The sequence below is a fragment of the Prosthecobacter gellanilyticus genome, from assembly GCF_007992435.1.
Taxonomy (GTDB): Bacteria; Verrucomicrobiota; Verrucomicrobiia; order Verrucomicrobiales; family Verrucomicrobiaceae; genus Prosthecobacter; species Prosthecobacter gellanilyticus.
The window spans coordinates 1-57187 of the sequence record NZ_BKAG01000040.1 but is presented as its reverse complement, the minus strand read 5'-3'; the positions used below and the strand labels follow the sequence as shown (position 1 = coordinate 57187).

General features: G+C 59.7%; 47 protein-coding genes (1 of these 47 cut by a window edge). 29 read left to right on the top strand and 18 right to left on the bottom strand.

Translation table 11 applies throughout. The annotated features are described in order from the left end of the window. Window positions 1-754: the 5' portion of a sulfatase family protein gene (locus BGE01nite_RS21495; RefSeq protein WP_146853540.1), read on the bottom strand. The gene continues 692 nt to the left of window position 1, outside the view; 754 of the gene's 1446 nt are visible here — the first part of the coding sequence; its start codon is at window positions 752-754; its stop codon lies off the left edge, out of view. A 210-nt stretch (window positions 755-964) separates the two neighbouring features. Here BGE01nite_RS21495 and tig point away from each other — a divergent pair, with 210 nt between their 5' ends. From tig to BGE01nite_RS21475, 4 genes are all read left to right on the top strand, one after another. Continuing rightward, on the top strand, window positions 965-2326 hold the full coding sequence (tig, locus tag BGE01nite_RS21490) for a trigger factor (protein WP_146853538.1): 1362 nt from the start codon (window positions 965-967) through the stop codon (window positions 2324-2326). Between the two features lie 114 nt (window positions 2327-2440). Continuing rightward, window positions 2441-4345, top strand: coding sequence for an ABC transporter ATP-binding protein (locus tag BGE01nite_RS21485; protein ID WP_146853536.1), 1905 nt, complete (start codon window positions 2441-2443; stop codon window positions 4343-4345). A gap of 236 nt (window positions 4346-4581) precedes the next feature. Next, window positions 4582-6813: a serine/threonine-protein kinase gene (locus BGE01nite_RS21480; protein WP_170266962.1), complete on the top strand. Its 2232-nt coding sequence runs from the start codon at window positions 4582-4584 to the stop codon at window positions 6811-6813. Window positions 6814-6850: 37 nt separating this feature from the next. Next, the gene (locus tag BGE01nite_RS21475; RefSeq protein ID WP_146853532.1) at window positions 6851-9064 is read left to right on the top strand and encodes an efflux RND transporter periplasmic adaptor subunit; all 2214 of its coding nucleotides are present in this window, start codon (window positions 6851-6853) and stop codon (window positions 9062-9064) included. Window positions 9065-9194: 130 nt separating this feature from the next. On the opposite strand, the gene BGE01nite_RS21470 is transcribed toward BGE01nite_RS21475, so the two are convergent. Then, window positions 9195-10625, bottom strand: a complete 1431-nt coding sequence (locus BGE01nite_RS21470; RefSeq protein ID WP_246145775.1) for a DUF1501 domain-containing protein — start codon at window positions 10623-10625, stop codon at window positions 9195-9197. Between the two features lie 138 nt (window positions 10626-10763). Between BGE01nite_RS21470 and BGE01nite_RS21465 the strand changes: the two genes are divergently transcribed. Then, complete coding sequence (locus tag BGE01nite_RS21465) at window positions 10764-11111, top strand: outer membrane protein assembly factor BamB family protein (protein WP_170266961.1); 348 nt, start codon at window positions 10764-10766, stop codon at window positions 11109-11111. A gap of 33 nt (window positions 11112-11144) precedes the next feature. Here BGE01nite_RS21465 and BGE01nite_RS21460 read toward each other — a convergent pair whose 3' ends face one another. The 3 genes from BGE01nite_RS21460 to BGE01nite_RS21450 form a co-directional block, all read right to left on the bottom strand. After that, window positions 11145-11402, bottom strand: a complete 258-nt coding sequence (locus tag BGE01nite_RS21460) for a hypothetical protein (protein WP_146853526.1) — start codon at window positions 11400-11402, stop codon at window positions 11145-11147. A gap of 46 nt (window positions 11403-11448) precedes the next feature. Further along, a complete protein-coding gene (locus BGE01nite_RS21455) occupies window positions 11449-12249 on the bottom strand; it encodes an HNH endonuclease (RefSeq protein ID WP_218033059.1) in 801 nt (266 codons plus the stop codon). A gap of 81 nt (window positions 12250-12330) precedes the next feature. Further along, window positions 12331-12786: a hypothetical protein gene (locus BGE01nite_RS21450; RefSeq protein WP_146853524.1), complete on the bottom strand. Its 456-nt coding sequence runs from the start codon at window positions 12784-12786 to the stop codon at window positions 12331-12333. Window positions 12787-12853: 67 nt separating this feature from the next. On the opposite strand from BGE01nite_RS21450, the gene BGE01nite_RS21445 reads away from it, so the two are divergent. Continuing rightward, the gene (locus tag BGE01nite_RS21445) at window positions 12854-13324 is read left to right on the top strand and encodes a very short patch repair endonuclease (RefSeq protein WP_146853522.1); all 471 of its coding nucleotides are present in this window, start codon (window positions 12854-12856) and stop codon (window positions 13322-13324) included. Between the two features lie 51 nt (window positions 13325-13375). Next, the gene (locus BGE01nite_RS21440; RefSeq protein WP_146853520.1) at window positions 13376-13930 is read left to right on the top strand and encodes a YaeQ family protein; all 555 of its coding nucleotides are present in this window, start codon (window positions 13376-13378) and stop codon (window positions 13928-13930) included. Between the two features lie 76 nt (window positions 13931-14006). Here BGE01nite_RS21440 and BGE01nite_RS21435 read toward each other — a convergent pair whose 3' ends face one another. Beyond that, a complete protein-coding gene (locus tag BGE01nite_RS21435) occupies window positions 14007-16625 on the bottom strand; it encodes a PSD1 and planctomycete cytochrome C domain-containing protein (protein ID WP_146853518.1) in 2619 nt (872 codons plus the stop codon). Between the two features lie 75 nt (window positions 16626-16700). Here BGE01nite_RS21435 and BGE01nite_RS21430 point away from each other — a divergent pair, with 75 nt between their 5' ends. The 4 genes from BGE01nite_RS21430 to BGE01nite_RS21415 all read left to right on the top strand — a co-directional run bounded on the left by BGE01nite_RS21430 (window position 16701) and on the right by BGE01nite_RS21415 (window position 21798). Then, window positions 16701-19601 carry a DUF1553 domain-containing protein gene (locus BGE01nite_RS21430; protein WP_146853516.1) on the top strand — a complete coding sequence of 967 codons (2901 nt, stop codon included), beginning with the start codon at window positions 16701-16703 and terminating at the stop codon, window positions 19599-19601. Between the two features lie 183 nt (window positions 19602-19784). Continuing rightward, a complete protein-coding gene (locus BGE01nite_RS21425; RefSeq protein WP_146853514.1) occupies window positions 19785-21095 on the top strand; it encodes a glutamate--tRNA ligase in 1311 nt (436 codons plus the stop codon). Window positions 21096-21166: 71 nt separating this feature from the next. Next, the gene (locus BGE01nite_RS21420; RefSeq protein ID WP_146853513.1) at window positions 21167-21364 is read left to right on the top strand and encodes a hypothetical protein; all 198 of its coding nucleotides are present in this window, start codon (window positions 21167-21169) and stop codon (window positions 21362-21364) included. Then, window positions 21361-21798, top strand: a complete 438-nt coding sequence (locus tag BGE01nite_RS21415) for a PIN domain-containing protein (protein ID WP_146853511.1) — start codon at window positions 21361-21363, stop codon at window positions 21796-21798. Before BGE01nite_RS21420 ends, BGE01nite_RS21415 begins: the two co-directional genes overlap by 4 nt. Before the next feature lie 42 nt (window positions 21799-21840). Here BGE01nite_RS21415 and BGE01nite_RS21410 read toward each other — a convergent pair whose 3' ends face one another. The 4 genes from BGE01nite_RS21410 to BGE01nite_RS21395 all read right to left on the bottom strand — a co-directional run bounded on the left by BGE01nite_RS21410 (window position 21841) and on the right by BGE01nite_RS21395 (window position 26013). Then, on the bottom strand, window positions 21841-23238 hold the full coding sequence (locus BGE01nite_RS21410; protein WP_246145774.1) for a N,N-dimethylformamidase beta subunit family domain-containing protein: 1398 nt from the start codon (window positions 23236-23238) through the stop codon (window positions 21841-21843). An 87-nt stretch (window positions 23239-23325) separates the two neighbouring features. Beyond that, window positions 23326-24771, bottom strand: coding sequence for a PP2C family protein-serine/threonine phosphatase (locus tag BGE01nite_RS21405; protein ID WP_146853509.1), 1446 nt, complete (start codon window positions 24769-24771; stop codon window positions 23326-23328). A 78-nt stretch (window positions 24772-24849) separates the two neighbouring features. After that, window positions 24850-25401, bottom strand: a complete 552-nt coding sequence (locus BGE01nite_RS21400; protein WP_170266959.1) for an STAS domain-containing protein — start codon at window positions 25399-25401, stop codon at window positions 24850-24852. Window positions 25402-25518: 117 nt separating this feature from the next. Next, window positions 25519-26013: a hypothetical protein gene (locus BGE01nite_RS21395; RefSeq protein ID WP_146853505.1), complete on the bottom strand. Its 495-nt coding sequence runs from the start codon at window positions 26011-26013 to the stop codon at window positions 25519-25521. Window positions 26014-26135: 122 nt separating this feature from the next. Here BGE01nite_RS21395 and BGE01nite_RS21390 point away from each other — a divergent pair, with 122 nt between their 5' ends. Beyond that, window positions 26136-27317 (top strand): right-handed parallel beta-helix repeat-containing protein, encoded by a 1182-nt coding sequence (locus BGE01nite_RS21390; protein ID WP_170266958.1) that lies wholly within the window; start codon window positions 26136-26138, stop codon window positions 27315-27317. A 39-nt stretch (window positions 27318-27356) separates the two neighbouring features. Beyond that, window positions 27357-28034: a GDSL-type esterase/lipase family protein gene (locus BGE01nite_RS21385; protein ID WP_146853501.1), complete on the top strand. Its 678-nt coding sequence runs from the start codon at window positions 27357-27359 to the stop codon at window positions 28032-28034. A 106-nt stretch (window positions 28035-28140) separates the two neighbouring features. Here the strand turns inward: BGE01nite_RS21385 and ppnP are convergent, their stop codons facing one another. After that, complete coding sequence (ppnP, locus tag BGE01nite_RS21380; protein WP_146853500.1) at window positions 28141-28470, bottom strand: pyrimidine/purine nucleoside phosphorylase; 330 nt, start codon at window positions 28468-28470, stop codon at window positions 28141-28143. A 117-nt stretch (window positions 28471-28587) separates the two neighbouring features. Here ppnP and bamJ point away from each other — a divergent pair, with 117 nt between their 5' ends. The 5 genes from bamJ (at window position 28588) to BGE01nite_RS21355 (ending at window position 33284) form a co-directional block, all read left to right on the top strand. Continuing rightward, entirely contained in the window at window positions 28588-29322 is a 735-nt protein-coding gene (gene bamJ / locus BGE01nite_RS21375) for a BamJ family beta-barrel-assembly machinery protein (protein ID WP_146853498.1), read from the top strand. A gap of 127 nt (window positions 29323-29449) precedes the next feature. Beyond that, entirely contained in the window at window positions 29450-29677 is a 228-nt protein-coding gene (locus tag BGE01nite_RS21370; protein ID WP_146853496.1) for an addiction module protein, read from the top strand. After that, the gene (locus tag BGE01nite_RS29930; protein ID WP_146853494.1) at window positions 29677-29976 is read left to right on the top strand and encodes a type II toxin-antitoxin system RelE/ParE family toxin; all 300 of its coding nucleotides are present in this window, start codon (window positions 29677-29679) and stop codon (window positions 29974-29976) included. Before BGE01nite_RS21370 ends, BGE01nite_RS29930 begins: the two co-directional genes overlap by 1 nt. A gap of 77 nt (window positions 29977-30053) precedes the next feature. Beyond that, entirely contained in the window at window positions 30054-31649 is a 1596-nt protein-coding gene (locus tag BGE01nite_RS21360) for a sulfatase family protein (RefSeq protein WP_146853492.1), read from the top strand. 18 nt (window positions 31650-31667) lie between these two features. Next, on the top strand, window positions 31668-33284 hold the full coding sequence (locus BGE01nite_RS21355; RefSeq protein WP_146853490.1) for a sulfatase family protein: 1617 nt from the start codon (window positions 31668-31670) through the stop codon (window positions 33282-33284). A gap of 5 nt (window positions 33285-33289) precedes the next feature. On the opposite strand, the gene ispF is transcribed toward BGE01nite_RS21355, so the two are convergent. The 4 genes from ispF to BGE01nite_RS21335 form a co-directional block, all read right to left on the bottom strand. Further along, window positions 33290-33763, bottom strand: coding sequence for a 2-C-methyl-D-erythritol 2,4-cyclodiphosphate synthase (ispF, locus tag BGE01nite_RS21350; protein WP_146853488.1), 474 nt, complete (start codon window positions 33761-33763; stop codon window positions 33290-33292). Window positions 33764-33829: 66 nt separating this feature from the next. After that, complete coding sequence (locus BGE01nite_RS21345) at window positions 33830-36463, bottom strand: coiled-coil domain-containing protein (RefSeq protein ID WP_146853486.1); 2634 nt, start codon at window positions 36461-36463, stop codon at window positions 33830-33832. Between the two features lie 269 nt (window positions 36464-36732). Further along, window positions 36733-39993 carry a PVC-type heme-binding CxxCH protein gene (locus tag BGE01nite_RS21340; protein ID WP_170266957.1) on the bottom strand — a complete coding sequence of 1087 codons (3261 nt, stop codon included), beginning with the start codon at window positions 39991-39993 and terminating at the stop codon, window positions 36733-36735. Between the two features lie 367 nt (window positions 39994-40360). After that, window positions 40361-42841 carry a transglycosylase domain-containing protein gene (locus BGE01nite_RS21335; RefSeq protein ID WP_218033058.1) on the bottom strand — a complete coding sequence of 827 codons (2481 nt, stop codon included), beginning with the start codon at window positions 42839-42841 and terminating at the stop codon, window positions 40361-40363. Between the two features lie 219 nt (window positions 42842-43060). Between BGE01nite_RS21335 and BGE01nite_RS21330 the strand changes: the two genes are divergently transcribed. Next, the gene (locus BGE01nite_RS21330; RefSeq protein ID WP_170266956.1) at window positions 43061-44062 is read left to right on the top strand and encodes a class I SAM-dependent methyltransferase; all 1002 of its coding nucleotides are present in this window, start codon (window positions 43061-43063) and stop codon (window positions 44060-44062) included. Between the two features lie 446 nt (window positions 44063-44508). On the opposite strand, the gene BGE01nite_RS21325 is transcribed toward BGE01nite_RS21330, so the two are convergent. Further along, window positions 44509-45882 carry an MBL fold metallo-hydrolase gene (locus BGE01nite_RS21325; protein WP_146853478.1) on the bottom strand — a complete coding sequence of 458 codons (1374 nt, stop codon included), beginning with the start codon at window positions 45880-45882 and terminating at the stop codon, window positions 44509-44511. A 158-nt stretch (window positions 45883-46040) separates the two neighbouring features. On the opposite strand from BGE01nite_RS21325, the gene BGE01nite_RS21320 reads away from it, so the two are divergent. The 6 genes from BGE01nite_RS21320 (at window position 46041) to BGE01nite_RS21295 (ending at window position 51790) form a co-directional block, all read left to right on the top strand. Next, on the top strand, window positions 46041-48071 hold the full coding sequence (locus BGE01nite_RS21320; protein ID WP_170266955.1) for a hypothetical protein: 2031 nt from the start codon (window positions 46041-46043) through the stop codon (window positions 48069-48071). Between the two features lie 456 nt (window positions 48072-48527). Then, window positions 48528-49133 carry an RNA polymerase sigma factor gene (locus tag BGE01nite_RS21315; protein WP_146853474.1) on the top strand — a complete coding sequence of 202 codons (606 nt, stop codon included), beginning with the start codon at window positions 48528-48530 and terminating at the stop codon, window positions 49131-49133. Beyond that, window positions 49130-49876 (top strand): DUF3379 domain-containing protein, encoded by a 747-nt coding sequence (locus BGE01nite_RS21310; RefSeq protein WP_146853472.1) that lies wholly within the window; start codon window positions 49130-49132, stop codon window positions 49874-49876. Before BGE01nite_RS21315 ends, BGE01nite_RS21310 begins: the two co-directional genes overlap by 4 nt. Before the next feature lie 386 nt (window positions 49877-50262). Next, window positions 50263-50952, top strand: a complete 690-nt coding sequence (locus tag BGE01nite_RS21305; RefSeq protein ID WP_146853470.1) for a hypothetical protein — start codon at window positions 50263-50265, stop codon at window positions 50950-50952. 58 nt (window positions 50953-51010) lie between these two features. Further along, window positions 51011-51517, top strand: a complete 507-nt coding sequence (gene purE, locus BGE01nite_RS21300; protein ID WP_146853468.1) for a 5-(carboxyamino)imidazole ribonucleotide mutase — start codon at window positions 51011-51013, stop codon at window positions 51515-51517. A gap of 96 nt (window positions 51518-51613) precedes the next feature. After that, window positions 51614-51790, top strand: coding sequence for a hypothetical protein (locus BGE01nite_RS21295; protein ID WP_170266954.1), 177 nt, complete (start codon window positions 51614-51616; stop codon window positions 51788-51790). 80 nt (window positions 51791-51870) lie between these two features. Here the strand turns inward: BGE01nite_RS21295 and BGE01nite_RS21290 are convergent, their stop codons facing one another. Further along, the gene (locus BGE01nite_RS21290) at window positions 51871-52500 is read right to left on the bottom strand and encodes a hypothetical protein (protein ID WP_146853465.1); all 630 of its coding nucleotides are present in this window, start codon (window positions 52498-52500) and stop codon (window positions 51871-51873) included. 485 nt (window positions 52501-52985) lie between these two features. Between BGE01nite_RS21290 and BGE01nite_RS21285 the strand changes: the two genes are divergently transcribed. The 3 genes from BGE01nite_RS21285 to BGE01nite_RS21275 all read left to right on the top strand — a co-directional run bounded on the left by BGE01nite_RS21285 (window position 52986) and on the right by BGE01nite_RS21275 (window position 56085). After that, entirely contained in the window at window positions 52986-54503 is a 1518-nt protein-coding gene (locus BGE01nite_RS21285) for a T6SS phospholipase effector Tle1-like catalytic domain-containing protein (RefSeq protein WP_146853463.1), read from the top strand. A gap of 79 nt (window positions 54504-54582) precedes the next feature. Continuing rightward, window positions 54583-55320 carry an ATP-grasp domain-containing protein gene (locus BGE01nite_RS21280; RefSeq protein ID WP_146853461.1) on the top strand — a complete coding sequence of 246 codons (738 nt, stop codon included), beginning with the start codon at window positions 54583-54585 and terminating at the stop codon, window positions 55318-55320. Window positions 55321-55359: 39 nt separating this feature from the next. Continuing rightward, window positions 55360-56085 carry a hypothetical protein gene (locus tag BGE01nite_RS21275; RefSeq protein WP_146853459.1) on the top strand — a complete coding sequence of 242 codons (726 nt, stop codon included), beginning with the start codon at window positions 55360-55362 and terminating at the stop codon, window positions 56083-56085. 119 nt (window positions 56086-56204) lie between these two features. On the opposite strand, the gene BGE01nite_RS21270 is transcribed toward BGE01nite_RS21275, so the two are convergent. Further along, entirely contained in the window at window positions 56205-56639 is a 435-nt protein-coding gene (locus BGE01nite_RS21270; protein WP_146853457.1) for a GIY-YIG nuclease family protein, read from the bottom strand. A 217-nt stretch (window positions 56640-56856) separates the two neighbouring features. On the opposite strand from BGE01nite_RS21270, the gene BGE01nite_RS29450 reads away from it, so the two are divergent. Further along, the coding region (locus tag BGE01nite_RS29450; protein WP_218033057.1) for a hypothetical protein at window positions 56857-57187 on the top strand (331 nt) is incomplete at its 3' end.

Genomic DNA, 57187 nt, shown 5'->3' with positions numbered 1-57187 from the left:
ACCAGTCCACCTCCAGCATCACATCCGCGAAGAGACCCTTGCCTGATTTGCCCTTGTATTTCTCACTCACAAAGAGCGGCACATGCACCATGCTGTGAGCCAGGTAGAGGAGGAAGGGCTTGTCCTTGTTCTTCTCGATGAACTTCACTCCGCGCTCGGTGTAGTCGGTGGTGAGCTTCGTCTGATCTTCGGGTGTGATTTCCTCATCCACAGCCTTATCGCCTTCGATCATCGGCAGTTTGGGATACGAACCCTTCTTCGCCTGCGGGTGGTAAGGCCACATGTCATTCGAGTAGGGGATGCCGTAGTACTCATCAAAGCCGTGCTTCGTGGGCAGGAACTGCGGCATCGAGCCAAGGTGCCATTTGCCGACGGCGGCGGTCGCGTAGCCCTTTTGCTTCACCAGTTCACCCAGCGTCATTTCATCCGCATGAATGCCATGCTTCGCCTGCGGCCCGAGGGCTCCGTGGATGCCCACTCGATTCGGATAGCAGCCGGTGAGCAGGGCGGTGCGGGAGGCAGAGCACACGGGCTGGGCCACGTGGAAGTTCGTGAACTTCCGGCCCTCGGCGGCCAGTTTGTCGATGTTCGGCGTCTGGTAGCCCTGGGCACCAAAGCAGCTCACGTCCGCATACCCCATGTCATCCATGAAAATGACCACGATGTTCGGCGGGGCGGAAAAAGCGGAGGTTTGCAGGGCCAGGACGGAAAAGAGCAGGGCGGAAAGCCGGGAGAGAGGTCGGAGACGGCGCATATCCCTCAAAACGACCGCTTTCCGGCCACTTTGTCAGGGACCTGAGGGCTGTTGAAAAAGGCATTTCGCCCACGGCCTGCCTGGGTAGGCTTCACCCCGCCCTTGCCAAACGGGCAAAGTCGCCTAGCCTGCGCGCCCTTTTTCCCCGGACGTGTGTCTGCTGTCCACTGAAGAAGCCCCCGAACGTAACCCCCACAACCGCCTTTGAGCATGAACATCAACGTCGAACACCAGCCGAACTGCCGCGCCGTCGCCCACATCCGTGTGCCGGGCGAAGAAGTGTCCAAGCAGCGCCGCAGCATCGTGGCCCAATACGCCCAGAGTGTCCGCCTGCCCGGCTTCCGCCCTGGCAAGGTGCCCCCCGCCGCCGTGGAGAAGCGCTACGGCTCCGACATCCAGTCCGAACTGGAGCGCCAGCTCATCAATGACGGCCTTCGTGAGGCCGTGAAGCGTGAAGGCCTGGAAGTGCTGAACATCCTCGGCGTGAACGACCGCATGACGCACGACACGGACAAGAGCTTCTCCTTCAGCGCCGAGCTCAGCCTCGCGCCGAAGTTTGAGCTGCCTGAGTACAAAGGCGTCCCCGTGAAGCTGGCCCGCATCGAGATCACTGACGCGGACATCGACCACGACCTCCTGCACCTGCGCGAGCGCTACACCACGTTTGAAGATGTGGAGCGCGCTGCCCAGAATGACGACGTCGTCGTCCTCGGTTACAAGGGCAGCCTCGATGGCCAGCCTCTCGCCGAAGCCATGCCTGAGGCGCCTAACCATCTCCAGGGCATCGATGAAAACTGGTTCCTGATCGACACCAACGAAGAAAACTTCCTCCCAGGTTTCTACGCCGGCCTCGTCGGCATCGCCAAAGGTGAGAGCCGCGACCTGAGCATCACCCTGGGTGACGACTTCGCTTTCGAAGCCCTGCGCGGCAAGACCATCACGCTGGCCGTGACTTGCAATGGCGTGAAGAACAAGGTCGTCCCGCCGCTGGATGCCGACTTCATCAAGAAGATCGCCGGTGACGAGATGACCGAGGAAACCCTGCGTGGCGAAGTGAAGGAAGCCATCCGCCGCCGTCGTGAGCAGAACCGCGAAAACGACAAGGCCAACCAGGTCATCGCTCACATCTTTGAAAAGCTGGAGTTCGATCTCCCGCAGGAAATCGTGAACCGCGAAGCCCAGCGCCGCACGAATGACATCGCCTCCCGTGCCATGCAGCAGGGCGTGCCGCAGGAAGAGCTGCTGAAGCAGCAGGAAGAGATCCTGAGCAGCGCCACGAACCAGGCCCGCCAGAGCGTGAAGACCACCTTTATGCTTAGCGAGATCGCCAAGCGTGAAGGCATCATCGCCACGGATCAGCAACTCATGATGGCGCTGTCAAACATCGCCGCCCGCCAGAAAAAGCCGGTGAAGAAGTTCATCCAGGAAGCCCAGAAGAACGGCATGATCGACGGCGTCCGCGAGGACCTTGTGATCGAGAACGCGCTTCAGTTCCTGAAAGACAATGCCCAGGTCGAGGAAACCGATCCTGAGCCCGAGCATTGCGACACGCATTCCCCCAAGGAGGCTTGATCGTCCCCTGAAATCATCCCTCGACGCCTTCCCTGGAAGGTGTTAGCCGTTTCCGCCCGGCTGTCCTAGCTTCTCATTAGCGCAGACAGCCGGGCTGATTTCTTTTCATCCTCCATGGCAGCCGCCCAGCCGCTTCCCACACCAGCCCCCAGCCCGACCGCCGTGCCAGCAGCCCCGAAAGGCAGCGAGGACGAGATGAAAATGCCCGTGAGGCGCATTGTGCCTTACTTGAAGCCGGTGCTGCCCAGGTTCATCCTTGGCTTGGTCATGGGCATCGTGGCCGCGATGTTCAACGCCGTCTGGCTGCCGGCCTGCAAGATCATCTTTGCCATCGTGCTGCCGGACAGCGACGGGCCTCCGCCCTTGGGGCAGGAGTTCGGATTTCTGGGACTCGATCTGAACTTCGCGGACATGCTCGGTCTGGATCCTTCCGCGAAGATCGGTCTGACGGGTGTGATCATTGCCGCGTCGTTCATCCCGCTGATGCTGCTCATCAACGGTGTGCTGGACTACCTGAACAAGTATCTGCTCGCCTGGGTGGGAAACCAGATGCTGCAGGACATCCGTAATGACGTCTTTGGCCGTGTCTTGCGGCAGTCCCCGGCCTTCTTCGGCGGCACCAAGGCAGGTGAGCTGATCCAGACCGTGCTGAACCAGACCGCCGTGGCCCAGCGCAATGCGGTGCAGTATGTGCAGGTCATGACCAGCAATCCGCTGAAGATCCTGGTCATCCTGATCTCGCTTTTTGCCGCTCATCCCTTTTTCACCTTCATGAGCCTCTTCATCTTCCCGCTCTGCCTGCTGCCCGTGATGCGGCTGGGGAAGAAGGTGCGGAAGTCCGGGAAGAAGGAGGAGCAGATGGCCGGTGCCATGCTCACCGCCATGCATGAATCCCTCAGCGGCATCCGCCTGGTGAAGTCCTATGCACGTGAGGAGTATGAGGTGCAGCGCTTTGTGAGGGCAAACGCCTCCATGAGCAAGAATGCCATCCGCTGGCAGCGTGCTTCAGAAATGGTCGGCCCCATCGTGGAGTCCGTGGCCTCCCTGGGCATCGCGGCGGGCCTTGTCTACTGGTGGGCCATGGGGCTGAAGTCCTCGGAGTTCATCGCCGTGGTGCTGCTGCTGACCCGCATCTACCCGCCTGCCAAGGAATTGAGCAAGGTGAACCTGCTGCTGCAAAAAACGCGCTATGCCATCAACAACGTGGTGCTGCTGCTGGACCGCGAGCCTGACATCCAGGACGTGCCTGACGCCAAGTCGCTGGGCCGTGTGAAAGGTGAGATCCATTTTGAAAACATCACCTTTGCGTATTCGAAGCCCAATGGTGAAAAGTTGGATAGGCCGGCGCTGAATGGTGTCGACATCAAGCTGGCACCGGGTCGCTTCTATGCCTTCGTGGGTCCCAGCGGGGCAGGGAAGAGCACACTGTTTTCCCTCATCCTGCGCTTTTATGATCCGGATTCAGGTCGTGTGCTGATTGACGGTCATGACCTCCGCTCGGTGACCCAGAACAGCCTGCGTGAAAACATCGGCATCGTCAGCCAGGACACCTTCCTGTTTCACGACACCATCCGCGAGAACATCCGCTATGGCCGTCTGGATGCCACGGAGGAGGAGATCATCGCCGCCGCGAAGAAGGCGCATGCGCATGAGTTCATCATGCAGATCGAAGGCGGCTACGATGCGGTCGTGGGGGATGCAGGCTGCAACCTTTCCGGAGGTCAGAAGCAGCGTCTTTCCATCGCCCGGGCCGTGCTGCGAAATGCGCCGATCCTTTTGTTAGACGAGGCCACCTCCGCGCTCGATACCGAGACGGAAAAAATCATTCAAGAAGCCATTCACGAGCTTTCCGAAGGCCGCACGGTCATTGCCATCGCGCACCGTCTTTCCACCATCCTGCAGGCAGACCAGATCATCGTCATGAAAGAGGGTCAGGTGGAGTCCTCTGGAACGCATAACGAACTATTGAAGAAGAGTGAGCTTTACCAGAAGCTGGCGGCCTTGCAGTTTAGCGAGTAGTGAGGCTTTGCATGGCTCTTGTGGCGCTCGCCTCCACAGGCTCCTGGTGCCTCACAAACGTCTTACGTCGGATTGGGTGCAAGCTTTGAACGGTTAAGCTTTCTGAAGCATCCACCTTCTTTCTCGCCCTGTTGCGGCTTTGGTGTGTCCACAAACCTATTTTGCTCGTTTTTGACGGGTGGACATCGTCACAGCTGGCAGTTAGAATGGCTACCTTTCCTCTCCGCCCCCCGCGTATGGACCCGAAGCTTTCAGGAACACCTACTTTCCCGCCTCCTCCGATGACGGCTGGAGATGGCTTCCCCATCACCAGCAGCGGGAATGACATGCCCATCGACCGCACCATCGTGGTGAAGATGCCGGGCACAGGCATGACGGTTTTCAATCGCTACAAACTGGATCGCGTGTTAGGCCGTGGTGGCATGGGCGTGGTGTGGCTGGCGGATGACCAGAAGCTGGAACGTCCGGTGGCACTGAAGTTCCTGCCCAGCCTCATCGGCCTGGATCCTGCCGCGGTGAAGGAACTGAAAACGGAGACACGTCGCGGTCTCGAGCTTTCGCATCCGCACATCGTGCGCATCTATGACTTCGTGGATGATGATGACGCCGCGGCCATCTCCATGGAGTTTGTGGATGGCAAGACGCTGTCTGAACTGCGCCTCGCCAGCGAGGGCGGTGTCTTCACCACCGAGCAAGTTTCCAAATGGCTGCTCGGTGTGTGTGATGCACTCGACTACGCGCACTTTCAGCGGAAGGTCGTGCATCGTGACCTGAAGCCCGCGAACATCATGCTGACCACGCGGGATGCCGTGGCCAAGATCGCGGACTTCGGCATCGCGCGCAGTTTGTCAGACACGATGAGCCGCCTCTCGGTGGCGAATGCAGGAGCCAGCGGCACTCTGCCCTACATGAGCCCGCAGCAGGCCATGGGTGAGCGTCCGCTGCCCACGGATGATGTTTATTCTCTCGGTGCCACGCTTTATGAGCTCTTCACCGGCAAGCCGCCCTTCTATCGCGGTGATCTGCCGATGCAGATCAACTCCAAGGTTCCACCGAGCGTGGCTGAGCGCCGTCAGGAGCTGGATGTGAAAGCATCTGAGCAACTGCCGAAGGAGTGGGAAGATGCCATCGCCTCCTGCCTGAACAAGGATCCCACCCAGCGCCCCACCTGTGCTGGCGTGCTCGCGGAGTCTCTGGGACTCAAGCCGGTGACGGGCACCGTTCGCACCCTGACTTTTGGTCACACGCAGCGCACCACCGGCCATGCGCCGCAGCAGCCTGCGAAGAGCAGCAGCTTTCCCTGGATGGCTGCCGCAGCCGCCGTGACGGTGATCGGCGGTGGGAGTGCTTTTTACCTCATGCAGCCGCAGTCACCTGCGACCACCACGGCGCTGGCGGAGAAACCTGCCCACACCGAGGTGAAGTTCACCCAGGTCCCTGTCACTGGTAAAGAGCCAAGGGTCAAAGGCACCGAGCCCGCGCCGAAGAAGGCGCCCGTAACCGCGAAGGTCACCCCGTCCACGGATCAGCCCAACGCCTCCGAGCCTGCTCTGACTTCAAAGGCACCAGAACCTGCGCCGACAACGCCTGCCCCCACGCCTTCGCCAACCCCGGCGGTGGCTTTGACACCTGCACCTGCATCAGGAAATCCTCCGGCGGTAGCACCAGCTCCGACTCCAGCGCCAACTCCGAATACGGCGGCCGCCCCCGCTGCGCCTGCACCGACGACCGTGGCGATGACTCCGGCTCCGCCCGCTCCTGCCGCTGTGACGACGGCCAGTCTGCCTCAGATTCAGGCTTCCCCGCTGACGGTTGCCGCAGTTTCTCCCGCCATGACCGCAGCTCCGGGTTTGCCGGTTGTCGCGCCACCACCCGGGACAGCTGAGTCTCCACCATCCGTCTCCCAGGTGCCGCCCGGCAGCACGCTGCCTGGTGCGCCTGCTTCCGCGTATGTCGTGGGCACTCCTGGCGTGCCATTGCCTCCTGGCTATGTGCCGCCTCCAGAGATCGCCGGTCAGATCCAGACACAGCCTGTCGTCGCAGATCCGCCCTCGGGCTTCTGGACGGTGGAGCAGATGTTCCCCACGGTCCCGTTCGCCAATTACTCCGCCACCGGCAAGCGCTACCTGCTTTTCCGCACGCAGACCTTGCTGAAGGAAAAAGGTCTCTACACCTCCACGGTGGATGGCAAGGAAGGAAAGGGCACGCACAATGCCATCCAGCTTTTCCAGGCCAAGAACGGCCTGCGCCCCACCGGCCTGCTGGACGTGCCCACACTCGCCATGCTGCAGCTTTCCGCTGAGGCGGACAATCTGGCCTGGAACGCGCCTGCAAACGTGGGCAGTGGCAGCACCAGCAGCAGCCGCCCCGTGCGCCGCGCTCCCGGCGGTGGACGCTATGCACCGCAGGAGGAGGAGCAGCCTAACTTCTTCCAGCGCAAGCTGCGCGGCTTGCTGGGCGAGGACTGATCGTGGTATCGTCGAGGGGGGAACGTGAGCCCGCTGCTTGAACACTGCCCTCTCCATCCGCGAAATCACTGCTGATGCTCCGTTGCCGCCGGATGTGACCAGCACGGTGCCTTCGGCCTTGAGGTCGGACTTGAAGATCAGTCACCAGCTCTTTGAGGGCCGCGCTTATGCCATCATCAAGGATCCCCTCTCGCTGAAGTATTTTCGCCTGCCTGCGGAAGATTATGCGCTGGCGGCGCTCTTTGATGGCAGGCGGGATGTCTCGGCCATCCGTGCCGCCTTTCTCCGGCAGCAGCCGCAGGCCGCGCTGAACCAGACGCGTGATGAGATCACCGAGCGCATCCTGCGTTTCGCGAACGAGCTCATGCTCGGCGGCTTTCTGGAGGCCACCGGGGCGGGCGTGCGCCAGCAGCAGAAGCTGGAAAACCTGCGCCAGCCCGTGATCACCCCCTGGTCCCTCTTCATGAAGATGCTCTTCCTGAAGATCCCCCTCTTTGATCCGGACCCGCTGCTGATCCGCATGGAGCGCCGCATGCGCTGGATCTGGTCCTGGGCGGGCTTTTCGCTCAGCATGGTCATCTTCCTCGCGGGGCTGGTCGTCTTTGTGCTGAACTGGCCGCGCATCTCGCCCTCGCTGAATGACTTTCTCACGCTGCCCAATCTCGCGCTGGTGTGGGCGCTGACCATTTTGGTGAAGGTGGTGCACGAGTTCGGCCATGGCCTGACCTGCAAGCACTATGGCGGTGAGGTGCATGAGATGGGCTTCATGGCCATGGTCTTCTCGCCCTTCCTCTATGCGGATGTCACGGACAGCTACCTCTTTCCTAACAAAAGGCATCGCATGCTGGTCGCGGCGGCGGGCATCTACATCGAGCTCGTCATCGCAGCCATCGCCACTCTGCTCTGGGCGGTCTCGCAGCCCGGCACCACGCAGCAGCTTCTTTTCAATCTGATGCTCATCACCAGTGTGTGGACCATCCTCTTCAATGCCAATCCGCTGATGAAGTTTGATGGCTACTACATCCTCACCGACCTGCTGGATGTGCCAAACCTGCGCGCCAAGGCGCAGATGTGCGTGAGCGAGATGTTCCGGCGCTTTTTGTTCGGCAAAAACGAGGGCGCTCCGGCAAATGCGGCTCTTCTGCCTCGTCGTCGGCGGGGCTGGTTTGTCTTTTACAGCATTGCGGCGCAGCTCTATCTGCTCCAGATCACCCTGGGCATCGCCATGATTTTTCATCACATGCTGAAGCCCTACGGCCTGGCCTGGCTTGGAGACTGGCTGGGCATCGGCGCGCTCTTCTCCATGCTGATTGCCCCTGTGGCTGCCTTCTTCAAAAAACAAACCGCCAGTTCGCACACGACGACCTTGAAAGGCCGGCGCCGGCCATGGCTGGTGCTGTCGGGGCTGCTGGTCACCACAGCGCTGGTGCTTCAAATCCCGTGGCCGGTGCGCATCGAGCGCCCGGCGGTTCTGCAGCCGGTGAATGCCGCCTTTGTCCGTGCTGAGGTCGCGGGCCGTCTTGAGCGTATTGAGGTGAAAACCGGACAGCAGGTCAAAAAAGACGATGTGGTGGCCACGCTCTCCAGCACCCAGATCAGCTCCAAGTTGCGCGCGACGGAGATTCAGGTGGAGCGTGCCAAGCGTGAGTTGGACCTCACCATCGGTGCCGCCGAGCCTGCGGCTTATAAGCAATCGCAGGCCCTCCTTGCCCAGGCCGAGGCCGCGCTGCAGGAAGCACGCCGGCTGGAGACACGTCTCACGCTTCGCGCTCCGCAGGACGGCATTGTGCTCACGCCGGATCTGGATCGTCTCGCCAGCGGCAGCCTGCGCCCAGGAGACGCGCTTTGCGAGATCGCAGACCTTGATCCCATCCACATCTACATCCCGCTCGGCGAGCATCAGGCACGTCACATCCGTGCGGGTCAGAAGGTCGAACTGCGCGTGCCTGCGTTCCCGGGCCGCACTATCGAGGGCAGCGTGCTAGAGGACAGCAAGACGCCGCCCGCCCGTGAGCTGCCGCCGAACCTCGTCGCCACACTCGGTGGTGATCTCGCCGCGCAGCCTGATGCCCAAGGTCACCTCAAGCCCATCGAGACCACCTTCGGGGTGCTCGTTTCCCTTCCCAATGCAGATGGCTTCCTCCGTCCCGGCATGACCGGCACCGCCCGCCTGCATGGTGACGAGCAGCCTCTCTGGCGCAGCCTCTGGATGAAGGTACTGGACTTCATCAGCCTCGACTATCGTTTGTAGGCTGATCGATCGAGCCTAGGGAAACACTAAACAAATCCAAAAGCACTTGATGGGTCAGGCCTTCTGCCTGGGATATCTGTGCCCTCTGCGTTATCTGCGGTTAATAAATCAGTGCTTTCCTAACGAAAAATCATGCCAAAATAGGCTTCACGACTTCTCCGTGCACATCCGTCAGGCGGAACTGCCGTCCCTGGAAGCGGAAGGTGAAGCGCTCATGATCGATGCCCATCAGGTGCATGATGGTCGCCTGCAGGTCATGGATGTGCACGCCATCCTTCGCCACGTTGAAGCCGAACTCATCACTCTCGCCGTAGGTCGTGCCGGGTTTCACACCACCACCCGCCATCCAAACGGTGAAGGCATAGGGATGATGGTCGCGGCCCCACTGTTTCGTGTTCGTGATGTCACCCTGCAAAAACGGCGTGCGACCAAACTCCCCGCCCCAAACCACAAGTGTGTCATCGAGCAAGCCCCGCTGCTTCAGATCCTTGATCAGCGCCGCGCTCGGCGCATCCACATCCTGACACTGGATCTTGAGCTGCGTGTTCAGGTTCCGATGCTGGTCCCAGCCCGCATGCATGAGCTGCACAAAGCGCACGCCGCGCTCCGCGAGCCGCCGTGCCATGAGGCAGTTGTAGGCATAGCTGCCCTGGCGAAGCACATCCGGTCCATACATGTCCAGGATGTGCTTCGGTTCCTTGGAAAGGTCCGTCAGGTCCGGCACACTGCTCTGCATGCGATACGCCATCTCATATTGGGCGATGCGTGTGGCGATCTCTGGATCCCCCTGGTCGCGCAGCTTGATCGCATTCAGCTCACCGAGGCCGTCCAGCATGGTCCGACGCACCTCGCGGCTCATGCCCTCCGGATTGCTGATGTAGAGCACCGGATCACCACTGCCGCGAAATTTCACGCCCTGATACTTCGAAGGCAGAAAGCCGCTGCCCCAGTAGAAATCATAGAAGATCTGGCCGCAGGAGGCTTCCTTGTCGCGGCTCGTCATCACCACAAAGGCCGGCAAGTCTTCAGACTCGCTGCCCAGGCCATAACTCAGCCAGGCGCCCAGCGCCGGACGCCCCGCCTGCTCACCACCGGTCATGAGAAAGGTGATCGCCGGTGCGTGGTTCACCTGCGTGGTGTGCATGGACTTGATGAAGCACAGGTCATCCGCAATCTCCGCCGTGCGTGGCAGGAAGGAACTGACCGTCGCGCCGCTCTTCCCATGTCGTGAGAACTCCGTGATCTCACCCAGCACCGGCCGCGCGGTTTGCGTGCCCGTCATCGTGCTGAACCTCTTCCCGCCGACCACGCTGTCCGGGATCTGCGTGCCGTGCATCTTCTTCAGCATCGGCTTGTGATCAAAGAGATCCACATGCGAAGGCGCGCCGTTTTGCAGCAGATAGATCACCCGCTTCGCCTTCGGCGCAAAATGCGGCAGCAGCGGAGCCAGCGGATCCGGCGCCTGTATTGCCAGACCCTGCTTCGTGAACAAAGACCCTAATGCCAGTCCACCCAGTCCCGCCGCCCCCTGCCCAAACAAGGCACGGCGCGTGAGGTTCATGGAAAGGTCGGCATGAGTCATCACTTCTTGAACGTGTCAGGGGCGCATGATCTTCCCGAATGGACCGTGTCTCTCCCCGCTTACAATCATCCCGCCTTTCTCCACCTTGCGCGTGGCGCAGGCTGTGTAGCATGCCGAATGAGCATCCCCGATCTCATCTTCACCGGTTTCAACAAACGCGTCGCCGCCCTGGACCGCCACACCGGCCAGATCGTCTGGCAGTGGAGCGCCCACACCGGCTCCAGCTACACCAGCCTCATGCTGGATGACGACCGCCTCATCGTCAGCGTGCATGGTTACATGTATGCCCTCGATGCCCTCACCGGCCGCCAGCTTTGGTTCAACGAGATGTCCGGCTTCGGCTACGGCGTCGCCAGCCTCGCCTCCGTGAACGGCACCTCCAACGGCCATCTCATCACCGCCTATTCTGAGGAGCAGGCGAGCTCCTCCGCTGCCGGAGCCGGTGGTGCGAGTGCGGGAGCTTGAGCTATTTGTGCGACACTGCGTTGGCTAAGCAAATCAATCAATTGCTCCCTCGGGCAAGTCAGTCCCCCATTCGTCACACACGGCTTCCAATATTTCCCAATCCGTGGATAAGCTGGCAAGTATCTTCTTTGCGGCGTCCAGCGCGGTGATGTGTGTGGCTGTGTATCCAGCAGTTTGAGCATTGAGCAAAGCCAGAAGTGAAGATGGACCTTCCGTCCAAACCTCTCCATTGAAAAGTAGCGTCTCGCCAAAGAGGCGCGCGCGGACTTTACCTGTCGAGGGAAGGCTCATGTGATTTGTGATAGTATCAGCATGAGCGTCTGTGCTGGATCATCTTTTACGCTGCATCTTTGAAGATGCTTTTGCGGTGAATGGCAAAAAATGACGTGTCAGGCACAGTTGCTTCTTCGGGTAGAATAATGGGTTTCCCCTCATGCCTCTCAAAGGTTTCAACGATCATTGGGTGGGGTAACTGAGCCCGCAGGCGCTTGGATAAGATGAGATTTAGTGAATCATCAAATGCGATCAAGCCTTGATCAAAAGCAGCGTCGTGGATTCGTGAAAGACAGAGGCCATTACGCACATTTAAACGCTCCGCTGGATGGCTGGCCCATGGCAAGATGTGGGATGCGATCAGAAGCTCACGGATGGCGAGTTGTGAGATGCCGCATCTGCCATCAAAATTGTTTAAAACTGCCTCCCGAAAGAAGTCCTGGCCGCGCCGGGTCTTGACTGTCACAAGCTTGTCAGTTTCAAGTATAGTTCTGTCCTTCCGAACGATAATCCCAACCTTGGGGATTACATCAATCTCGAATTCATCCGCGACGTGGTAGAGTTTGCGTAGTGCCTGCTCACTGGCTGGTGCCATATTCGCCATGTCCGATGAGAACTCCTGCCAGACATCCTTATCTTTAGCACTGGCTCCGCGGAGACCCTTGATCCCGCGGATTTTAAGCGCAGGATCAAGGGAAGCAAAGTTGCATAGCTTCATCGCCAGGCTGTTTGCGCTCCGGCCCATCTTTTTCGCTACTTCAACGATCACGGGCTGCCGAGCGTGCATCTGACCGAACGCGAGTTTGTGATATAGATTCAGCGCCACGAGCAAATCATCCCGCGTCCATTTGGCTCTTGGTGTCATGATTCTGTTGAACTGAAGTGAGCTGCTTGATCTTGGTGTTTTTAGGAATGTCGACGACCGTTCTAATGGACGTAGTCTTCGTTATTCCTGCCAGTCAGGAAGAATCTCCAAAGGGAACCTATCCACTCCAGCGGGGATCAATTCATCTCTGGGGATCACATCACCATGATGGCCGTGGTCTTTGAAGACGGTCCACTTTCCCTTCAACTGTCGCAGCATGACGGTGTGGGTGGTTTCGAGGTGCTTCTGTTTACCGCTGGAGAGGATGAGAGTGGGCGTGGCTGAGAAGAAGGCCCAACCACTTTTGACTCTGAGCGTATGGATCACAAACACGACCCGTTCGGTGTTCGGCTGTCCTTCCAGATAGTGACCATTGCGGTAGAGCACACGCACCGCATTGCAGATCGCCGTCCTGTCGGCTGATCCAGTGGCTGGCGTGAGATTATCCTCGGCGTGGATGGAAGCGCAGACCAGGCCAAGCACGACCACGAGCAGCCCAAGCTGCCGGGATAGAAAGGAGGTGAGGGTGGTGTCCATAGGCGTATCTATCGTTGTTATTCGAGCCATCCTGTCGCCAAATCTGAATGCCTGATTGAGGATCACTATGCCTGATGTCTTCACCAAAGCCAAGCGCAGTGAGGTGATGAGCCTCATTCGTTCGCGTGGGAACAAGGACACGGAGTTGCGGATGATCGAGGTGTTTCGGCAGCAGGGGATCAAAGGCTGGCGAAGGCATGTGGCGATCTCGTTTCAAGTTCGCAGTTCGCCGTTGACGGTTTCCGGTGCACCCTTGACGAAGAAGGTGCGGCCGGACTTTGTGTTCCGGGAGGCGAAGGTGGTGGTGTTTGTGGACGGGTGTTTCTGGCATGGCTGTCCGGAGCATTACCGGAGGCCAGGAAGCAGGCAGGAGTTCTGGGATGCGAAGATTGCCCGCAACCAGGCGCGTGACATCGAGGTGGCGCGTGAGCTACGCCGTGGCGGATGGCGGGTGATGAGGCTCTGGGAGCATGATCTGGCCAGGAAGCGTGAGAAGCGGCTGTTGGCGCGTCTGCGTAGGCTGGGCCTGGGAATGTGAAGGGCCCAGTGCTGTCTTGACCTGGCACGGGCACCCGCGTAAGCCAAGGGCATGGCCCTCAAGGCGATCATCTACAAGGCGGCGGTTTCGTTCTCCAACCTCGACAGCAACGATTATCAGGATCACAACCTGACCATCGCGCGGCATCCTTCAGAGACGGAGGAGCGGATGCTGGTGCGGCTGCTGGCCTATGTGCTGAATGTGCCGACGAACAATGACCTGGGCACGCTGGAGTTTGCCAAGGACATGTGGGAGCCGGATGAGCCGGCTCTGTGGCAGAAGGATCTGACGGGACTCACCGAGCATGAGATCGAGGTGGGGCATCCGGAGGACAAGCGACTGGTGCGGGCCTGTGGCCGCTCGAAGAAGGTGACGGTCTATGGCTTCAGCAGCACCACGCCCGCGTGGTGGGCGTCCGTGTCAGCAAAGCTCGCACGAGTGAAGAACCTGACGGTATGGCACCTGCCGCCCGAGCAGATCGCTGAACTCGGGAAAATGGCGGACCGGCAGATGGACATCCAGGTAACGATTCAGGACGATGTCCTCTCCGTGGGATCAGGTGACCGGAATGTGGAGATCACTCCAAACTGTTTGTTCGGGGCTTAGCGTGCAGTAGCCATCACACTCCGTGTGATGAGCGGTGGATGTGGAGCGAAGGTGGCGTCCGCTTCGCCGAAATAAGTCACTCCTTCGTCAGTACCTCATCGAGATTCAGCAGCATGAGGCAGAGGCTGGTCCAGGCGGCGTGCTCGGCAGGAGCAAGCTTCGGATCAGCCTTGGCTTCGCCGACCTTCAGAAGCTTCGCAGCATCCTGTGCAGACTGCGCGCGCAGTTTCGGAAGCTGCTTTTGAAGCACGACAAGCTCCTCAGGCTTCGGCGCTCGGCTGGTGATGGTTTGGAAAGCCTGACGCAAGCGCTGATGATCATCACCAGGAGCACTCAACACCTTTTCGGCCAGCACGCGCGCGGCCTCGACGTAGGTGGTGTCGTTCAGAGTCACCAGCGCATGCAGCGGCGTGTTCGTGCGGGTGGCCTTGATGGCGCAGACCTGGCGCGTGCTGCCATCAAACAGCATGGTAGGGCCGACGATGCGGCGCCAGAAGACATACAGGGTGCGGCGGTAGAGGGAGTCTCCATGATCCTGCACATAGGTCTTCTTGCCAAAGGTGGCCTCCTCCCAGATGCCCTCGGGTTGATAGGGTTTCACCGATGGGCCGCCGAGCTTGGCATTGAGCAATCCCGAAAGCGCGAGCGCCTGATCACGCAGCATCCAGGAAGGCAGGCGGAAACGCGGCCCTCGGGCTAACCAACGATTATCTGGATCCAACTGGGAACCCTGAACCGTGAACTGCGAACTTTGTTGGTAGGTCTCGCTGGTGACGATGAGACGAAGAAGATGTTTCACATCCCAGCCGCTCTCCATGAACTCGGCGGCGAGCCAGTCCAGCAGCTCGCGATGCACGGGTGTTTCGCCCTGCACGCCGAAGTCCTCGGCGGTCTTCACCAGGCCGATGCCGAAGATGGATTGCCAGAAGCGGTTCACGGTGACGCGGGCGGTGAGCGGGTTGTCGCGCGAGATGATCCACTGCGCGAGGCCGAGGCGATCCCGCGAGGCATCCTTGGCCAGAGGCGGCAGCACGGAGGGTGTGTTGAAGCTCACCTTGGTGGTGAGCGGCTTGTCGTAGGCGCCTTTGTCGAGAATGAAGGTCTCACGCAGCTGGGGCAGAGTGTCCATGACCATGACCTTGGTCACGGCGCTGCTCGCGGAGGCCTTCTCGCGCTGGGCGGTGAGGAGACGCTGGAGGAGCTTGGTATAGGCCGGGTCCTTGTCCTTGAAGTAGCCGACCGCTTCCAGCAGAGGATCGACCCCACGATTGCGCGGAATGGTTTTGGCGATGTAGGCAGGGAGGTTTCCTGGCAGCTCAAAGGCGGCGGATTCGGTCAGCGGCTTGCCTTCGGGGCGCGGGAACTTCTTCAGTTCAAAAGCATCCACCTCATCGGCGATTTTGTTCACGGCGGCATTCGCCTTGCGGGAGCGATCGAGCTCCGCCGGGGTGCTCATGTCCATGGCAGGCGCGGCCTGACCGCTGCGGCCTTTGCCATCCTCGCTGGTCTGGTTAAAGACATCGTAAAGGCCGTAGTAGTCCCGCTGGGTCAGGGCATCAAACTTGTGATCATGACACTTGGTGCAGCTCATGGTTAGGCCGAGCCAGACGGTGCCGGTGGTCTCCACGCGGTCCATGACATTCTCCGCCCGGGTCTCCTCGGCGATGCGGCCGCCCTCGCCATTGATCATGTGATTGCGATTGAAGCCGGAGGCCAGCTTCTGCTCGATCGTGGCCTTGGGCAGTAGATCACCGGCGAGCTGCCAGACGGTGAACTGGTCATAAGGCATGTTGGCATTGACGGCCTGCACCACCCAGTCACGCCAGGGCCACATGGTGCGTTCGGGATCGCCCTGATAACCGTTGCTGTCGGCATAACGAGCCGCGTCCAGCCAGTCCCAGGCCCAGCGCTCACCGAAGTGCGGGGAGGAGAGGAGCGTTTCCACCTCTTTTTCATAGTTGAGGCTGGCTGTGGTGGCGGGGGATAGACGCGGAGACGCGGAGAGGGAAGAGTCCTTCGCCAAGGCTACGGACTCCACGGACGCGGAGACGGGAGGCTTCGCAGACTGGCTTGGACTCTCCGCGTCTCCGTGTCTCCCCATCTCCGTGTCTTGCACTGGAGGCAAGCCGATCAAATCCAGGGAAAGGCGCCGAATGAGGGTCGCCGTATCAGCCCGTGGTGATGGTTGGATCTTTTGTTCGGCCAGTTTGGCTCGCACGAAGGCATCGATGGGATGTTTGGCACCTGCTGGCACAGAAGGGCGCTCGATGCGTGTGAAGGCCCAGTGTTTGCCCCAGGTCGCGCCTTCAGTGATCCATTGTTTGAGGAGCTGCCTTTGCGCCTCGGTGAGCTTGCGATTGCTCTTCGGGGTCGGCATCACCTCTTCCGGATCATGGGAGAAGATGCGCTTGATGAGCTCGCTCTCGTCCGCCTTGCCGGGGAGGATGGTGCTGCCGCTTTTGGCGGCCTTCTCATCATCCAGGCGGAGGTCGCCTTTGCGCTTCGCGGCATCCGGGCCGTGGCAGTGATAGCAGTTCTCACTGAGGATGGGCTGGATGTCGCGGCTGAAGTCGATCGCGGCCATGGCGGAGGCTGGCATGGCGAGGGACAAAAGCAGGGCTGGAAGGAGGCGTGGCAAGTCAGGGGATGAACGATCCCGGCGGCCTGCCTTTTGCAGTCTGGCGGGATTCTCCATGGAGGATCATGCCATGTTGATGGGCTGCTGAAGGCTGGCGAAAGGCGGCGCGGAGGCCGGTCGTTCACAGGGGCCATGCGTCGCGCCCTGCCCAGCCTCTGTTTGATCCTCGCCGTCCCCTCTTTCGGGGCCGGGGTGGACTTTGCCAAGGAGGTCTTTCCGGTGCTCCAGCGCGCCTGCTTTGAGTGCCATGGCGCTGAGCAGAGCAAAGGCGGCATGCGCCTGCATGAGCGCGCCGTTTTTCAAAAGGCGGATCATGCGGAGATCCTGCGCCGTGTGGCCCTGCCGAGGTCTGACAAAGAAGCGATGCCGAAGCGTGGTACACCACTGACAGTCGCAGAGATCCAGGCGCTGAAAACATGGATCGATGCAGGCGCTGTCTGGCCCGAGACCATCCGGGCGGGCAAGCACTGGAGCTATATTCCACCAGTAAGGCCTGCACTGCCTGAGGTGAAGGATGCCGCGTGGAGCAAGCATCCGGTGGATCGCTTCATTGAAGCTCGTTTGGAGAAGGAAGGCATAACCCATTCAGCCGAGGCTGAGCCCGCATCGCTGCTGAGGAGACTCTCATTGCATCTTGTGGGTCTTCCGCCATCCGTGAACGAGGTGGATGCCTTTGTGACAGCGTATCGTGTGGATGCAGACAAAGCCGTTGCTGAAGCCGCGGATCGTTTGCTGGCTTCGAAGGAGTTCGGCGTGCGCTGGGCGCGGCCCTGGCTGGATGCGGCGCGCTATGCGGACTCGCACGGCTTTCAGCGCGATGACCTGCGCGATGTGTGGGGCTTTCGTGACTGGGTGGTGGATGCGCTGAATGCGAACATGAAGTTTGATCAGTTCACGATTGAACAGGTGGCGGGTGATCTGCTGCCGAATGCCACGCCACAACAGATCGTGGCCACGGGCTTTCATCGCTGCACACCGACGAACGTGGAAGCAGGCACTGAACCGGAAGAGAGCCGGATCAACCAGGTGATCGACCGTGTGAACACTACCGGCACGGTGTGGCTGGGATCAACTCTGGAGTGTGCCCAATGCCATAACCATAAGTATGACCCCTTCACCCAAAAGGACTATTACAGCCTGCTGTCCTACTTTAACAACACCCAGAAGGAAGCTGAGAGGTCCAACCCGAAAACTCCGGGCAGCATCAAATTTGATGGGGTGCCCATGGCTCTGCCGGATGGCAACCTCAACGAACGACGTGTGGCCCTGACGAGCCAGATCGTCGATATGCAGACGAAGATCGCGGAGATGGAGAAGAGCATCGCAGGCAGCAAGAGCGCCACGGCACAGCCGACATCCGGCAGCACGGCTCTGAAGCCAGTCTCCATCGACACGGAAAGCGGTGCGGAGACGGAGGTGCAACCGGATCAGAGCCTGCTCTTCATTGGCGAAGCGCCGGACAAGGATGTCTATGAGATCGAATACAAGCTGTCAGGCGGGCGCATCAGCGGGATTTTGCTGGAGGCCTTGAGTGATGACTCGCTTCCGGGCAAAGGACCTGGACGTGGCATGGCGAATCGTCCGAATTTTGTGCTCCAGCATCTGGAGGCTTCCATTGCTGACTCGAAGGCGAAGGATGCTGCAAGCGAGGCGCTGAGCTTTGGCAAGGTGCATGCCAGTTTCTCGCAGAGCAATTTTCAGGCATCGGGTTTGGCAGACACCAATCCAACGACGGGTTGGGCCATCATGCCGCAGTTTGGAAAAAGTCATTGGGTGGCACTGGAACTCAAGCAGCCTCTGGATGTCGTGGCTGGAGCTCGTCTGCGATTAAAATTGGTTCAGCAGTATGGCGGCGGCCGCGTGATCGGCAGGCTGCGGATCTCGGCACTGGAAGGTGATGTCGTGGCCTCTTTACCTGATGGCGAGGCGGAAGCTCCTGCGCCGAAGCGTGACTTGAGGTTGGTCAAGCTACAGCGCCAGATGACGGCGCTGAAGAAGCAGCTCACCGACTTGAAGCCTGCGACCACGGAAGTGATGCGTGAACTGGCCGAGCCGCGCATGACGGCTGTCTTTAAGCGGGGTGTGTACACCGATCATGGCGAGCCTGTGAAGGCTGGCACTCCTGGGATCATTGATGCGAAAGCTGATGAAGCTCCGAACCGGCTGAGCCTGGCCAGGTGGCTGGTGAATCGTAACAATCCTCTGACCGCACGTGTGACGGTGAACCGCTGGTGGGCGGAGATTTTTGGACGTGGCATCGTGCCGACGGTGGAGGATTTTGGCATCAAGGGCGTGCCGCCGAGCCATCCTGAGCTGCTCGACTGGCTGGCGGTGGAGTTCATGGAGAGCGGCTGGGATATGAAGCACATTCTCAAGGTCATCGTGACCTCGCGGGCGTATCGGCAGAGTTCGCAGTTCGCGGTTTCTGGTTCACAGTTGGACCCGGACAATGCGCTGCTGTGGCGCGGGCCGAGGTATCGCATGGATGCGGAGATGATCCGTGACAATGCCCTGGCGGTCGCGGGCCTGCTGAGTTCGAAGCAGGGCGGTGTGCCCATCCGCCCCCCGCAGCCTGATGGCCTTTGGGCCAAGGTGGGCGGCCAGCAATACAAATACGAAATCAGTCCGGGTGATGAGCAGTATCGTCGCGGACTCTACGTGGTGCTGAAGCGTGGCTCGCCCTATCCCAGCTTCGTGAATTTTGATGCTTCCGCGCGCACGGCCTGTGTGGTGAAGCGCTCGCGGTCGAACACACCTCTGCAAGCGCTGACCCTGCTGAATGATCCTGTGTATGTCGAAGCTGCACAGGCCTTTGCGAAGCGTCTGGTGAAGGATACTCCGGTCGCCAATGTGGATGCGCGCATCCAGCACGCGGTGAAGCTTGTCCTCGCCCGTGATGCCCGACCTGAGGAAGCCAAGGTACTGAAACAGCTCTTTGACCAGCAACGGAAAGCAGGTGGCGATGACAAGGCCTGGACCGCCGTGGCGGCAGCGCTGCTGAACCTGGATGAGACGATCACGATCGGTGGGTAGGCTTCCGGATCAGTTAACCACTGATAGACACTGATGAGCACTAATAGGACAGGATCCCTGATGGCTTGGTCATAAGTGCAAATCAGTGTCCATTAGTGGTTAAAATGAGGTTTCCCAGAAAGAGTGCGGATGTCTGCCACTTGCACCAGAGCTTACTCTCTGCTCTGTAGATTTTTCCCTTCCATGACACGCGTTCGTTTTGCTCCTTCCCCCACCGGTGACCTCCATGTCGGCGGTGGCCGCACGGCCCTTTTTAACTGGCTCTTTGCCCGCAAGACAGGGGGCACCTTCATCCTCCGCATTGAGGACACGGACGGCGCGCGCAACACGGAAGACGCCAAGCGTGGGATCGAGAAAGGTCTGCGCTGGCTGGGGCTGGATTGGGATGAAGGCCCGGATGCCGGCGGTGACTGCGGCCCCTATTTCCAAAGCCAGCGCAAGGACATCTACGACACCTATCTGGCGAAGCTGGAAGCGGCGGATCGTGTGTATACCGAAGACAATGGCGCGGTGCGCTTCAAGTTCAGCCGCACGGCCATCACCGTGCATGATCTCGTGTGCGGTGACGTGACCTTCGCCCCGACCGAAGAGCCTGACATGACGGTGCGCCGTCCCGATGGCAGCTACATCTTCCACTTCGTGAACGTGGTGGATGACATCGAGATGAAGATGACCCACGTCTTCCGCGGTGAGGATCATCTTTCCAACACTTGGAAGCACATTGATCTCTTCAATGCCTTTGGTGCCACACCGCCGATCTACGCGCACATCCCGCTCATCCTGAACTCGGATGGTTCAAAAATGAGCAAGCGTGACGCGGGCAGCGCCATCGAGCACAGCTACATCAATGAAGGCTTCCTGCCGGATGCCGTTTTCAACTATTTGGTTATGCTCGGCTGGACGCCTCGTGCGGACAAGGAAGTGCTGGGCCGTGATGAACTGGTGAAGCTCTTCGACCCTGCGGAGATCCATAGCTCCAATGCGCGTTTTGATCTGCAGAAATGCCAGTGGTTCAATGCCCAGTATCTGCGCGCTCTGAGCCCTGAAGCTCTCTTTGCGGCGGCTCGCCCGTTCATCGAGGCCAAGGGCTATGTCATCGCTGATGAAGCCACCGCCACGGCTGCCGTTTACAGCGTGAAGGAAAAGGTGAGCCTCCTCACCGAGATCCCGGCCTGGGTGCATTACTTCTTCCGTGAGGACTATCCATTTGAAGCGGACGTGACCGAGAAGCTCAAAGCGAAGCCTGAGAATGCCAGCCTGCTGCGTGCCGCCGCTGCTGCCTTCACCACCGCCACTGAATGGACGGAAGCCAGTGTGCAGACAGCCATCGAAGAAGCTGCCAAAGGCGCTGGCGTGAAGCCCGGTGCCCTCATGCCTCTGCTTCGCGGCGCTCTCAGCGGTCAGCTCCGTGGTCCTGGTGTGAACACCATCGGCCACCTGGTGGGCAAAGACAGCACCCTGCGCCGTATTGAACGGGCGCTCGGGCTGTTTTGAGCCGGCCTTGTCCTTTAGCTGGTTAGATGCGGTAGTTGCATCTGAAGCCAGATGAGGCATCATGATGCCTCATGAGCACAATTGCTGTTCAGATTTCCAACCTCATTCCCAAGCTGCGTCCGGCTGATCGGGAAGTCGTGCGTAAAATGCTGGATGAGGCGGACTATAAGGCTTGGCGTGAAGACACCACCAAGTTCCGCCGTCTCATGCGTGGCAAGGCACGGGATAAACGGGCAGCAAGCGAAGTTGTCAGCAGTTTGCGCCGATGAACTTGGTCGTGGACGCCTGTGTGTTTGTCGCAGAGCAGATCGAAGACCAGCCAGAGTTTGCTGCTGCGGACGAGTTCTTCGATCATTGCGTGAGAAATGGTATTCGTCTTTACGCGCCTGCCATCGTCCTCGCTGAGGTAGCGGGTGCTGTTGCTCGTATCACCGGCGATGCTGGCATCGGTAGCGTCTCGACCACCAGACTGAGCCATTTCCCCAAACTTTACCTGCGGCAGGTAGATTTGGGTTTCGCCGAGGCCGCAGCGCGTGCAGCGGCGCGATACGCCTTGCGTGGTGCCGATTCCCACTATGTGGCGCTTGCCCGAGAAATGAAATGCGCACTCATCACCAGTGACGATGAGGTAATCAGGAGATGTCCCTCAACAACAAAGATCTTCACGCCATCTCAATGGCTCGAGCGTCAACCAGATCGTTGAGATGATGGGTGAGTTGCCGATTAATAGGAGTTCGATGAGCACCTATTTCCCCAGCCTCTCCAGCACGTTCTTCGTGATCCGCATCACATGCGGGTCATTGCCCTGAAGGCCGTGCGCCCAGTCCGTGGTGGCGGCGGTGAAGACGGTGCCGCCGCGGGTGTAGAGGCCGAGAGTGGCGGCGCCGGTGCGGCCCTTCTCCCATTTCTCATACCACTCGGCATCGTCAGGGTGCCAGCGCACGGGACAGGTGGCGAGGACCTCAAAGGTTTTAGGGGTGCCGTCGTTGAAGGTGGGGAAGGGGAGGCCGTCTTTCCAGGCCAGCTCGCAGCCGTCACATTCATAACCAACGATGGTATCTTTGCCGCCGAACTTGTCGCCTCGCTTCAGGCCGGTGCCGGCAAAGAGCCAGTGGTCGGGGCGATGCACCTCATACTCGGCCGGGTCTTCCATGAACTGGCCATGGCTCTTGCGGTAGCCGCCCCACAGAAAGCCGACACCGGTGAGCTGGTTTTCCGGGCGCTGGATGAGGTGATGGCTCCACAGGCTGGCGAGTGTTTTGAACTCGCGTGAGGCGAAGACGGGATCGAGGTGGTAGTTTTGCTTCCAGCAGGTGAAGGCGCGGCCTCCATCCTCGCTGCGCACCTGCCAACAGCAGGTGTTGCCGCTGAAGAAGGCCACGTTGCCGCCTTTGCCGATCCAGGCTTCGAGGTTATCGCGCATGGGAGAGGACCAGTACTCATCATGACCCACGCTGAGGACGAGTTTATAGTTGGTTAGGATTTCAGGATGGAACTCGAGGTCTTCATTGGCGGCGAACTCGATGGACTGGCCCTGGCTCTCCGCCCATTTCACGAAGGGCAGCTCCCACTTGCTGAACTGCGGGGCCGGCGGCCGCTCGAAGCTGACCTTGTGCCCCTGGTTGTTCGAGAGGCTGTTGTAGGCATACACGGAGAAGCCAGCCCAGTTGTTGTAGGCGTTGTAGGTGTTCGTGCAGAGCTGGAGCAGGATCTTGGAAGTGCTGCCAGGTTTGGCCGAACGAACGATGAAATAGGCGCTGCTCTCAGCCGTGCGCCGGCCACGGTGTGTCCACTTGCCTCCTGTGTCGGCGGCGCGCAGGGCAACCTCGTAGTAGCCGGATTTCCAGTCGACTCCCACCGGCACGCGCAGGCTTTCCGGCCACCGGCAGCCGTTCGCCGAGGCATCTTCAGGCACGGGATGTGCCTGGCCGGGCATGTCTGCCTTCTTCCAGACGATCTCGCGAGTGGTTCCCAGGCGCGCGACTTCGATCTCAAACTTCGCCGCGCTGGTGCTCACGTGCAGGGCTACCGGCTCACCCTGTGCCACACTGCGCTGACCGGCATAACCTTCAATGTAGAGTGGAGCGGGTTCGGCCGCTTGAATGACAGAGGCCAGGAGGAGGCAGACGAGTGTGCGCAGCATGCAGATGGCTACGTGGAGCCATGAAGAGAGCTTTCATCGCCGCTTCATGGTGAGGCGAGCCTCGCCCAGCCTTTGTTCCTTATTTCCTCAGGTCTTCTGCAGCACCACCAGGGTGATGTCATCATGGCAGCGGCGTCCGCCGCAGAACCGATCCACTTCGTAGACAAGGCCGTCGATCACGGCCTGTGGGCCCTCAGGTGCCAGTGTGGCCAGGGTCGTGTGGATGCGTTCCTCACCGAATTCCTCTCCCTGGGCGTCCATGGCTTCATTCACGCCGTCTGTATAGAGCAGAAGGGTGTCACCGGGGCTGAGTTGGAACTCGAGCTCCTTCGTCACGCGCTCAAACACCTCACCTTTGTCGATGCCGATGGCGAGCCCTCCGCTGTTCAGCGTCTCCACCTGACCGGTCTGTTTCCGCCAGACGAGAGGCCGTGTGTGACCAGCACGGGCGAGCCTGAAGCTGCTGCCGTCGGCAGAGGCCACGAGATAGATCAGTGTGATGAAGCGATTCTCCCGGATGTCTGGGAAGATGTGGCGGTTCACCGCAGCGAGAGTGGCCGCAGGTCCGGCGGCACCATCCGCGCTGAAGCGCAGAACGCTGCGGCACATGGCGGTGATGAGGGCCGCTGCTGTGCCTTTGCCAGAGACGTCCGCAATCACGATGCCAAGGCTGCGGCCGGCGAGGGGGATGAAATCAAAGTAGTCACCGCTGAGCGTGGTGGCTGGGATGTTCTTGCCAGCGATGGTGAAGCCCGGCATCGCGGGTGCCTTAGAAGGCAAAAGGATGCGCTGCACATCGCTGGCGCTCTTCAGCTCGAGCTCGATTTGCTTCTTCTCCGTCGCCGCCTGATGCGCCATGGCATTGGCCAGGGCAAAAGCGCACTGCTCCACGAGTGAGCGGAAGACCTCGAAGTCGTTGTTGTTGTAGCTGCGTTTGTCCTTCGGCGCGGTCATGGCGAGCACGCCGAGCTTTTTCGTGCCGGAGTTCAGAGGGCCGATGATGACCGTGGTCTCCGCATGCAGGTTGGCCCCATGACCGCCGAGGCGCGGATCGGCGCTGAGGTCGGTCAGGATCTCGACCTTTTGATTTTGAAAGATGCTGCCCAGCAAGCCTTCGGTGATGGTGACCGGGTGCAGGCGCAGAAAGCTGAGCAGGGAGGGCCGATTTGACCGCGCCATGTTCGCGATGCTCTCCGGCAGGGCGACGAGCGGCACGCACTTGTCCGAGTGATGGCGCGGCACCAGGGAGCGCTCACTGGCATCCAGCAGGTAAAGGGCGCCTCCGGTGCTTTCCATGACCTTCATGGCTCCCTCCACAATGAGACGATACATGGCCGCCTGGCTGTCCTCGCGCGCGATGGCCTCCCCGAGGTCATGGAGGAAGCTGAACATGCGCCGCTCCTCTTCCACGATGGCCTGCTCCTCTTTCAGCAGACGGTCGATCGCCTCATTCTTCTTCTTCGTGCTCCGCACCAGCAAGACGATGCATGCCAGCAAAAGCAGGATCAGAATGACGAACAGAGCGGTATTCATGCGGCGGTGTCACGGGACGCGCTGGCCTTTTTGTGGCGGAGCGGGAACTTCCACCGCCAGTGTCCCGATGACTTGGGGTCAGGAAGTGGCAGCAGCCAGCCCAGGCTGCGGAGCGTCTCCGATGAGTTCCTTCTCCAGGAAGTGGATCACATCCCGGAAGCGGGACTGATTCTGACGGCTGACATTGGACAGCATACGGTGGGCATTCAGGACCAGCTGGGTCTGCTCCTCCTTGCACTCGGCCCCTTTTTCCTGACAGCAGGCAAGCTCGTCACAGACCGTCTTGCGCTCGTCGGGCCACTGGGTTCCCTCCACGTCCACATGGAGGATCTGGTCCAGGCCTAAGTCGTTGAGCAGCTGCTGGTTGCGTGGATTGGCGTTCAGTACGCTGAGGGAACCCTTGCCCTGCTCCATGAGGTGGATGGCGGTGCCGGTCAGGGTGCCCAGGAAGGTGGAGTCCATCATGGGACAGTGCTCCAGGTCCACCACCAGATCCGCCGTGCCTTCGCCCATCACGGTCTGGAAGGCGCGCTTCACCTGCATGGAATTCTGAAAATTACCGCGTCCCTCCACACGTAACCAAAAAACCTTGCCGATCCGGCCTACGAGGATGTTGGAGGGGGCTGGCACGGCAAGAAGGGGGTTAATATACCATTCGTTTCGCGCAGGCTGCCGGATGCGTGCCGACATACTGTCGGAACACAGGGTGGCAGGCGGCGGAGCGTTTCATGGCGGGCGTCGGAGGGGTCAATTCCAGAGGTAGGAAGCCTTGGTGACAAGTTCTTCTTTTCCTCTCATCAAAGATACACGCCAAGCTGTGACGCGTCCATTGCTAGAATATTCATCTCCGGTGACTTGGAATTTGGTGGTGTTGGAGCGGCGGATGTCACTGACCTCCTCCTCCAAAACCTTGGTGATAAGACCATTGTTGGCCTGCCGATACTCAAAACGAACGGTCACGGGCTGGCTGCGATCGTCCACTTTCCACCAGATGGTGTAGTAATGGCCGGCCCGGGCCATGACCTCCGCCTTCGTCACCGCCCCGTAAAGGTAGTGCAGGCGCTCGAACACGATGGCCTGATCTTGAACGAGGATCGGCTTGCTGGGGACCAAGTGATAATACTTCACCTTCGAAATGCTGGCTCCGTTCCCCACCTTGGTGGTCGAGCAGGAAGCCAGAGCGGAAACCGCCACTGCGAGTGCCAGGAGGCGGGTAAGGAGTCTGCGTGAACCGGGAGTCATGCGTGAAGTGTTAAGTATTCAGAATAGAGCCCACCCTGTCAACGTGTTGAATGACTATCTCACAGGGAGGGTGCGCATGCCATTTCTCGCAAGATCACCCAAATCCCAGGCGAGATAGTCGGATGCGCTTTCTGGTTCCCCTGCTTCCTCTATGGTTCATCGCGGCTCTGCCATGTCCGGCTCAGGTGCCGCTGCAGCAGTGGATCGATGAGGCGATCAAGGCGGGGGGCGGGGTGGTCTCGGTGCCGCCGGGGGAGCATGAACTGCCGGCGGGCCTCATGATCAAAGATGCGAAGAAACTGGCTTTGCGCGGCTTGGAAAAGGAGCGCTGCATTCTGAAGCTGCCACGACTGGCTTATGCAGAGTGCGCCCAGGCGGCGGTGAAAGGCGCGAGTGAGGTCACGGTCCGCGCGGCGCGAGGATGGAAGGCGGGGATGCGGCTGCACATCGAGGCGGATGGGGAGATGGACAGCTTCACGAAGAAGCCGAGGCCTTTTTTGATCGCTCACATTCAGGAGGTGAAGGAGAACCTGCTGGTGCTGCAGCAGCCTCTGGCTTTTCCGGTGCCGGAGGGGGCGGTCATCCGGCATGCGGATGCGCCGAACCTGATCGAGATCCGCGGTGCTTGTGAGAGCCTCGAGATCGCGAACCTAACCATTGATGGTGGTCGCACGGCGGAGGATCAAGTGGTGCAGGGGCATGCGCAGCTTTGCGGAGTGTTTGCCTCTGGTGCCTACAACTATGAAAAGGGGCCGACGGGGCCAAAGCCGCAGGGTGTGGTGGTGCGGGATTGCATCATCCAAAACTGCTTTGGCCGGGGCGTGGCCTTTTATAGTGTGGAAAAGCCGGAGGTGCTGCGCTGCAGCTTTCGCGATGGCTGTGATGAGGCGGTGGACTTTGATCACTTCACCACAGGTGGGAAGGCCATCGGCAATCAGATCGCGCGGTGCAGGATCGCCTTTGAGATGAATGATGTGAACGAGTGCCTGGTGGAGGGGAATGAGGCGCGTGATTGCAGCATCGGGGTCAGCCTCTGGCGCTGGTGCAAGCATCCGGGCCTGAATGAGGCGAACATCATTCGGAACAACAGCTTCGTGAGCATCACCGGGAATGCTTTCCAGATCGGCGCCGGCACGGCGAGGAACCTTTTCGAAAGCAACGAGGTCGATGGCGCGGGCAGGAATGGGTTTTCTCTTTCGGGATCCGCCCAGGTGCTGAAGGGGAATGTGGTTCGCGGTGCGAAGCTCAAGGAAGTGGCGATCAATGAGGGCGCGCACGACATCCAGCCAGCCACCACAAAATGATGCTTGAGCGGGTGGTGAGAGATCGTTAAAAGGCGCGCCATGAAATTTCCCCTGCCTGCCTTCGGCCTCCTCGCCCTGCTCGTTTCCACCTCGCTTCTGGCGGACACGCCGCGGCCGAAGCCGGAGCGCTTTGCCAAGGAGATCGAGGCCTTTGCCCAAAAGGATGCGGAGAAGGGCGGCATTGTTTTCACCGGCAGCTCCAGCATCAGGCGCTGGACCACTCTTAAAGAAGACTTTCCGGACCTCCCGGTGCTAAACCGTGGTTTCGGCGGCAGCGTGGCGAATGATCTCAGCGTCTATGCGGACACGGTGGTGTTTCGCCATGAGCCGAAGATGCTGGTGGTCTATACTGGCGGAAACGACATCAATGCCAAGCTGACGGTGCAGGAAGCCTTCGATGACTACACGAAGTTTTTGAACCTCGTCCATGAGCGCCAGCCGAAAACGAAGGTGATCCTGTGCTCGGTGAAAATCGCCATCAAGCGTGTCACCCAGATCCCACAGGTGCACGAGCTTAACCAAAAGTTGGAAACCTGGGCCAAGGAAAATCCCTGGGTGCGCTATGTAGAGAGCACCAGCTACCTCGCAGATGCCCAGGGTCAGCCGATCCGCTCCTATTATGTGGACGATCTCCTGCACCTCAGCCCCTCCGGCTACGCGAAGTGGACGGAGATCCTCAAGCCCGTGCTGGCTGAGGAGTGGGCGAAGGTGAAGTAAATCTGAGGACCAGGGTCAAAAGGTCAGGGGATCGTCAAGGTGGTCAAGATGACCGCTGACGACCTTGCTTGATGCTCTTGACCTTCTTGACGGCGCTTCAGCGCACTCAGTCAATGAACGAGCAGATGTACTCGCAGATGCCGCTGGTGACGGCGATGTCGAAACCAGACTTGGCGGGCACATCGAAGTACTGGCCGCCGGTGTAGGTGGTCTTGGCCTCGCTGCCGTCCAGCTTCACCTCGCAGGTGCCGGCCACGATCTCCATGCGCTCGGCCTTGTCCGTGCCGAAATGGTAGTCGCCCGGGTAGATCAGGCCCAGGGTCTTTTTGCTGCTGTCGGGGAAGAGAATGCTGTGGCTGACGACCTTGCCGTCGAAGTAAACATTGGCTTTGGTGACGGCAGTGACGTTGTCGAACTGGGAAGGAATAGCGGACATAGGGGCATCCAGATTGGCGTGTCCGGGCGATTGCTCAAGAACCAAAAGCAGGGCGGAAAACAGCCTTTTTCTTTGGTTGACCACCTAGCACATCCCTCCGAGTCTCGCCGCCTTCTCATGAAACCTACCCTTAGTCTTGCCCTGGCCGCCCTGCTGGCCACCGCCAACCTGAATGCCCAAGAAGCCGCTGTGAAACCTGCCGAAGCCCCCGCCGCCAAGCCTGACATGGACAAAGTCAGCTATTTCATCGGTCGTCAGATCGGTTCGAACTTCAAACAGCAGAAGGTCGAGATCAATGTCGACACCTTCACTTCCGCCGTTCAGGACGCGCTGGCTGGCAAGGAATCCAAATACAAGCCTGAAGAGCTCGAAGCCGCCATGGGCGCTTTCGAAAAGCACATGCAGGGCCGCATGGCTGAGATCCAGGCTGAGATGCAGAAGGAAGCTGCTGCCAAGGCTGTGGAAGCCAAGGCTGCCGGCACCAAGTTCCTGGCTGAAAACGGCAAGCGCGAAGGCGTGAAGACCACCGCCAGCGGCCTGCAGTATGAAGTGATCAAGCAGGGTAACGGCGCCAAGCCCGTCCCGACTGACAAGGTGAACGTGCACTACCACGGCACCCTTCTGAACGGCAAAGTGTTCGACAGCTCCGTCCAGCGCGGCGAGCCGATCACCTTCGGCGTGCAGGAAGTGATCAAGGGCTGGACCGAAGGTCTCCAGCTCATGTCCGTGGGTTCCAAGTTCAAGTTCTTCATCCCCTCCGACCTCGCTTACGGCGACAACGGCGCAGGTGGTGACATCGGCCCAGGCGAGACCCTGGTGTTCGAAGTCGAGCTCCTGAAGCTTGAGAAGTAATTCTCAGATCCATCTCATTCTCCAACGGCTGCCAGGCGACTGGCAGCCGTTTTTGTTTGGTGATGTGCGCCGGTCAGCAATATCCACGCTTGGCACTTTGCGCGCTTCCCGTTATCTTGCTCCTACCATGATTCCTCAAGAACTCATTGCCCAAGCTATTCGTCTCGGTTCCGAAGAGCGTCGCTTCCTGGCTGAGATCATGTGGGAAACAGTGGATGCAGATCTGCCTGCACGTTGGGAGGACGATGCGACCATTGCATCTGAGGTGGAAAGACGCTTTGAAGCTTTCAAGAGCGGGCGAGAGCGTGGTCTGTCCCATGAGGAAGTCTTTGGGGCAGCCAAGCTTTTGGCCTGATGAAGTCTGTGTATTCAGAGCAGTTTCAAGCGGAGCTGTGCTGTGTCACGGGGCGCTATGGTCTTGACGGAAAAGACCTCAGCCGACGTTTTGTTCAGGCTGTCGAGAGCGCTTCCCTGGGTGTTCAGCAGGACCCGCTACGGCACCGAGTCTTCGACGGGAGAGTGCGCCGCTGTCTCGTTCGTGGCTTTCCTTATATCATCTATTATCTGGTTGAAGGTGACCTGATATACTTCGGTGCCTTGCTTCACAGCGCACGGCATCCCGAGGCGTATCGCCAGTATTTTGCCGATCTTTAGCCGGGCAGCGACGATTGAAAGGCGAGTGTGAATTTCTCGCAAGCTTGCCGGATTCACCTCGTTACCAGCCGCCCACCATGATTGCCCGACTGCTCACCCTCCTGATGCTGTTCACTTCGCTGGCCTCGGCCGCGCCGAAGGGGACACCGAACATCCTCTTCATCTTCTGCGATGACCTGGCCTCGCAGGCCATCAGCGCTTATGGAGAAAAGCGGAAGCTGGTGGAGACGCCTGCCATGGACCGCATTGCCAAAGAAGGTATCCGCTTTGACCGCTGCCTCGTGACGAACTCCATCTGCGGCCCGATGCGTGCAGTGATCCAGACGGGCAAGTATTCGCACCTCAACGGCTTCTACAACAATAGCAACAGCACGTTCGACAGCAGCCAGCAGACCTTTCCAAAGCTTCTCCAAAAAGCTGGTTATACCAATGCCATCATCGGCAAATGGCATCTCATGACGGATCCGGTGGGCTATGACTACTGGCAGGTGCTGCCTGGCCAGGGTGCCTACTACAATCCGCCGATGATCGACAACGGCAAGCCGGTGAAGCATGAGGGCTACGTCACGGATGTCGTCACAGATCTGAGCATCGACTGGCTCAACAAGCGGGACAAGACCAAGCCCTTCATGCTCATGATGCAGCACAAGGCACCTCATCGCGAATGGGAGCCGCCGATTCGTCATCTGGGTCATGACAAGGACCGCGTCTATGACGAGCCTGAGACGCTCTTTGACACCTTCGAAGGCCGCAGCAAGGCCGTGAGCGATCATGACATGGGCATCGACCGCACCTTCACCGAGCGTGACGCGAAGCTCGTGACACCGGGCAATCTCACGCCGGAGCAACGCAAAGCCTGGGATGCGTATTATGAGCCGCGCAATGCCAAGTTCCGTGAGGCGAATCTCTCCGGCAAGGATCTCGTCAAATGGCGCTATCAGCGCTACATGCATGACTACACCGCCTGCGTGAAAGCGGTGGACGAGAGCGTGCAGAAGGTGCTGGACTATCTGGACAAAGAAGGCCTGGCAGAAAACACGCTGGTCATCCTGAGCAGCGACCAAGGTTTTTATTTGGGCGAGCACGGCTGGTTCGACAAACGCTGGATCTTTGAGGAGTCCCTCAGCACTCCTTTCCTCGTCCGCTGGCCTGGGGTGGCCAAGGCTGGCACGACTGACAAGCACATCGTTTCGCTGCTGGATCTCGCACAGACCTTCCTGGACGTGGCGGGCCAGCCGCAGCCTGCGGACATGCAGGGCCGCTCATTGGTGCCACTCTTCAAAGGCGAGGCACCGGCTGACTGGCGCAAGTCCTTCTACTATCACTACTATGAGTTCCCCGTGCCGCATCGCGTGCGTCCGCACTACGGAGTGATCACAGATCGCTACAAGCTCGTGCACTATTATGCACCCGATGTGGATGATTGGGATCTGCTGGACCGCGAGAAGGACCCGCTCGAAGTGAAGAACTTTTATGCTGATCCTGCTTACGCGGACACCGTGAAGGAACTCAAAGCTGAACTCACCAAGCTCCAGACAGACGTGAAGGAAACCCTTCCTCCACCACGCTTCACCCATGGTAATAAAGCCTTTGATAATGAGCCTCAGCCAAAAGCCGGTGACATTCCCAAGAAGGGCAAAGGTAAAGGAAAGGGTAAGAAGAAAGCAGAATAACCTCCTCAGTACATCTCCATGAAGTCCTTGTTGTCGCTTTTGTCCTTTCTGTCCTTGGCTCTCGCACTGCCTGCGGCAGACAAGCCTAACATTATCTTTATTCTCTGTGATGATCTCGGAACAGGTGATGTGCGTGTGCTCAATCCTGAGGGCAAGATCGCGACGCCGAACATGGACCGCATTGGTCGTGAGGGAATGATCTTCACGGACGCGCACACGCCTTCCAGTGTGTGCACACCGACGCGCTATGGCACGCTGACGGGGCGCTATAACTGGCGCACGAAATTGCAGAATGGAGTGCTCGGCGGGCTGAGTCCGCGTTTGATTGAGCAAGGTCGTCTGACGGCGGGGACCATGTTGAAGGAGCAGGGCTACCACACGGCGACGGTGGGCAAGTGGCACCTGGGCATGGACTGGGTGATCAAGCCGGGGAAGACGGTGGCTGAACTGAACATCGAAGCACCGGAGCAGGCCTGGAGTGTGGACTTCACGAAGCCGCACACGAACGGACCGCTGAGCGTGGGCTTTGATCACTACTTCGGTATCGCGGCCTCGCTGGACATGGTGCCGTATGTCTTCATCGAAGGGAACAAGGTCACGGTGCAACCCACCGAGGATCGCGAGATCGAGATGGTGCAGGGCAAGACGGACAAATACACGCGCAAGGGCCCGGCAGCTCCAGGCTTCACGGGTTACGAGGTGCTCGGCACCTTCATTGATCAGGCCATTTCCTGGATCGGTGGCAAGGCTGCCGATGCGAAGTCGGGCAAGCCGTTTTTCCTCTATCTGCCGCTGGCTTCACCACACACACCCATCCTGCCGAATCCGAAGTGGCGCGGTAAAAGCGGGCTGAATCAATACGGCGACTTTGTGATGGAGACAGATGCGGAGGTTGGCCGCCTGCTGCGTGCGCTGGATGACCAAGGCCTCGCCGAGAACACGCTGATCGTCTTCACCAGTGACAATGGCTGCTCACCGAGCGCGAACTATCCTGAGCTCCTGGAGAAGGGACACGATCCGAGCGGCAAGTATCGTGGCAACAAGGCGGACATTTATGAAGGCGGGCATCGCGTGCCATTCATGGTGCGCTGGCCGGCGAAGGTGAAGGGTGGCCAGAGCACGAAGCACCTGACCTGCCTGACGGATTTCGTGGCCACAGCCGCTGAAATCACCGGTGTCACACTGCCGGACAATGCGGCTGAGGACAGTTTTAGCTTTCTGCCCACTTTGTTAGGCCAGGCTGCCAAAGGGCCGCAGCGCGAGGTTCTGGTCAGTCATAGCATCAATGGTTACTTCGCGGTGCGTGAAGGTCCCTGGAAACTCTGCTTCTGCCCTGGCAGCGGCGGCTGGAGCGAGCCTCGCCCCGGCACCGAGCCTGCTGATTCAGCGCCTATCCAACTTTTCAATCTAGATGAGGATCTCGGCGAGACCAAGAACGTGCAGGCTGAGCATCCGGAGATCGTGGCCAAGCTCACGAGGAAGCTGGAGACCCTTTCCGCGAACGGCCGCAGCACGCCCGGTGCGAACCAGGCGAATGCGGTGCCGGTCGATCTCTGGAAGAAGGAGCTCGCTGCCAAAGCCGGCAAGGCCAAAGGCAAAGGGAAGGGCCACACGACGGCGAAGCCGGTGAAGTAAGCTGTTTACTTCACCAAGCAGGCCACGGCCATGGCGGCGATGCCTTCTTCGCGGCCGACGAAGCCCATGCGCTCGTTGGTGGTGGCTTTGACGCCGACTTGATCCGGCTGGATGCCGAGGGCGGCGCTGATCTTTTCCTTCATGAGCGGGGCGTGTTTCATCACGCGTGGAGCTTCAGCGACGAGGGATGAATCGACGTTTTCGATGGTGTAGCCTTTCTCGGCGGCGAGGGCGGCGCACCTCTCCAAAATGCGCAGGGAGCAGATGCCTTCGATGCTGGCATCACTGGGCGGGAAGTAGTAGCCGATATCAGGCAGGCCGAGCGCGCCGAGCACGGCATCGGCAATAGCGTGGCAGAGCACGTCGGCATCCGAGTGGCCCTGCAGGCCATGGGTGTGCGGGATCTCCACGCCTCCGAGAATGAGGGGGCGGCCTTCCTGAAAGGGGTGAACGTCATATCCGATGCCTACGCGTGTCATGCGTGTGCATGTAGGCTCGCAGGGGATGGCTTTCCAGTGCGATTTAGGCCCCGCGTGGAATGTGGATCAGGGCTTGGTGTTTGACCTGGGATTCGTCATCTCACCGCGCAGTTCGGAGATCTGCTGCTTGAGCGTGGCGACTTTTTCCTGATGGCTCTTTTCGTCGATGGCGGCGCGCTTCACGCGGGCCTCGATCTGGGAAAGTTTTTCGGTGGCGAGGCGAATCTTGGCTTCCTGCTCCTGAAGGGCGGGATCAACGCCGCCACGCATGCGGGGAGAGCGCATGTCCACACGCATGCGTTCCTGGCGCAGGCCTTCGAGGCGGCCTTCCTCGCGGCGGATTTCTTCGCGGATCTGAGCCAGGCGGGCGTCTTCAGGGCCTTCACCCTCGTTGCCGGTGCCTGGTGTGGATTCAGAAGCTGGCGCTGCTGCGGAGGTGGACTCTGGGACGGATGCAGCAGGACGAACGGGCGCAGGTGCTGCCATGGGCAAGGGGGCGCGAGGCTTCATCGCGGTCATGAACTGAGGTGGAGCCGCTGCGGGATCACGCAGGTTCATCTTCGCCATCAGCCTGCGCAGCGCGCCGAGCACCATGTGGATCTCGTTGGTCAGATTGCGCGCTTCCAGGGAGCCTTCCGCCGCTTGTTGCAGGCGGTTCTGGCAGTCGTCCATGCGGTCCTTCCATTCGAAGAGGCTGGTGAGCTGCGCCTCGACGAGACCGAGATGCTGCTGGGCGGTGCTGAGCTGCTCAGTCAGGGCACCAGACTCTGCTTCAAAGCTGCGCTGGGCTTTCTCAGAGAGCTCGCGCTGCTGGTCAAAGCGGGCGCGCTCAGCCTTCTCTGAAGCTGCGAGACCTTCGATCTCGGCGCGCAGGCGCTGCTCCTCCTGGGCGAGTTCCTGCAGGCGCTGCTGCGTGTCCCGTTTCTGGGCGGCGAGATTGTCGGCGTTTTCACGGGTCTCCTGGAGTCGTGATCCGGCATCGGCCAGGGTGGCCTGCATCTCGGCTTGATGAGTCTCACTCTGAGTGAGGCGCTGGGAGGCGTGCTTGAGCTGCTGATCGGTTTCGGCCAGAAGCTGGCGCTGGATGGCGAGGCTGTCTGACGTGAGCCTGACGTCATGCGCATAACGCAATTCTTGTTCGGCCTGGTCACGCTGCTGGGCGATGGTGGAGAGCCGTGCCTCCTCGCTGGAAAGGCGCCTCAGGGTGGCGGCGAGGCCGTCCTCCGCCGAACGAACTTTGATTTGCAGATCGGCGAACTGGGAGCTGACGGCGTCGAGGCGGGTGGTCTGCTCGGAGAATTCTTTCTGGGCACGGGCCAGGCCGGCCACGGCTTTGTCGTGCTCCCGCTGCGCGCTGCGCATGGCTTCGCCGGAGCTTTCGCGCTCGGTTTTGCGCCGGGCCAGGAGGGCATCGATCTCATTCAGATTGCTCTCCTGGAGGCGGAGGCGTGTCTGCAGGCTGTCGATTTGTTTCTCCAGACGGCTGTGCAGCGCGGCGGTATCACCGCATTCGTTCTTGGTGCGGCGGAGCAGCTCCTCTTCACGGGCCAGATCCTGCCGGCTGGCCTGTGCCGCATGCAGGGTTTCCTCATGCGCTCTCGCCAGCTTGGACACCTCGCTCTCGAGCTCGGCCCGCTGTTGCTGCAAGCTGCTCAAACCACTCTGCGTTTCCTGGTGACGAGACACCAGGGACTCAAGCTCGGTCTTGAGATCCGAAACGCGCTGTTCATCGCCTGTGCGGCGGCGTTCGAGCGCCATGACATCATTCTCCAGTTCATGGAGACGGGACATGGCTTGATCGCCTGATTGCAAAGTTTGTTGGAGTGTCGAAGTCGCCTCCTGCAGTTTCTGCTGGGTGGACTCCAGGTGTGACTGGGCTTCCTGTTTTTGCTGGTTGAGATCGTTGAGGGAGCCTTCCAGATCCTGGCGCTGCTGATTGAGGCGGTTCAGATCTGTCTCGGCGGCCTTCTGTCGATCTCCCAGCGCGCTGAGATGGTCTTCCATGCGCGTGGTGGTTTCTTGAAGGGTTGCTTGCAGTGCGCGGGCACTGGCCACGGCGGTCTCCGCCTGGGTGCGCTGCACTTCCAAACTGGTGAGGGTGATTTGCAGTTCCTTTTGCCGGGCCTCAGTGGCCTCGGCTTCGGTCCGCACCTCCATGAGGCGTGTCTCCGCCTGCGTGAGCTCGTCCTTCGTCGTCTGCGTGGCGGAGGTGAGAGTGCTGCGCTGCTCCTTGAGGTGCTCGACCTCTCTCCTCGCGGCTGCCACGCGCGCCTCACAGGCTTGAAGCTCCTGGGCGGTTCTCTCCCGCAGAGACTCCACCTGGGCGATGTCTTTCTGCACCTGATCAAGCCGCGCCTGATCCTGCGCGCACCGGCCGCTGATGTCCTGAAGCTGGTTCAGGGCGAGATCTTTGCGCACCTTGAGCGCCTCCACTTCCTCGCGCAGGACTTTTTCGAGCGTCAGCAGCCGGTTCACCTCGGAGGTCTTGTACTCGTGCTGGCGGGAGAGGTCCTCCATCTCCTGGCTGGCCTTCTGGTGCTTCTGCAAAAGGGTCTCCAGCTCGTGCTGCCAGAACTGGCAGGACTTTTCCGCCTCCTCCAGCGCAGCATTCATCTCCACCAGCTTCCCAAGCGGCATGTCAGCGGCCAGAGGCATGTTGACCTCTTTGCCGTCATCGAGTGTGAACGCCAGCTTGCTCATGCGATCCGGAATTTTGCAGGACTGGAAGTTTAACCTCCGGGTGGAAAATAATCCAACCGTTTTCAAAGTACTCATGGGCTTCAGCCCGTGAGAGGCAGGCAATGCACGCCCAACTGGGGAATCGGAGTGCCGGATCTGGTGGGGGACGGAAGCGGGTGCGAGCTGAAGCTCGGCACTACTTTCCAAGGCAGGCTGCGGGCAGACGGATTTGAAGGGTCTAGGCTGTGCGAGATTGCGGGGAAGGGTGCGAGCTAAAGCTCGGCACTACTTTACTCGACGATCATCTCGCCCTTCATGACGAGCCCGTGGCCGGGGAAGGTGCAGATGTAGGGGTATTTGCCGGGGGCAGAGGGGGCCTGGAAGCGCAGGGTCTCGCTTTCGTTCTGCATGAGCATCTTGGTCTTGTGCAGGATTTTGGGGCTGTCGGGGATGAAGCCTTTGGCCATGCCATCAGGCAGCTTGGCCATCTCATTGCCGGCCATGCCGACCTCGTCCGCAGCACCGGGCTGGACGATCAAAAGGTTGTGCGGAGTGACGTCCGGGTTTTCGAAAACCAGCTTCACAGGCGCGCCGGGCTTCACCTTGAACTCGCGGACATCGAAGAGCAGGCGCTCGGGAATGGTCTTGATGGTGAGGGTTTGCAGGCCGGGCTGGGCATCAAAGGGATCGGCCTTCTCCGCCTTCTTTTTCCGGGCCATGACGGCGGGTTTCTTCGGCTCGCTGTCCTGGAGGAATTTCATAAGCTCGGGATGCTTCTCCATGAAGGCGGCGTTGCCTTTCCAAAGCGGTTGCAGCGTGTGGCTGTCGAGGGATGTGCGTAGCGCGTAAGTAAGGTAGCTGTCCATCGGGTGCTTCAGCAGATCGAGCGCGGCTTCGAGGGCTTCGGGAGTGCCGATGTAGCTGGCGGTGATAGCGGCTTCCAGGCGTACGAGACCGGATTTGTCGTTGGCAGCTACCTTCAGGAGGTCATCTCCAATATGAGGCTTATACGTCGAAGCAGGAGTTCTGTGGTAGAACTCTCGTTCTTGGGCATCAACTCGACGCAAAAAACGCACTGCATTAACACGCATTTCTGGTGAAGAGGCAGGGTGAAGAAGAGATGGAAGAAGGAGTGAATAGAGAGCATCTCCATCAAATTCGGCCTGTGCTTTGGATCTCTCGGCAGCCGGGTCTGAACGAAGATAACGATCCGAAGGCCAGTTGCTGGCGATCAAGCCCGACTGCAGGTGGGTGAGTTCAAGTGTGTGGATAGGAGTGTCGTTGTTTGCCAGATTGGAGATGTCCTGCAATCCTTTGGTGGCGGCGTGGCGCACGACTTCGCTGTCCCTCTCCCTCAACTCCACCTTCGCGCGATATCTCGTCCGGTAGTTCTCGCTCTTCAGCAAATCTAGCAACTCAGGGATGCTCGCACCAGCGATCTTCGGGGCTTCTTCGAGCTTTTGATCCTTCGCGGTGATGCGCCAGATGCGGCCGGATTTTTTGTCGCGGCGGGTATCGCGGAGGGAGTGCTGCATGTGGCCTTTGACGGGGTTATACCAGTCGGCCACATACATGGCGCCATCGGGACCTTGCTGGATGTCGACCGGGATGAAGCTGAGGTTGGTGCTCTGGAAGACGATGCCGACTTTCTTTTCCTCGAAGTGCGTGTCGTGCTCCACCCATTCGTGCAGCTCCACCTCGTTCGTGGGCTTGTAGCGCACGCGCATGAAGTGCTTTTTTCGCAGTTCGTTAGGCCAGTGGCTGCTGGTGAGGAACTCCTGGCCGCAGGTGCCGCTGTAGGCGGGGAAGTAACTGCCCGCAGGCACATGGATGTCTGGATAAGGCGCGTTCAGAGCATGCACAGCACTGGCGAAGACAGGATGACTGCCGACATGGAAGCCCCAGTCATCAAAGGTGATGCCCCAGGGGTTCGTGCTGAGATAACTGCCAAAGGCGAGCAGCCTGCCCGTGGCGGGTGTGTAGCGGAAAAAGCTGCTCTCGCGCGCACGAACGGGACCGAAAGGCGTCTCGACCTGGCTGTGGTGGAAGATGCTCTCGCGGAAGATGAGATCACCCTCCGGACTCCAGACGAAGTCATGCAGGGCATGATGACTGTCCTCGGTGCCGAAACCGGTGAGGAGTTTCTCGCGATGATCCGCCTTGCCATCGCCATCGGTATCTTTGAGAAACGTTAGGTTAGGCTGGTCGGAGACGAAGACACCGCCGTTGCCGAACTCGAAGCTCAGAGGGATGTGCAGCTTGTCCGCCCAGACGCTGCATTTGTCCGCCTTGTGGTCGCCATTCGTGTCTTCGAGGATGAGGATCTTGTCCTGCGGCTCCTGGCCGGGAAGGATCTGCGGGTAGGTGGTGCTGGTGCTGACCCAGAGACGGCCTTTGGCATCAAAACGGATGGCAATCGGCTTCACAAAAAGCTCGGGAAAGTCCTCCTCGCTGACAAAGCAGTTCACCTCGAAACGCGGGTCGATCTTGAAGGCTTTGAGCTCTTCCGCAGGCGTGACCCATTCGTTGATGGGGCGGTCACCGGTGATGGTGGGGAGTTTCTCGGTGTTCGCATCATCTAAGGCAGCAAGTGTTTTCACTGCTTGGTTTGCCGTTGGGATCGCTGAGTCAACAAACGCCTCAGCTTCCTTGAGGCTCCGTTTTCCTTGGGCCAAGTCCCAAACAAACTGATCACGATTGGTGACCATCTGTAGCAGCTTCTTGAGCTCGCCGGGGAAGTTCACCACGCCATAAGGCTCGGCACGACCGCCTTTGATGTAGTAGTAGTTCAGCGGGCGGTAATACTGGAAGAACTTGCTGTCCTTTTCGATGACGGCGGCGCGCACGGCCTCATTGAGTTTCGGAGGTGTTTCCTGGATCAGTTCGCGGAAAAGTGTCTCTCCGAAAAGCGCATAACCATGTTTGTTGAGATGAACGCCGTTGATGGTCGTCCGCGAATTCTCTCGCGGTTCGGACCCGTCACCGCGAGAGGACTCGCGGACTACGGCAAAGCCGACTCCCTCCGCCTTGGCGACCTTGGCCATCGCCTCGGTGTAGAGCTTGATCTGCGCGTTCAGATGCTCATGAGGTTTCTCCGCCGCGGTGGGAGAGATGAGCACGATGAGCGGAGAGCTCACGCCATTGTAGTGATGCGCTTTGAGCTCGATGAGGAAGGCTTTGAGCAGGGTTTCGAACTCAGCGATGCCCTTCTCACCTTTGAAGCTTTCGTTGAAGCCGAAGGCGGCGAGGATGACGTCTGCCTTATGCTCGGTGAGGTGCTGGTTGAGATCGCCAAAGCCATCAGGGCGGGGACGGAGGGCGACTTCATCCGCCGACCACGAGAGGTTGCGGACGATGAGTTTTTCTTTCGCGAAGCGCTGGTGCAGGAGGGCCTCGAACTGGCCGTCATCACGCATGTGATCAAAGAGCGAGTTGCCGATGAGGCAGATGCGCGTGCCGGGTTTGAGTTCGAGCGGGAGCTGTGCTGATGCGGTGGCGGCGACAGCGAGCAGCGGGCAGAGGGTGAGCAGGAGAAGGAGGAGGCGGTTCATGCCGGTCGGGGGTGTTAGGTTCCTTCCCGCGTGAGGGGAGGAAACCGGACAGGGCATGAGAACGGTGAGTGCCTGGGGGAACTTCGCGGGTGTGTTGGCGGAGGCTCTTTATTTACCACTGATGGACACTGATAAGCACTGATGACCGGAAGGTCGTTGGGGGTCTCGTGGGGTTCCGTGTGTGGGGACACTCAGGAGAGAGCGACAGGGAAAGAGCGCCAGAGGACAGGCGCAGTCCAGGACGCTTCGCGACTTCTCGGCGAGAGGCGTGAATGGAAATCGGGAGAGCGCGACGCGGGAGAAAGTCGGACGCGACGCACCTTCTTCGCCAAAGGCTTCGAAGGTCAGGAGCGCGTCCCTACCATCATCAAAGCTCGATCTTCAGGCGCGGGGGCGGCTGGAGCTTGATGACGGGCTGCTCGCTGACGGGTTCGCCACCATCTTCGGGGCCGACGGGGACGGCGCGCCGGATGGGGGAGCCGTCGTCATTGACAGGGCGGGCGCGGAGGATGGGCTGCTCGGAGTTGTAGGGATCCAGGCCGATGACAATCGTGTCCTGAATGTGCACGGAGTCCAGATGCGCGTATTTGCTGATGTCCGCCGGGATGACGGTCTCGCTGATGCCAGACATGTGGTTATGGAAGGCGGTGATGTCCTGGGTGATGCCGGTGCCGGTGTGCACGGAGCAGGTGGCATTGAACGGGGTGCCGTTGCGGAGATACTCGAAGTAGGTGTTGCGCACGTTCTTGGAGGTGCCGTCGGCAGCCTTGATCTTGTCGTAGCAGAAGTCGGTGGCCCGGAGACCGCTGGCGCGGCAGATCTCCACCTTCTCAGCGGATTCCGGCGGATTGAAATCCTGCGCGGTGTGGCCTTTGGTGGAGGCATTGACGATGTCTGTCCAGATGGGCAGGGCGAGCTTGTTGGAGAAGGCCTGGTCGAAGATGGTCTTCTGCTTGTCAAAGCCGACCCAGACACCGCAGGTCACGGCGCTGGTGTAACCCATGAACCAGAGGTCCTTGTATTCATGATGAGTGCCGGTCTTGCCGCCGGCGGGGAAGTCGCCAAGGCCGTATTCCTTGGAGATGGCGCCGGTGCCGCGGTGGAGGGCTTCATCGAGACAGGTGTGGGCCTGCCAGGCGGAGATCTCGTCCATGCCGCGCACGGGCTGGAGGGTGGCCTCATCGAGCTGGAAGACAGTCTTGTCATTCGCATCGGTGATGCGCTGGATCATGTGCAGGGCGCCGGGGCGCTTGCCGCCATTGGCAAAGCAGGAGTAAGCCAGGCACAGCTCATCCAGCTTGGCCTCACTGGCGCCCAGGATGGTGGAGGCCGCATCACGCAGGGGTGACTGGATGCCGGTGGCTTTGATGAAGTCTTTGAAGCCAGGGCGCAGCAGGCCGCGGTCCAGCATCACTTGTTCGCCGAGACGGACGGTGACGGAGTTGTTGGAGTTCACCAGGGCCTCGCGGAGGCTGATGTTCTGGCGGGACCATTTCGGATTCGGCACCTCCATGCCGTATTCACCCAGGATGCCTTTGAAGCCGCCGATCATGACGCGGTCATTACCGAGCGCATCATCCAGGAGCTGGCTCATGGGGAAGATGTTGGCCTGATTGAAGCCGTAGGCGTAGATGAAGGGAATGAAGGCCGTGCCGACGGGGCGCAGGCTGTCCATGGCGCGGTTATACTGGCTGTCGACGAAGTCACGTCCGCCGACCATGGCCAGCACGGAGCCGTCAGAGTTGTCGATCACCAGCGCTGCCGCCTGCAGATACTCAGGCTTCGGACGAGGAACGGAAGAGGTAACGTCACCCTTGCTGGCCGTCATCTGCGTGCGCCAGTCTTTGTAGATGGTGCGGAACTGCTCATAGGTCTGGTGCTCGTAGCCCTGGCGCTTTTCGATCTCGGCCAGACGGGCCTTCACGGAGTCCTCGGCCTTCTTCTGCATCTCTTTGTCGATGCTGGTGTAGATCTTGAAGCCGCCTGAAGAGGCCTGCTCCTCACCCAGGCGTGCGGCCACTTCCTGGCGGACGGCATCATAGGCGTAGTTGAGCTGCGCATTGGTGGTCTGCGGCGCGGTGAGCACGGGCTTCATCTTGGCAAACTCAGCCTCCTCACGCGTGAGGTGTTTTTCGATCACCATGCGCTCCAGCACATAGTCACGCTCCTTCTTGGCGCGTTCCGGATGCTTGATGGGCTCGATGTTGTTCGGGCTCTTGATCAAACCGGCCAGGGTGGCGGCCTCCCACAGGGTGAGGTCCTTCGCGTCCTTGCCGAAGTATCCGAGCGAGGCGGCCTGGATGCCGTAAAAGTTTTTGCCGAAGAAGATGCGGTTCAGGTAGAGCTCGAGGATCTCGGACTTCGAGAACTGCTTTTCGATGCGCTGGGCCACGAAGGCCTCCATGAGCTTGCGCTTGTAGCTGCGCTCCATGAGACCGAAGGTCTGACGTGCGAGCTGCTGGGTGATGGTGGAGGCTCCCTGGGTCACCTCGCCCGCCCTGAAGTTCAGATACACGGCACGGACGAGGCCGATGTAGTCCACGCCATTGTGGGAGAAGAAGCGGCTGTCTTCCTGGGAGGTCAGGGCATCGATGAAATGCTGCGGGATGTCCTTGATGGAAACGGGGGTGCGGTTCAGCACGAAGATACGGCTCAGCTCATCCCCATTGCGGTCGTAGATGATGCTGGCGGCCTCGAGCTTCTTCACCTCGTCCAGGTCATAGGTCTCCGCCTTCTCACGCAGCGGGGCCACGATGACGGCGTAGATGCCCAGAAGGGTCACGCCAGCGAGGAGGACCAGGGCCACCAGGGCGCTGAACCAGACACGACGATAGAACGGGGGCTTCAAGCCGGTAGGCGTGCCACGCCAGCTTTTGGATTTGGGGAGCTGAGATTCGTCGATGCCGAACATGAACAGGAAGAAAAGTGGCCCGTGGGAAAAGGGAGAGGTAGTTTAGCTCTTCCGCCCTTTCCTGCCACTGCTACTTTCGTGTCCCCTGTGACCCCGATTTCCCAGATTTTATTCGAAAAACTAGGCCTTACCCCCCGGCTGAGCTTTGCCGCCGTGATGGAACTCGCGCTTTATCATGCCGAGCATGGTTACTATGGGCCCGGCCCGAGGCGGATCGGCCGGGGTGGGGATTTCTACACCGCGGTGAGCGTGGGGCCGCTTTATGGCAGGCTATTGGCGGACCTGGCCCGGCAGACCTGGGCAGATCTGGGGCAGCCGGAGAGCTTTTGCGTGATCGAGCAGGCGGCGCATGACGGGCAGCTGGCGGAGGACATCCTCACCGCCGCTGATTTTGACTATGTCATCGTGGAACCGAACCCACGTTACGAGGCGGTGCAGCGGGAGAGGCTGGCGGCCTTTGGAACGAGGGTGACGTGGGTGGCTTCGCTCGCGGATCTGCCAGCACGACCTGCGCTCTTTGTGTGCAATGAGCTGCCAGATGCGATGCCGGTGCATCTCGTTCAGTGGGACGGGACACAGTGGCGGGAGTTGTTTGTCGTTTCGCAAACCGTTCCCGGTTCGCAGTTCCCGGTTCTCGGTTGGGAGGCGGGGGATGCTTCGGAGGAGTTGAGGGATGAGCTGGCTCGGCTGCCGGATGATCTGCCTGAAGGTTACACCACCGAGATCAATCTGGCGGCGCTGCAGTGGATGCGTGAGCTGGCGGCGGCACCCTTTCATGGGCGGATCTACATCGCCGATTATGGACTCGATGACGAGGAGCTTTACTCCATCGAGCGCACGAAGGGGACGCTGCGGAGGTATTATCAGCACCAAACGGATGACAAGGTGCTGGAGAACCTGGGCGAGTGTGATCTGACCACGCATGTGAACTTCACACGATTGGTGGAAACGGCTGAGGAAGCGGGTTTGAAGCTGCGCAGCTATGAGCACCAGGGCCGGTATCTCGGCAAAATGGGTTTGGCCTGGCTGGCGACTTTGGAGGGCAAGCGGCCGGATGCGGGCACGCAGGCTTTGCTCAGGCAGTTTCACTCTCTCACCCATCCCGCGATGATGGGGAGATCGTTTCGCGTGGTGGAGATGGGGAAGGGGACTGTTTAAGCCTTCCATGAATCGTGCGCTCAAATGAAACCCACTTGTTTATTGATCTTGTTGATCTCGCTGAGCCTCGCCTCGTGCAAAGCACCGCCACCTCCGCATATAGGTAACATAGTTGCGATTCCCACTCATGAAGAAGCGAGGAAGAAGCGTCCGGCAGCCCTTCGAGGGGATATTGATGCTATCTATGTCATGATTTACTGGTCAGCTAGTCGCGCGCCATCTGATGACATAGGCGAAAATGAGACAAGAAACTATTGGGTGGGAAGACTTCTAAAGGCAGAGAGGAAAAGGGGCGGCAGGACCAGTTATGATCAATCAAGTTCACTCTTCCACGGTCGGGCCGCACGAGAGACTTATCGGCCTTAGTGGGCACAGATTCCCTTTGGAACAATGTGACCCATCTTCAAATGTGTGTAGTTCCCTGTGTTCGTCGAACGCCAGGACCCTTACCAGAGCGTGATCGGCTCGTGCAGGTTTGGCTGGATGATCTCGGTGCCACCATTGAGTGTCTCAGCGAAGCGGGCGCGGAACCAGTCCTGGGAATCGGTCTCGCCGTGGACGAGGAGGAGCTTTTTCGGGCGCACTTTTTCGACGTAGTCGGCGATCTGCTCACGCGTGGCGTGGGCGCTGAGATCGTAGCTCTCGATGCGGGCGTTGGCTTCGACGGCAGGCAGATCGGGCGAGAGCTTGATCTTCTCGCCAGCCTTGGCGTGACGCAGGCGGAAGCCGGGGGACTCGGGATCCGTGTAACCGACAAAGGCCACGGCGTTGCGCGGGTTGTCGATGAACTTGGAAGCGAACTGGTTCGAGGCGGTGCCCTCGGTCATCATGCCGCTGGAGAGGCAGTAGATGGTGCGCGGCTGATAGACGAACTGGCGTGGTCCGCCACGGCGGCCGCGCTTCTCGGGCTTGATGAGCATTTTCACGTCCTCAAGCAGCTGGAAACCCTTGTAGTTACGCCGTGAGCGGTCGCTGTAGTGATCGTAGAGCACGGTGATCTTCGTGCCGAGACCGCCGATGTGCAGGGGCATCTCAGGGATCAGGCCTTCCTCATGCAGTTCATGCAGCATGAGCATGACTTCCTGCGTCTTGCCAAGCGCGAACACCGGGATGAGCACGGAGCCGTTGGCATCAAAGGTATCGCGGATCAGCGCGGCGAGGCGCTCTTTTTCACCCTTGCGGCTGTAGCCTTCAGGGCGTGCGTAGGTGCCGCGTGTGGTCTCGACCACGAGCACATCAATGCCGCTCGTCGGGAAGTCCGCGGCCATGGAGATGGTCTGCGGCTCGAAGTTCACATCACCCGTGTAGAAGAGCGTGTTGCCGCCTTCCTTGATCATCACGCCGGTGGAACCGAGGATGTGACCCGCATCATAGAAGCTGGCTTCCATGTTCGTGTCCGGAATCTCGAAAGGGCGGTTGAGATCGCGGTAGACGTAGTTGGCGCGGTTTTCATCCAGCTCCTTGTGGGTGAAGAGCGGATACTCGCTGATGCTGTTCTCCACGCGCTGCGCGGTCATCACGTTCACCGAATTGTGCAGCATGCCGCTGGTGATCTCACCGGTGATCTCCGTCATGAAGACAGGTGTGCTGGGCTGCTTGCGCATGAGCACGGGCAGCGCGCCGATGTGGTCATGGTGCGCATGCGTGATGATGATGCCATCCGCGGTGTCATGCGGCAGCGGGCCAAAGTCTGGCAACGCATCGAAACCCACCTGCTTCGGGTGCATGCCGGCATCCAGCACGACGCGGTGGTCTCCGCTTTCGAGCAGGTAGCAGTTGGCACCGATCTCGCGGCGGCGGGTAAGGTTTCGGAATCGCATGAGTATGAGGCTTCTGGAAAAAGGGAGGGCGAGACTAGGTCAGGATCCCGGATAGGCAAGCACTCAGAACCATTGACACCGCATCTCCACCGTCGAGCATTACGCCTGTGCTGCCTTCGAGCGACGAGTCATCTTCCCTCATCCGCCTCCTCACCTGGATGGCGGCACTCCTCGTCATCAGCAGCACGCAAGGGCAGGTGACGAAGCGGGATGATGCCACCGCGAAGCTGCTGAATGAGTGGTATAATGACGGCACGGCGGCCGGTTTGGCGGCCATCACGTATGAAAACCGCGACGGGCAGCACTCGGCGCTGAACACCAAGCTGTATCCGCAACTGCAGGTCTTTGAGCACACCTCTCTCAGCGGGGCTGACAAGGGCCCGGCGGGACGTTTGAGGCTCGGTCCTACGGTGGGGAACTGCTCCATGGCCGCGCCTGCGGTGTCCGGCGGCAGTCTGCCGCGCTTCTTCATGATGGATCCGGGCCGCGGGGCGCAGTTCCTGATGATGCAGTATCTGGCGAACAATCTTTTCGTCTACCCGGAGCATCAGGACTATGACATCGGCGCGAACGGAGTGGGCGGGTATGGGGACCTGTATCCGATGAACACACCGGCGGTGCTGATTTCCCAAGGATCATCAGGCAGTGACCAGGTTTTTCTGCAGGCGGTGCTCTCCACGCTGGCGGCTTTTCCACGTGAGACACAGCGCGTGCTCATCGAGAAGCGTCTGCTCATTCCCACCGTGCAGGCCATTTTGCGGCAGTGCTACCGCACGGTGAAGAAGCCTGATGACTATTTCACGGGTGCGGCGCATCCGGTGGTGTTTGACGGAACGCTGCTGGATGAGGAAAAGATGGCGCGCATGGCACAGGGCATGACACCAGACAAGATCCCGCCGCTGGTGCAGGTGGCGGTGGTGGAGGAGAGCGAGCCGCAGGCAGGGAAGCAGTTCTTTGAAGGGCCCAAGCCACTCGATCACAAACTGGCGGATGCGCGGGTGTGCATCTCGCGAGTGTTTCGCGGCAGCCTGGATGAGCATGGCATGGTCATTGATCTGAGCAAGGTGGCGGACCTCATGGGAAGGCCGATGCAGCTCAGCATGCGGGTGCTTCAGGGAGATCCCAGGCTGGTGCGGATCGATCATGCAGGCGCCGGGCCTTATGCGCGGCTGCGTGTGCGCTGGCAGCCGCCGTTCATCAACCGCACGGGCATCCGCAGCAGTCGCGTGGACATCGGCATCTTTGCCTCGAATGGCACGAGCGTCAGCGCACCGGCGATCATCAGCTTTTTCATGCTGCCTAACGAACGACGCTTCTATCAAAAGGACGGACGTCTGGCGGAGATCGAGTATCAGGCGCCGAATCCGGACGTGGGCCTGCCTGCGAGCGACAATGACACGCGCTGGCTGCGGGTGATGCTGGCGTCTTCGCTGGCCGGAGACGGACTGCGCAGCCGGCTGATGGAGAAGCTGCTGAACGAGGAGCAGAGGAAGGCCATCCAGGCGGTGTGGCTGCCGCTGGACAAACGCTTTCAAACCATCACGGCGATGGAGGCGAAGCCAGGTGGTAAAGAAGGTACGGCCAACCTGCGCACGGGTTTGGAAAAGGATATCGCCACGGCCTTGGAAGCGAGCTTCCCAGGTGCGGAGAAGGTCAGTCTGAAGCTGGCCCTGACGGCCGTGTTTTACCGACTCGCAGACATCAATGATCTGTATCTTGTGCTGCGGAAGGACATCGATGCGATGGCGGCGCAGTCGTCGAAGAAGATGGCGGCGAATGACATCCGCCGCGAGGTGCAGAGGTTGCTGGATTTAGGGGTGTTGATCGAGCAGGCGGACGGCACACTGACCACCGCGGCGGCGCAGCAGCAGTGGACGGCGGCGGATCATCACTACCTGCGAGGCTTGAATCTCACAGTGCTGAGCCAGGCGGTGTTTCCAGAGGTGCTGGAGCGCGCGGTGGGCCCAGCCTTTGTGGATCTGCGACTCACGACGCCGAAGCCCTGGCGGGATGTGTTCCGGTATGATGAGATCAGCGGGAAGCTCCTGGGCTGGGTCAGACATCAGGCCGGACGCACGCATTTCTTTGATGCGGAAGGGCTGCTGCTTCCAGAGGGGCCAAAGCATCCTGAGAAGGCTCAGGCGGTGACCTATGACCGGAATGCGCAGGGGGTGATGGAGTGGCGGTGAGGATCGTGGCAACGTAATGCCGTAGGTGTTGTGCAGGGCACCTGTCGACGAGCCGGAGGCTTGGGAGAAATTAGCCAGGGGTGAAGCGAGGAACGAGCGAGAACCCCTGGAACTACGGCCAGCCACCTCCGGGTCAGATATGCGCGCCGAAGGTGCGCGAGAAGTGAACGTTTCACCCACAGTTGGAGGACGCCGACTTCTCGCGCACCTTCGGCGCGCAGGGCAAGCTCACCTGAATTCACGTGGATTATCCGGTGGTTCCCGCTCGCCAAGCCTCGCTCCACCACCGGCTAATTTCTTTCGAGCCTCCGGCTCGCTAACCAAGTGTGGGAGCAGAAAGCGAAGATTTTGGAATAATGGTCCGACCTCCGCCTCCCATCGTCACCTCATGGTCATGACTGAGACTGATTCACCTTCCCGAGCCTCTGCGGTGCAGAAAGGCCGCCTGAATGCTGCATGGAACTCGCCCTCCATTTCCCCTTTGCACTGCCGGAAGTCCGGCTGAACACTCGCCGCGTGTCTGAGTCGCCTCCCAGCTTCCAGCAGATCGTGGATGCCCACTACCAGGGCCTCCACCGGTTTGCCGTGAGCATGTGCCGGAGTGATGCGACGGCGCAGGACCTAGTCCAGCAAACGTTTCTGCAATGGGCGCGGAAGGGAAACACGCTGCGTGATGCCACGAAGGTGAAGACCTGGCTCTACACCACGCTGTATCGTGAATGGCTCAGCATGGCGCGCCGGGAGAAGAAGCATCCGGAGGTGGAGTTTGAGCCGGATCTGCATGGCAGCGCACCTGAAGAAGATGAGGCCGCGCCGCGTGTGGACAATGCCACGCTGCAGGTGGCGCTGGACCAGCTGGATCCGAACTACCGGGCGCCGCTCGTTTTGTTTTATCTGAAGGAGCTCTCGTATCGTGACATCGCGGAGACGCTGGGGATTCCCATCGGCACGGTGATGTCCCGCCTCTCACGCGCGAAAGACAGCCTGCGCGCCATTCTTAGCCGGCTCGAAGATTCATCCAACATCCTCCCCGCCCACTTTCAAACCACTGCCAGCCTGTGACACGCGAAGAAGCCAGACTCGAACTCGATGCCACGACGCTCCGACCCCAGGATGCGTCTGCTGAAGCTCGTGCTCATGCGGAGCGCGATGCGGACCTCGCCGCCTGGGTGGAGCAGCGCCGGACCTTTGATGAGTCCGTGGCGGACTTGCTGACGCCTGACGCGGCACCTGCAGGGTTGCGTGAAAAGCTGCTGGCGCTGGAGTTTGCCAGCCTTCCGGCGAAGAAGCCGGTGCGCTGGATGCGGCGCGGACTGATGAGCGCCGCCGCAGCTGTGGCATGTCTTTGGTTAGGCTGGGCGATGATTGATCCGGTGAGCGGTGAGATGCCGCCGTGGCAGGCGGAGTCTCTGCGGGCGATCAATCGTGTGGATCATGGTCTGGCCGCGCTGGATGAGCGTGCACCCACTTATGAGGAGGTGCGGAAACTGCTGATCAGTTCTGGTGCGCCATGTCCCGGAAAGATCCTGCCAGGCTGTCTGTGCTCACAACCGACCTTTGGCTGCAAGCGCGTGAAGATCGACGGGCTGCCTGCGACCATCATCTGCTTCCAAACGCGTGAGAACAAAGAGGCGCATCTCATTGTCTTTGATGACGCGACCTTCCCGGATGTGGAGCAAAGGCTGCCGAAGCTGCGCACGAGCCAGAAGTGGCATCTCGCCACCTGGAGTGATGGTGACAAGACCTACATGCTGGCCACCCGGGCGGAAGAGGTGGAGTTGAAGAGATTGCTCGGGGTGCTGTGAGGGATGGCTGGTGGTGACGGAGCGGTTTAAAGAGACGGAACCCACGTTGGGGTTCGGGGAAAGTGGGACAGGTTTTTAACCTGTCTGGTGGATGACACGAATGACCCGGCGGAACGGGGGCGGGGGGCAGTTTTTTGAAACTGTCTGGGGGATGACACGGATCATCTGGCGTAACACGAAACAGGTTAAAAACCTGTTCCACTTTGTGATGCGGAAGCCACGTTGGGCTTCGAGGCAGGTGGATCGCCGTGGGAGGTATGCTTCTGAGATAGGTCTGATGGGACGCATGCGATCTATAAGACCTATGTTCGGTTTGTGTTGAGATCGTGAGAAGCATCTCGCTTGCCCGAGGTGGGATTCGCGGACATGGAGCGGGAGACTTTTCAATGGCTTCCACTTCTATCAAGACTCCCGGGATCGCGGCGGCGATCGGGGAGGTGTTCCGGCAAAACAAGATCCCTTGTCTGGTGCTGAATGCGGTCGTGATGCTGCTGGTGGGGAGTTACTATCTGGTGCCTGATGTGGCAGAGGTTTGGAATCAGGTGGGTGAGTTCAAGCTGAAGTGGTCCTTTGCGTTTTCCTCGGCCTCGACGGTGTTTGCGGCGGTGCTGCTGCCGACTCTCGTGCAGGGAATGATGGGCACGCTGCCGGCGGAAGGTCGGGGCATGCGGGTGCTGCTGCTTTCGGCGTTCTGGGGATACCGCGGAATGGAGATCGATCTGTTTTACCGCTTCCAGGGCTGGCTGTTTGGCACGGGGAATGATGCGCGCACGCTGGCCATAAAGGTGGCGGTGGACCAGTTTCTGATGAGCCCGATCTGGTTTGTGCCCACGGTGCTGATCGCCATGCGCTGGGCGGATGCGGGGGGATCCTGGAGCCGCACGCGGGCCTCGCTGGACCGGGATTTCTGGCTGCGGGTGTGCCCGACCGTGATGGTGACCAACTGGCTGGTGTGGATCCCCACACTGGCGCTGGTTTACAGCCTGCCCTCAGCGCTGCAGTTCCCGCTGTTCTCGGTGGTCATGTGCTTCTTCATCCTGATCATGACGCTGCTGGCGCGGAAGGCCGAGGCGTGATGATGGTGCTGCTTGCGCTGGCGGTGGCTGCGCGCTAGTTGAATCCTAACCTAATCTTATGAGTCAACCTCTCGTCGGCATCATCATGGGCTCCAGCTCGGACTGGCCCACCATGCAAAACGCAGCGCAAGTGCTGGAAGACTTTGGCGTGCCTTATGAAAAGAAGGTGGTGAGCGCGCACCGCACGCCGCAGATCATGTATGAGTATGCCACCAGCGCTGAGAGCCGGGGGCTGAAGTGCATCATCGCGGGTGCAGGCGGCGCGGCGCATCTGCCGGGCATGACGGCCAGCATGACCACGCTGCCCGTGCTGGGTGTGCCGGTGCAGAGCCGTGCGCTCAGCGGGATGGACAGTCTTTACTCCATCGTGCAGATGCCAGGCGGCATTCCTGTGGCCACCTTTGCGATCGGCAATGCGGGCGCTCTGAATGCAGGGCTCTTTGCGGTGTCCATGCTGGCGAATGAGAGCCCGGAGCTGGCCGCGAAGCTGAAGAGCTTCCGTGAGCGCCAGACCGCGAAGGTGATCGCGAGCCAGAAGGAGCTTGAGGTGGAGGTGAAGGCCTAACCTTTGCCTAACCGCAGATAGCGCAGAGGGCACAGATTCTTAAGATCTTGCTTCTTGGGAGGCTTTGGCGCTAGGCTGAGGTTTATGAGCTATCCCATGCTTGCTGGCATCGGTCCCTTGGGCACTCCCGAACTGATCATTCTGGGCATTCTGCTACTCATGGCGCTGGCGATGGTGGCGGGGGTGATTGTGCTGGTGGTTTTCCTCAACAAGAAGGGGAAATCAGAGGCCGAAAAGGCGCAGCCTCCTGCCTTGCCACCCAAGGGAAATTAGACTCCTCGCGTCTTGGGTGTTGGCGGCGGCCAGCAGGGCTGGCCTGGAGAAAGCGGCAGCAGGGCTGCCGCAGTCCAAGGTCAGAGGTCGTCGTCGCAGACGAGGGCGAAGGGATCACTGCCTTTGCGGGGGCGGTCTTCGCGCCAGGCGCGGGCGTCTTCGACGGCTTCGCGGAGGAAGCGGTCGGTCTCGATCATGCCGGGGGCGATGGGGGCGAGGAGGGCATCGATGATGCAGGGCTGGCCATCGGGCTCGCGCATGATGTTCCCGGGGTGGAGGTCACTCATGATCCAGGCTTGGGAGTGCATCCAGAGCACCCAGACATTGCGGCGGAAGCGGGCTTTGCAGGGCACGGCGCGGACGCGCTCCACGGCGACGATGCGGTCGGCATCCAGATCCTCGTGCGGGAAGGCGAGCGGCTGCTTCACGACGAGGTAGTCCCCCTGGTCATCAATGCCGACGATCTCGGTGGGATGCGCGCCGGCATCATGCAGGATCATGAGCTTCTCCAGGGTTTCCGGGAGCACGGCATCACGCACGGTCATTTCGAAGCCGTCGCCATCGGTCATGCGCTCGATCTCAAAGGTCTTGCCGAGACCGCCGCTGGAGTGCAGCGGGAAGAGTTTATACACGACCTGCCACTCGCGGTCCATGAAGGGGCTGGCCTCCGCGCCTGTTTTCAGCGGCAGCATGGTTTTGCTCTCGAGCATGCCATCGGCATCACGAGCCAGGCCGAGGCCTTCCAGGCGGATCAGTGGGACTTTCCACTCTCGGGCTCGGGCGGCAACAAGGGCTGCCCAAACATCAGGCGTAAGCGATTGCCGGGATGGAGCGAGTCGAGCTGCTTCCGCGAGGCCTTTCGCTCGGAGTCGGTTAAGGGCAGAGCAAGTTGATCGTTCGTCTTCGCTGGTGAGCGACCCCGCGAGGCTGGTTTCCCGGCCTGTCCGGAAGTCGAATTGGGTTTGCGTGGGGAAGAGTCCATTCACTGACGATGGCTGAGTGATGGAGAGAGAACGGCGGCGGGCAACTTATGGGACGGGAAAGTTGTTCACAGAAGAACAGAAGTTGACGGCGGTTGAGGGCTCCGCCGTTGACGATGGTTGACAGTGGTTTGGTCAGAAGATTGAGGGGAGGGATGATGACGATCTAATCTTTTGAGATTGATCTTAAGGTCGGCAGGCTCATTCATAAGTTTATGGCTTGGAAATTCCTGTTTGCTTCTCTGGCGGTCTCACTGCTGCCCTCGTGCCTCACTTATAACTATCAGGTGCAGGAGGTGCCGAACACGGCGGCGAACCGGAAACTGACGCGTGCAGACTGGACGAGTCCGAGGCAGATGGAGGTGTACTTTGATGGGACGGCGAACACGTGGTCAGCGCGCACCAACGTGCGCCGGCGCTTTGAAGTGGGGGCGACTGCGGAAGATCCTGCGCGGCCTTGTCTTTACGTGGAAGGCGTGGGCACTGACAGCCTGTCAGGGAAGATTTTTGGAGCGGGGATGAACCAGCGTGTGCTCGACGGCTACAAGTTCCTGGCCAGGAACTGGAGGCATCGAGATCCGGAGACGGAGGGCGGACTGCCGAAGGACACGATCCTGGTTTTCGGATTCAGTCGTGGTGCCTTCCAGGCGCGAATGCTGGCGGGGCTGATGGCGCATTGCGGTGTGCCGCACATGGAGCACTGGCATCGGCAGGGAACTCTGCCAACCGCCGAGGAGAAGCGGAAGCTCGATGCCTTGGCGGACGATGTGTGGAAATACTGCCGGGAGAACCTTGTGGACCTGACCACGGAGGAGTCGCGTGAAGGCGGCACTGCGGGGTGGAAGACCCATCTGGCGGCCAACCGGGTCAAACTGCAGACGGCGATGAAGGCGAAGCATCCGGAGTTTCAATGGGGTGAACCGCGCATCAAGCTGCTGGCCATCTGGGACACGGTGCCGGGTTTGTCCTTCACGAAGCTGAGCAGGCTGGGCGAGCCCGAAAACGGCCGCCAGCTCTACAAGGTGGGGGCTTATCCGAACATCGACACGATTGTCCACGCGCTGTCCCTGGATGACCGGCGCAGCAAGTTTGAGCCTCTGCCGATGGGCGCGCCCATCGATCCCGTGGCGACGAATGTGTATGAGGTATGGTTCCCGGGTGCGCATTCGGACGTGGGCGGCGGCTACACCGACTCGAACGACATGTCGGGCGCTTCTTTCAACTGGCTACACCGGGTGATGAAGCAGCGCGGCATCGCCACGAAGGAGACCAAGGTGTATGAAGACTCACTGGCGCTGCTGCACCACCCCGAGGACCTGTGGATGCACCGCCTAACCAGTGATAATGTGGCAAGAAAGGTGCCGGCCGGGGCGCACATCGACCGCACGGTGTTCCGCCGTGCCGACGGTGATGCGCATCCTGAGGAGAACCGGCCCCGCTATGTGGTCTACAACACCAGCAACAGTGTGCGAGGAAAGGCTGGTAACGGCCAGATCCTAGATGTGGCGGGTGTGCCGCGAAATCGTGAAGCCCAGACCGCCTATCTTCAGAAGCTGGGGCTGGTGCTGCATGACGATACCGGAGTGAGCCCGGAAAAGGCGCTGCCGGAGAACACCCAGCCGTTGTCCATCACCCAGATGGCGGCTGCGTGGAATGAAACTCCCGCTCCCAAGCCTGCGGAACCCCCATCTCCATCTCCCGCTGAAACACCTGCTCAACCCGCAAGGCCTTGACATTCGCCTGCGAGAGTTGTGTTGCTTGAGTCTTACGGTTCAAGCGAGGAACGAAGACTAGCCTTACAATGACCTGCCCATGAAGAAGGTGCTGTGCCAAAAGAACATCTGGAGGGAGGCGCATTATGACCGGTTTCTGCAGGCGCTGATGGAGCGGGATGCGGATCTGGAGATGGCTGACGTGGTGCCGTTCACGACAGAGATTGTGCGCGAGAGTTCTTGGACGCCGGATCTGGTGTTCGGCTCGAACCGTTTCATCAACCTGAGCCGGGAACGGGGATGGCCTGTGTTTAAATCGTTCCTGCCGATTGAGGATGGGGTTTATCCGGCTGACGACTGGATCAATGGAAACGGTTATTGGTGCAGGTGGGGAGATCTGGAGATCATCCGGCCTCAATTTCTAAAGCCGAAAACGGAGAAGTTTTTCACCGGCTGTGTGGTGGAGAGCCAGGCTGATCTGGAAAAGGTGCAGCTGAGCACATCGTTCATCGATGCCGTGGAGAACGAACTGGTGTGGGTATGCGATCTGGCGGACATCCGGCATGAGGCGCGGTTCTTTGTGGTCGGCGGCAGCATTGTGACGGGATCACGCTACCGGATCAACGGGCAGGCCAGGCATGCGCGGGTCACTCGCGGAGATGGTGAGTGGCAGGATCTGGAGCGCATTCTGCAAGCAGGCTTCATCGATGATGCCTTCGCCATTGATCTGGGCTTGGTGGGCGAGGGGTGGAAGATCGTGGAGATCAACAACCTAAACTCGGCCGGTATCTATGACAGCGATGTGGATGCCCTGGCCAGCGCGCTGCTGCACCTGTGATGGATCAGACTTTTCGAGATTTCTTTCCCAAAATGCCAAATGCCTAACATTGATTTCTCCGACATTCCCATCATTGGTCAAAAAGTTTGTGATGATGGCTTTCTTTCCAAGGTCATTCACCTGCCTGGAGTCGATGAGTCAGATCTGATTGATATCTACAAAAGCCTGGGCCCTGGCAGCTATTGTGGCCGAATCGATCTATTCGCGGGTTCCGTCCGACCGGTTGGGGAGAACGTGCCGTCAGGTGATGGGTCATATGTTCCTAGCGACGCCATTATGATCGGGTTTGAGCGTGATGGACCTTGCATCGCCGTTGCTTCCGATGGCCAGACAGCATTCTTTTATTTGATCCTCTGGGGGCAGGATATGGCATACAGATTCACATCGTTCGAGAGCACTCTATTGAAAATGGCCGAACTGTCGGGCTTGGTAGCACTATACCAACGTCCCTTTTACCTGGTCAGAGGCGTGATGACTTACTGTTTCAACGTGAACTTGGACTATCATTCAAATGTTGAGGTCATCATCACGGCCATCAAGAAAGCCCGAAAGGTTTGGACCTTCAGGAGTATCCAACACGACGAAGACAACACCCTGGCGCTGGATGATTCGGGACAATTTTTAGTTCGAGTTAGCAGTCGTTCAGATCGCAATGTCACTTTATTCTTCAACAGGGCTCAATTGCAGTGTGCCAAGGAGTTCTACGATCGCTGGATCGATGCCTTGGGAAGGAAGGGCTTGGGCTTGCCGGAGCGAGCGATCTAGCCTTTGAATAAACTGCCTTGCTGCTGGCGTCATCGCAGCCATCTCACCTCCCTGGACAAATGGTTGATGTTGTGGTGACGAAAAGCCGAAGATCTTTTCTCACCAATCACAAACCCGGCTCAGGCTGTTGCTGTTTGGACCACGACGAGCGGGGCCTTCTTCCCCTGATTGTTCCATGGGGGGTGGAAGATGGAGATCAATCTTGCTTCAATGCCTGCCGAGTTGACCCAGACATTATCGCCACATCCGAGCTGCTCTTTGATGTCTCGTTCATCTTGAGCAAAAACTTTGAGAATGGCTCCTCTGCTCAATGAATCTGCCACCAGTGGTTTTTTGAAATGGTAGACATCCTGCTTCCGCAGATAAAGCCATCTCTTGGCCACACCGGACTGATAAGACCCGATGTAAACGATCTTCTCGTCTTCAAAGACGACGTAGACGCCCGGCCCCACCGATGCTGGCGATCCTGGCTCGATGGTGAATGCGACACGTCCGCCGTCACATAGAGGGCCTAGCGTGAGTGAGTGACAGAAAGTGATGTTCTCGATTTTCATCGTTGGCTGAACTGTGCGGATCATTCACGGAACTGCCGGTTTGTCAGCCGTATTGTCGACGACGAAAAGCCACGGTGTCCAAAGGGTCCGCTTGGGCACCTTTCATGGCGGGGGAAATGGCTATTTTGCGGGGGTCTTCCACAGCTTCGAGACTTCGACCCAAACCATCCAGCACGTCATGAATATGATTGAACTTACTCCCGTAGAACTCGGATGCTTGATTGCTGATTTTATCCTTCAGGCGAGGGAGAGCCATGCGCAGATGATGGCGCAGAGTGCGGAGGGGGTGAATGGGCGGAGCGCGGCGGCGGTGAGGCAGGCGCGGTATCGGCAGCGGCTGAAGGAACAAGCACCCGCCCGGAAGCCGCAAAATTTGACTGCCGAGGAGACGCAGATCACTCCAGCAACGCCATGCGTGACGCCCGTGACGGATCATGTGACATCCGTCACGCGTGACGTGACATCCGTCACGGAGGCCGTAACGAACGTGACAAATCACGTGACAAACGTGACATGTCACGGTGATCTTTCGTCGAAAACGAGGACGG

Excerpts from the sequence above, each read along its gene's own strand:
- tig (WP_146853538.1), top strand. The coding sequence starts at position 965 with ATGAACATCAACGTCGAACACCAGCCGAACTGCCGCGCCGTCGCCCAC.
- BGE01nite_RS21485 (WP_146853536.1), top strand. The coding sequence starts at position 2,441 with ATGGCAGCCGCCCAGCCGCTTCCCACACCAGCCCCCAGCCCGACCGCC.
- BGE01nite_RS21480 (WP_170266962.1), top strand. The coding sequence starts at position 4,582 with ATGGACCCGAAGCTTTCAGGAACACCTACTTTCCCGCCTCCTCCGATG.
- BGE01nite_RS21470 (WP_246145775.1), bottom strand. The coding sequence starts at position 10,625 with ATGAACCTCACGCGCCGTGCCTTGTTTGGGCAGGGGGCGGCGGGACTG.
- BGE01nite_RS21465 (WP_170266961.1), top strand. The coding sequence starts at position 10,764 with ATGAGCATCCCCGATCTCATCTTCACCGGTTTCAACAAACGCGTCGCC.
- BGE01nite_RS21460 (WP_146853526.1), bottom strand. The coding sequence starts at position 11,402 with ATGAGCCTTCCCTCGACAGGTAAAGTCCGCGCGCGCCTCTTTGGCGAG.
- BGE01nite_RS21455 (WP_218033059.1), bottom strand. The coding sequence starts at position 12,249 with ATGACACCAAGAGCCAAATGGACGCGGGATGATTTGCTCGTGGCGCTG.
- BGE01nite_RS21450 (WP_146853524.1), bottom strand. The coding sequence starts at position 12,786 with ATGGACACCACCCTCACCTCCTTTCTATCCCGGCAGCTTGGGCTGCTC.
- BGE01nite_RS21445 (WP_146853522.1), top strand. The coding sequence starts at position 12,854 with ATGCCTGATGTCTTCACCAAAGCCAAGCGCAGTGAGGTGATGAGCCTC.
- BGE01nite_RS21440 (WP_146853520.1), top strand. The coding sequence starts at position 13,376 with ATGGCCCTCAAGGCGATCATCTACAAGGCGGCGGTTTCGTTCTCCAAC.
- BGE01nite_RS21435 (WP_146853518.1), bottom strand. The coding sequence starts at position 16,625 with ATGGAGAATCCCGCCAGACTGCAAAAGGCAGGCCGCCGGGATCGTTCA.
- BGE01nite_RS21430 (WP_146853516.1), top strand. The coding sequence starts at position 16,701 with ATGCGTCGCGCCCTGCCCAGCCTCTGTTTGATCCTCGCCGTCCCCTCT.
- BGE01nite_RS21425 (WP_146853514.1), top strand. The coding sequence starts at position 19,785 with ATGACACGCGTTCGTTTTGCTCCTTCCCCCACCGGTGACCTCCATGTC.
- BGE01nite_RS21420 (WP_146853513.1), top strand. The coding sequence starts at position 21,167 with ATGAGCACAATTGCTGTTCAGATTTCCAACCTCATTCCCAAGCTGCGT.
- BGE01nite_RS21415 (WP_146853511.1), top strand. The coding sequence starts at position 21,361 with ATGAACTTGGTCGTGGACGCCTGTGTGTTTGTCGCAGAGCAGATCGAA.
- BGE01nite_RS21410 (WP_246145774.1), bottom strand. The coding sequence starts at position 23,238 with ATGCTGCGCACACTCGTCTGCCTCCTCCTGGCCTCTGTCATTCAAGCG.
- BGE01nite_RS21405 (WP_146853509.1), bottom strand. The coding sequence starts at position 24,771 with ATGAATACCGCTCTGTTCGTCATTCTGATCCTGCTTTTGCTGGCATGC.
- BGE01nite_RS21395 (WP_146853505.1), bottom strand. The coding sequence starts at position 26,013 with ATGACTCCCGGTTCACGCAGACTCCTTACCCGCCTCCTGGCACTCGCA.
- BGE01nite_RS21390 (WP_170266958.1), top strand. The coding sequence starts at position 26,136 with ATGCGCTTTCTGGTTCCCCTGCTTCCTCTATGGTTCATCGCGGCTCTG.
- BGE01nite_RS21385 (WP_146853501.1), top strand. The coding sequence starts at position 27,357 with ATGAAATTTCCCCTGCCTGCCTTCGGCCTCCTCGCCCTGCTCGTTTCC.
- ppnP (WP_146853500.1), bottom strand. The coding sequence starts at position 28,470 with ATGTCCGCTATTCCTTCCCAGTTCGACAACGTCACTGCCGTCACCAAA.
- bamJ (WP_146853498.1), top strand. The coding sequence starts at position 28,588 with ATGAAACCTACCCTTAGTCTTGCCCTGGCCGCCCTGCTGGCCACCGCC.
- BGE01nite_RS21370 (WP_146853496.1), top strand. The coding sequence starts at position 29,450 with ATGATTCCTCAAGAACTCATTGCCCAAGCTATTCGTCTCGGTTCCGAA.
- BGE01nite_RS29930 (WP_146853494.1), top strand. The coding sequence starts at position 29,677 with ATGAAGTCTGTGTATTCAGAGCAGTTTCAAGCGGAGCTGTGCTGTGTC.
- BGE01nite_RS21360 (WP_146853492.1), top strand. The coding sequence starts at position 30,054 with ATGATTGCCCGACTGCTCACCCTCCTGATGCTGTTCACTTCGCTGGCC.
- BGE01nite_RS21355 (WP_146853490.1), top strand. The coding sequence starts at position 31,668 with ATGAAGTCCTTGTTGTCGCTTTTGTCCTTTCTGTCCTTGGCTCTCGCA.
- ispF (WP_146853488.1), bottom strand. The coding sequence starts at position 33,763 with ATGACACGCGTAGGCATCGGATATGACGTTCACCCCTTTCAGGAAGGC.
- BGE01nite_RS21345 (WP_146853486.1), bottom strand. The coding sequence starts at position 36,463 with ATGAGCAAGCTGGCGTTCACACTCGATGACGGCAAAGAGGTCAACATG.
- BGE01nite_RS21340 (WP_170266957.1), bottom strand. The coding sequence starts at position 39,993 with ATGAACCGCCTCCTCCTTCTCCTGCTCACCCTCTGCCCGCTGCTCGCT.
- BGE01nite_RS21330 (WP_170266956.1), top strand. The coding sequence starts at position 43,061 with ATGGAACTCGCGCTTTATCATGCCGAGCATGGTTACTATGGGCCCGGC.
- BGE01nite_RS21325 (WP_146853478.1), bottom strand. The coding sequence starts at position 45,882 with ATGCGATTCCGAAACCTTACCCGCCGCCGCGAGATCGGTGCCAACTGC.
- BGE01nite_RS21320 (WP_170266955.1), top strand. The coding sequence starts at position 46,041 with ATGGCGGCACTCCTCGTCATCAGCAGCACGCAAGGGCAGGTGACGAAG.
- BGE01nite_RS21315 (WP_146853474.1), top strand. The coding sequence starts at position 48,528 with ATGGAACTCGCCCTCCATTTCCCCTTTGCACTGCCGGAAGTCCGGCTG.
- BGE01nite_RS21305 (WP_146853470.1), top strand. The coding sequence starts at position 50,263 with ATGGCTTCCACTTCTATCAAGACTCCCGGGATCGCGGCGGCGATCGGG.
- purE (WP_146853468.1), top strand. The coding sequence starts at position 51,011 with ATGAGTCAACCTCTCGTCGGCATCATCATGGGCTCCAGCTCGGACTGG.
- BGE01nite_RS21295 (WP_170266954.1), top strand. The coding sequence starts at position 51,614 with ATGCTTGCTGGCATCGGTCCCTTGGGCACTCCCGAACTGATCATTCTG.
- BGE01nite_RS21290 (WP_146853465.1), bottom strand. The coding sequence starts at position 52,500 with ATGCTCGAGAGCAAAACCATGCTGCCGCTGAAAACAGGCGCGGAGGCC.
- BGE01nite_RS21285 (WP_146853463.1), top strand. The coding sequence starts at position 52,986 with ATGGCTTGGAAATTCCTGTTTGCTTCTCTGGCGGTCTCACTGCTGCCC.
- BGE01nite_RS21280 (WP_146853461.1), top strand. The coding sequence starts at position 54,583 with ATGAAGAAGGTGCTGTGCCAAAAGAACATCTGGAGGGAGGCGCATTAT.
- BGE01nite_RS21275 (WP_146853459.1), top strand. The coding sequence starts at position 55,360 with ATGCCTAACATTGATTTCTCCGACATTCCCATCATTGGTCAAAAAGTT.
- BGE01nite_RS21270 (WP_146853457.1), bottom strand. The coding sequence starts at position 56,639 with ATGAAAATCGAGAACATCACTTTCTGTCACTCACTCACGCTAGGCCCT.